This is a genomic window from Leptolyngbya sp. FACHB-8, assembly GCF_014695575.1.
Classification (GTDB): domain Bacteria; phylum Cyanobacteriota; class Cyanobacteriia; order Elainellales; family Elainellaceae; genus Vacuolonema.
The window spans coordinates 1-57,671 of sequence record NZ_JACJOO010000008.1 but is presented as its reverse complement, the minus strand read 5'-3'; the positions used below and the strand labels follow the sequence as shown (position 1 = coordinate 57,671).

The following is a 57,671-nucleotide window of genomic DNA, read 5'->3' as shown; positions in this document are numbered from 1 at the left end:
TGTCGCCTGAGCTTCAGAGATCAGATTGGCCTGGTAAGCGAGGCTGGCCCGTCCCAATTGCCGGTTGAAATCTTGAGGATTACGGGCTACCAGTTGGTCATAAATAGCCAGGGCTTCCCCCACTCGCCCCTGTTGTTGCCGGATGCCGGCCAGTCCTTGCAACGCTCCATCAATTGCAGCAGGGTCAGTAATGCCGCTGGTCAGCAGGCTGGTATAGCGTTGGGCCGCTGCCTCTAGGTTGCCCTCCTTCTGATCGATGGCGGCCATCAGGAGTAAGATGCCGTTCATGTTCCGGCTTCCAGCAGGTGTCGCAGAGTAGGACGCCAACAGGGCTCTTGCTCCTGCCAAGTCATTCGTCTGAATGCGCATTTGGGCCATGCGGAAGGTCAGCAGGGGTTCATTCACCCCTGCCCCCTGGAGTGCCTCAAATAACGGCAGCAATTGGGGATCGGGTGGATCGAGAAGGACGAGAGCCTGGGCGATCGCTCGCAACTGCCCTGCTTCTCCTGGCAAGGTTGGAAATGTCTGCTGCAACTGCTGAGCCAGAGCCGAACGAGACAATCGCCCCGCCTGGGTCGCCAGCACCAATCGACGGATCTGCAAACCATAGTCGTTGGGCTGTTGTAAGACCAGTTGCTCGTAAAGCTGCAAAGCCAACAACCGTTCTGAAGGGATGCCGCTCAGGACATCGGCAGCTTCTCGGGCGATCGCCGTGTCCACCGTCGGTGCTTCCGTCAACACCTGCCGATAGAGCGCCGCCACCTCCGCCTGGTAGCCCGGTTGCAATGCAGCCATACTATTGAGCGCCCGAGCTAAATCCAATCGGGCATCCTGCCGCCCTCGCAGGGGAGCAACGGTGGCTTCCGCCTGAGCTAATTGCCCCAGGTCGGCGTAGGCGATCGCCAATGCCGAGCGTAGTCGAATTGCATTCTCATCTAACCGTTGGGAGCGGCGCAGTTGGGCATCTAGCAGGGCCGCTGCCTGAGCCGGATCGCCTGTTTCTCGCAGGGCCACCGCATAGGCAAGTGTGCTACTGGGGGAAAGCGTAGCTCCCTGGGCTCGCAGGCGATTAAATAACTCCAGGCCACGGGCCGGATCACCGCCATAGGTGTAAACTTCTGCCGCTGTGCTGAGAACGGCTGGATCAGGGTTTTGGGCGATGACTCGATCGTAATCAGCGATCGCCTCGGCTAATCGCCCCTGGTAAAAGTACAGCTTGGCCCGCTGAGCGCGAGCTTCTGTATTATTTGGCTCCCGTTGCAATAGGGTTGTCAGGGCTTCAATGCCTCGGGCCTGCCACTCGGGGCGGTACTCGCCCAATAACCCAATACTGGAGAGGGCCAGCGTATTGCCGGGGTCTAGTTGCAATACGCGCTCGTAAGCTTGCAACGCATCCGCATCACGGCCGGCCCGGCGATAGGCGATCGCCACCCCCAACTGTCCTTCCAAAGATTCGGAGTTTTGCCGCAGATAGCGCTCAAACTCGCTAATTGCCTGATCGACCAATCCCCGTCCTAGCAAACCGTAAGCTCGCTGAAGGGCTGCGGGGATCGGGGTGGTCTGAGCGATAGTCAGGTCTGGGCTTGCCTGAGCCAGCCCGACGATGGGTGAACCGACGATGATGCTGGCTATGGCCACGCCCATCAGGGTTGGAACCCCTTTATAAGCTTGCATCATGCTCTGCCTACCTTGATCTGGGTGTAATGTCAAAATCCGTGCGAACCCGCAACCCTGCAATAGTTTCTGAGAAATCATCAATCTGTTGCAGGGTAAATCCTAGTCGCAAATTGGGTAAGACCGGGAAGTCGTAGAAAAGCTCCAGGGCATCCGGCACGGGATTATTGCGATCGCGGTTCACCTCATCCGAGAGGTTGCGACCATAGGCCACTCCCAGGCGATCGTTCTGCATCAGTAGATCCAGGAAGCTGAAACCAAAGCTATAGGTATCGGCCTCAAAATCATCTCCCAGGCTATTGAGTTGGCCGTAGCGCGCAAACAATCCCAGGTTAAGGTCGGGGATAAACGTCTCTGCGTTCAGGCCGTAAGCTTCCAGGCGATCAGAATCGGCATCACCGGAAATATCAGTGTCACGCGAGGAGACATAGGTGCCTCGCAAAATGGCGTTCCCCACCCGAAAGCCCAGTTCTCCCGCAAAGCCATCCAGTTGAAAATCTCCAATACTTTCACCGGAAGAGAACCCTGCAACTCGTGCTTCCAGGTTGTCATTGAGGCTCCAGTTCACCACAACCCCAGGACGCGAGTCGATGTTGGCCGCAGCTAACGCCGGATTAGTCTGAAAGATGTCGTTAAAAAACTGGCTCGCTCCATCCTTCGCAAAGCTGTTGCGATCGAAGTAGGACGTGAGATCTACCTGACCCACTGTAAAACGAAGGTTAGGCACGCTCTCAGGAGCCACAGTTACATAGAGTTCATTAATATCAACCCCTTCATCCCCCAGGTCGGTAATCTCTTCATCCCCGGTAATCACGTCCAGGGTGCCGCCCACCACTACTCGGGGACTGAGGGGATACACCGCTGCTAACCGGGCTCGGGCTGAGAAGTCGTCGGCTGCATAGATGGCAACCCCCTGAAAACCCAGAGAGGGGGGCGTCAGAGCACTTGTGGGAATTGTGGGTTCAGGAGACTGAACCACTGATGCCGGAGGGGGCGCAACTCCCGGAGCCACCGCCGGGGCTCCATAGGTTGTTGCCGCGGGATACCCCGGAATCCCATAACCTGCTTGAGTGGGTGCAACCGTCGGATTTGGGTATCCCCCTGGGGTTGCATAAACCATGGGAGGGGGATAGCCCGCCGGGACTCCATAAACCACGGGAGTTGGAGCCGCCATTGGTGCTGGGTAAGCTCCAGGCGTCGCATAAACCATAGGAGCTGGGGCCGCCATTGGAACTGGATAAGCCCCAGGAACTGGATAAGCCCCAGGAGCGGGATAAGCCCCAGGAGCGGGATAAGCCCCAGGAGCGGGATAAGCCCCAGGAGCGGGATAAGCCCCAGGCGTTCCATATACAGGTACTGAATTCGCAGGAACCGGATAGGCTACTGCCGGAGTTCCAGAAGCCAGCGGTGCTGAGGGATACAGCGGGATCGCACCGGGTGTTGTAGGCGGCACGACCAGAACATAAACCGGGGCCTGGGCCGAGGCTGGGTCGGGGGGAGCTTCAAAGACCTCCTCTCGAAAAGTGGGTATAGAAGCGGGAATCGGGGGCGGGGGTGGTAAAGTTTGGGCGATCGCCTGCCCCCATTGCACCTGCACCGTTCCTGAAGATGGGGCCCCTACGGGAGTTGCCGTTGTAACAGGCGAGACCGGGGAAGGTGGAACGGATGCACTGGACGGTAGAACCTCAATCTGTGGGAGTGATTGAGCAATGATTACCGGAGTCGGTACGGCTGAAGCTGTAACCTGTGTAGCGGTATTCAAGGCAGAAGCCTCTACCTGCCTATCAGAGACAGATGCTTCTACGGGCGGTGCGGTAACATCTTGCACCAGAGCGACAACAGAATTTGGGTCAGAACCCGGCGAAGCAGGCAATGACTCAGCTGCACCTTGAGGGTTTTCCGTGAAAAACGGCTCCTCTAGCCCATTAGCCAGGACAGGGAGCTGCCAGATGTTCGTGATAACAAGGGTTAAAGCCAGGGGAGTTGAAAGGCTCAGCCAATAAGAAATACGAGTGATAGGAGCCAACCAGACATATTGTTTCATCTGTTTATCCACAGAACGGCACACGGCTGAGAGAAACTCCTAAAATGCAAGTATTTATCTTTACAATTGGGGCTTTAGCGCGCGCCCCATAATCGAGATGCTGCGGCATTTTTGGAAAGGCGCATTTCAGTGGCATACGTATATTAGAAATTGAGTTACCTGATTGTTGTCGCACCCTGAATACACCATGTTTCTACTCAAACCCCTCTCAGTGCTCCTTAAATGTTTGCTTGTAGTGGTGAGCTTGTGGGCGATCGCCGGATGCACCTCTATTCCTCTGTCAAGCCCATTTGTCTCACGAGAACCCGTCGACGTCAATCTCAGTATCGATGCAGTAGAAGCCACAGAAACCGGAGGGGTTTACCGCCTAACGGGCCATACTAATCTACCGGAAAGCACAAAACTGAGCCTGTCGGCCATTCGTCGTCTGGACACGACGGAAGCTGCGTCCTTTAACCAAGAACCCAGCTACACCATCCTCGACCGCCAGATCACCACCGTTCAGCAGGGAACCTGGGAAGCGGCCTTAAATCTGTGGCGCGTTGCCCCCTCTGGCCAGTACCAGGAAGCCTGGCAACTGGAGGCGAAAAACTTGGGTGTTGCGCCCAAGCCTTCGGAAACTGTGCTGTTTCAGGCTACCCTTGAACCAACCCAGCAATCTCAGAACCTGGAGTCAGCCCTGGAGCGATCGCGCGTTCTATTACGGGGCGATCGCGTTCGCTTTACGCCCGATGGCGAGGTCTACGTCTATACCAGTCGAGATCTAACCATTGCTCTCCCGACAGGTCGTACGACGCCCCCTGTAGCGCAGCAGCCAGCTTCACCTCCTGTTAATCAGGCAGCTCAACCCAGCCCTGCGCCACTCACGTTGGACGCCACCAGTGCACCCCTTAACCCTGATGAAATGTTGCGATAAAGCGTAACCATTCCGGGTTGTACCATCGAGCTAGGCAGCCCGGATGTTCTGCTTTTCTGCACTGTGTTCTAATACACTGTGCTTTTCTACTTCAGCCATCAGAACTTTGATCTGGTGCAGAAGTTCACTGACGGTTTGGTTGCTAGCAGCAGTCTGCTGGGGAAGATGGGCTTCCTCAGAGCGGGTCTGGCGCAGGTAACCGGTGTACGCCTGTGCTCCTGGCATAGCCATCCGTGCTTTTTCCAGCACTTGCTTGTGGCTCGTGCTGTTCAGTGTGTTTCCAGATGTGGCGGAAGTAGACAAACTATGTAGCATGGGCTGAGACGAGTGGGTGTCAACGTTAGGTGACACAGCCTTCACCGGGTGATCCGGCCCTGTAGAGCCGTTGTAAACGACCGTGAAGCTAGATGTCTCCAGGCCAGAGCCAGATGACAAGAGAGGTTGTTCTTCAGCTTCTAGAAAATAGCCCAACGAGGACGACTGTAATCGCGCATCTGAGAACCGGAGTTCTTCAATCAACGCTTCTTTTTCACGTAGATGTTGCTGTAAAACCGAAATTTGTTCTTCAGTGCGAACTGATTTTCGGGCAGACATCCGCCATCCCAGTAATGTCGCACTAGTCAAGCCAATGCCGAGGCTACAGGCTGTAGTGAATCCCAAATAAGGTACTGCCAGCTCTTCAATACTTCCTTGGTAGACGGGTTGCCCCTTCAACTCAACAAGTACAGGTTCTTTCGGCACAGAAACGAACGGTAAGGCCAGAGCCGTGAAAACGGCTCCTGACAGAAGTGTCGCGGGAACTAAAACACGATGGAATAAGGAAGGCATAGCGGTAAATGTGGATAGATATGCAGGGATCCGAGAAAGGAAATTGCCCATCCAGGTTTGGACAAGCCAAACTCATACAGTTAGCCAGGACCTTCTCAACGCTGTCCTTGAACAACCTGGTAAAGATACCGAGATTGTTATGTGCAAGTGTATCGGTAAATATATGGAGCTAGATTTAGGCAATGTGAACTTTCAGGCCGATATGTGAACTTCCTGTTAACTTGCCTCTTGGAAATCCAAAAAATGCTTGATAGTGAAGGGTTTTAGAAGAAGTAGATTTTCAATATCTTTCTAACTTAGAAATAATCTTTATTGGAAATAGTAATAAATTTTGTTTCCCTTTTGATAATCTCCGTCTTTAGGCGGATGGGCTGGTCTAAAGCATGTAATAAGGCAATTGCTTCTTAAGCTGAAGTGCTTGCTATACAAATACTTCACCGAATGTGTCTAGTAGCGTAAGTGGGTTTTAATGTAGCGAGTTATATGAGTAATTCTTGTTTTATTCATAAGCACTATTTTAGATATAGCTTATTTAGAAGTAATAGTTTTTGAAGAGTTTTATATCTAAACGGCACCTGTCTAAAGTCAGATTTTGCACGTGAAATTGCCTGTTAAGGCATAGGTGGAGAAGTTTGCTAGCTGCCTCAGCAATAACACGTAGATTTATTGGCTTAGTAAGCGGCAACTTTTTTATTTTTTTACGTCTTTATCAAGAGATGGCTTGTTCAGGGCCTGTCCACTACAGCAGTTGGCGAGGGCATCAGCATGAGCATGTTGACGAGACGGCGATCGCACAACCCGAAATGGCCTCCCCCTTATGGCAACCTTGCCCCATGGCGTCGGCTAGTTGAGCGTTTTCTATTACCCGGTGTACTGGCCTTTGGCCTCGTTGTCTTTAACGCCTGGTGTAGCGTTCCGATGCAAAACAACTCAGTATTGCCTCCCCTATCTACTCAAGGGGAACGCATCGTTGACGCCCAAAATCAACCTGTCCTCTTGCGGGGTGTGAACTGGTTTGGCATAGAAACTGAAACCCAAGCTCCCCACGGCCTTTGGGCACGCGACTATAAAGACATGCTGAGTCAGATTCGTCAGCAGGGGTATAACGTCATCCGGTTACCCTATTCTGTCCAAGGATTGCGGAGCGATCGCACCAACAGCATCAACTTCAGCATCGGCAGTAACCGTGAACTGGAAGGCAAAACTCCCCTGAAGGTGATGGATGCCATTATCCAGGAAGCAGGCCGCCAGGGTTTAATGATTCTGCTGGATAGTCACCGCCTCAACAATCAGCGTATTCCCGAGCTCTGGTATGGTGACGGGTTTACCGAGGAGGATTGGATTAACACCTGGACGATGCTGGCAGAGCGTTATCGCGACCAGCCGAATGTGATCGGGGCAGACTTAAAGAACGAACCCCATGGAGCAGCAAGCTGGGGGACAGGCGATCGCGCGACAGATTGGCGTCTGGCTGCTGAGCGGGCCGGTAACGCCATCCTCCAGGTCAACCCTAACTGGCTGATTGTCGTAGAGGGAGTGGAACGCAATGTACCGGGGCAACGGTTATCGGCGCACTGGTGGGGTGGCAATCTTGAAGGGGTACGAGACAACCCGGTGCGGTTGTCTGTGAACAACAAATTGGTTTACTCGCCCCATGAGTATGGCCCAGGAGTAATCAATCAGGCCTGGTTCTCAGAGTCCACCTTTCCCCAAAACCTGATAGAACGATGGGAAACGGGTTTCAATTACATTGCTCGGCAGGGTATCGCCCCAGTCTTGATTGGTGAGTTTGGTGGACGACAGGTGGATGAGCGATCGCCCGAAGGCGTCTGGCAACGGCAACTCGTGACTTATATTCAGCAAAATAATCTGCACTTTACTTACTGGAGTTGGAATCCCAATAGCAGTGATACTGGCGGGATTCTGCTGGATGACTGGCAAACAATCGATGCTCCTAAGCAGAATCTCCTCAATCAGCTTCTCCCCGTCTCTGGTTACAGTGGTTCCTCTTCACCCTCACCCACTCCCTCCACTTCTCCTACTCCCCCTACTCCGAGTCCATCCCCCAGTCCCACTATTAACCCTGGTTCTTCACCTGATATGAGTTTGCAAGTCATAACGCAAATTCAATCGGATTGGGAAACGGGTTTCTGTGTTGCCTTTCAAGTCCGTAATAGCGGCACAACCCCCGTGAATAATTGGCACCTGCGATTTCAGATGAATCAAGCAACGATTAACAATAGTTGGAATGGTACTTTTAATCGCCAGGGTAGCGATTACACGGTAGAGGCACCGGACTGGGGACGGACACTTGAGCGCGATCGCTCAGTAGATATGGGCTTCTGTGCTAACAAGACTGGCAGTGATTACCAGCCGCGTCAAGTTCGGGTTGAATTGATGTAATTTTCGAGTGCCGTGCGTCGCGCGGCACTCGAAAATACCATTTTGACGTGTATTCTGTTCATGCCATAATAAGCACTTCAGTTTGTTGCTTATTATGGCTATTCAACTCAGTTCGATATAACTGAAATCTATCTTTAGTTTTGGATTATGCTGTTGAAATTCCTCTAACTGATAGGTGAATTCTTCTAAAGAATACCGTCTAATGAGGTGTTTCATTCTATAGCTATTTAGAGCGAAGCAAATGCCTCAATCTCTTGCTCCGCTTTCTCTATATCAAACATCAATTCCTAAAGAGCCAGAACCGAAGCGACTGGCCTGGCTAGAAGGCATTCGGATCATTTCTGCTGTCATGATTTTGCTATATCATGCCCAGCTGTATTTCGGAAATTATGCATTCACACCGCAGCCCACTGGATTGCTTCACAATCTAGAAAATTTATTGGAGATGGGCGATCGCACGGGTATTCCACTACCCATGCGAATGGTTGCGATTCCATTTTGGTTTGGCTTTCAGTTTCTAGATATCTTTATCTTGATGAGTGGCTTCAGCCTGGTGCTTTCTTTAAAGCGACAACCATTAGCCACAGGTCAATTTCTTAAGCGTCGCCTATTGCGTCTACTCTTTCCTTTCTGGACAGTCGCATGGTTGTCCTATCCCGTATTGTGGATAATTGGAACGCTAACAAATAGTTATAAGCCTGATGCATGGCATAGCTTCACAGGCCTAACCTTTCCGCTCACGATGGACTATCGGGGCACCTTGCTCCTTTCCACCAGTGGTCCCTGGTGGTTTATTCCTCTGGTTATTAGTTTTACTCTGGTTTTTCCCCTCCTCTGGCATCTGCTACAGCGTTGGGGTGTCCGTAATCTCCTATTACTGAGCTTGCTGCTAACGATCGTCTATCGAATTCTGGCTATCTATGTATTCGATGGGCATCCTACTTACGTTGTCATCGATACACCCGCTCATGAAGCTCCCTTTCAGCTATTTTTATCGAAACTTTGTACCTTTGTTGCTGGAATGGCGATCGCAGTAGCTTATCAAAAGGGACGTGGGCCTATTTTTTGGAGCCAACGTCGAGCTCTTATAATGGGTAGCCTGCTTTATATAGCAGGGTTTACTTGCCAGTTTTATCGGGTAGGTTGGGTTATTGTGGATCTGCTATTACCTCTAGGTTTAGCATTACTTTCCATGGTGCTGACTCGGCATATCAGCAGTATTGCATGGCTACAGCCCGGTTTAATTCGCTTAGGCGCTTGCAGTTACAGCTACTTCCTCATTCATAATTTTGTGGTTGACCGCACCTTAAACCTAATTGTGCAAGGCGATCTAGTGCGTTACCTGGTGCTACTACCTGTCATGATTGGACTAACCTTGATATTAGCGGTTGGAGTAGACGCCATCTGTCCTGCCTTCCAACAACTTATCCTAACTATTTGGCATTCAATTGACTCAACTTTGTGTCGCCCTTCTCAAAAAATGACAAGGTAGCATTCGGTACTAGACGTGTGATAAGAAGGGGTGAAAGGAGTACGAAGTAACCCTTTCACCCCTTCTTATCACACGTTTGAAACATGACCACAGCATTTTAAGGAGAGTTTAAAAAGGTTGGGTTTCTAGATTCTTCGCATAGAAAACCAACCTTTTTAAACAAGTTCTTCCCCAGGTTTAACTTTGGCGAGTCGGGATCGTGAGCACAAACTCTGTTCCTTGACCGGGAAGCGAATGGCACTGTAATGAGCCTTTGTGCTTCTCCGCTATAATTTGATAGCTGATCGAAAGCCCCATACCTGTACCTTTTCCAATGGGTTTAGTTGTAAAAAAGGGATCAAACAGCCGTTGTTTGACGTGTTCAGGAATACCTATTCCATTATCGATAAAGTGAACACTAACATGGTTTTGATCAACCAACTCCGTACGAATCTGAATTCTGGGAAAGTAGTAAGGTTCTTTTAATTTCGTCGTGTTAGAGTTTTGTGAATTTTGTTCTGCTTCAGCGAGCTCAGAACTTTCTATGAGATCCTGCCTTAGCCCTGAGGTATCTTTTGAGCTTTCTTCTAAAGCATCAATGGCGTTACTGAGAATGTTCATAAAGACTTGATTGAGCTGCCCAGCGTAGCACTCGACTAGCGGCAAATTACTATAGTCTCTAACAACTTCAATTCCCAGTCGATCGCTTTTAGTTTTAATCCGATTTTGCAGGATCATCAGGGTACTATCAATACCTTCATGGATGTTCACCTCCTTCATTTCTGCTTCATCCATGCGTGAGAAGGTTCGTAGAGATGCCACGATTTTTTGAATTCGATCGGCACCTACTTTCATGGAACTCAAAAGCTTTGGCAAATCATCAATTAAAAACTCCAGATCAATAGCATCTGCTTCTGCCTGCACAGTAGGATGAGGGTTTGGGTGATGTTGTTGATAAAGTCTTAATAGGCCTAACAAATCCTGTGTATATTCATTGGCATGTATCAGGTTGCCATAGATAAAGTTCACAGGATTGTTGATTTCGTGGGCAACACCCGCAACAAGCTGTCCTAAACCAGACATTTTTTCGCTCTGAACAAGCTGCATCTGCATTTGCTGAAGTTCCTTGAGAGCATGTTCTAATTGCTCTTTTTGTTGCTGCAATAAAACCTCTGCCCGTTTGCGATCGCTAATATCAAAACTAGTTCCCACGATCCGATAAATTTTCCCCTCACTATTATGTAAAGGGTTTAATGTAGCAATCGACCAAAATTCCTGTTCCTGGAACATCAAGCGCTTTTCATCTGTAACCATGGTTCCTACCTGTAGGCATTGGCTTAAGGCTTGAGTAATTTCTTCTCCGGCCTCTGATCCAAATACTTCCTTAGGTGTTTTACCAGCAACCTCAGCACTCGACAATCCAGATCCCTTAGCTGCATTCGCATTCCAGCCAACATAACGGAATTCACCGTTGTCCAGAACATCTAAAACAAAGATGACATACTCAACATTGTCATAAATGCTACGCAGAAACTGTTCTTGTTCCTGTAACATGGCTTCTGCTTGCTTGCGATCGCTAATGTCTTCGTAAGAACCAAATACACCGATTACCTCTTTGGCGTCATTATGCAGAGGAATTTTGTTGGTTCTAAGCCAGAAAAAGGTTCCATCTTCGCGAACCTGCGATTCCTCATAGTTGACTTTAGGAACATTTGTTTCTATAACAAATTGATCATCGGCTCGATAAAGAGGGGCAGACTCTTTCCAGGCCAACTCAAAATCATCACGACCCACAATTTGCTCTGGTGATTCTAGTCCTGCATCGCGTGCGAAAATTGTGTTACAGCCAAGGTAACGGAAATTTTTGTCTTTCCAAAAAACACGTTGTGGAAATGTATTAATGACCAGTTGCAGCATTTGTTGAGACTGCTGCAATGCTTCCTCGATTTGCTGTCGTTCTCCAATTTCTGATTGGAGGGTTTGATTGATTTGAGCAAGTTCAGCAGTACGTTCTATAATTCTGCTTTCTAGTTCTTCATTCAATTCTTGCAGTTCTGATTCTACTTGTTTCCGTACTGTAATTTCACTACAAACGGCGGCATACTGATAAGGTTTTCCGTTTTGGCCTAAAAACGGCACAACTGTCATATCTATCCAATAGAACGTTCCATCCTTCGCCCGGTTCTGAATCTCACCCTGCCATACTTGGCCCAGGGAGATAGCGGCCCACATTTGTTGAAAGAAAGACTTGGGATGGCACCCAGAATTAACAATGTGGTGGTTTTGTCCAATCAATTCGCTTTTAGAATACTTGGAAATCTCACAGAATTTATCATTAGCGTAAGTAATAGTTCCTTCAGTATCCGTAATAGCTACAATAGAGGACTGATCAAGAGCAAACTTAATATCTGCTAAATCTTTGAGGGATCGCCGTAGTGCATCTTCTGCCTGTTGGTGTTTAGTAATATCTCGTGCAATCTTAGATGCACCAATAATTTGTCCAGTTTCGTCTTTAATAGGAGAAATAGAGAGGGAGATGTGAACTAGCGTTCCATCCTTTCGCCTGCGCACCGTTTCAAAATGTTCGACTCTCTGTCCTTGTTTGATCTGGTCAAGGATTTTAGACCCCTCATCCAATCGATGATCTGGGACAAGTAGATTAACAGAACGCCCAATTATTTCCTCAGCGGAATAGCCAAAAATCCTTTCGGCACTGGCATTCCAGCTTGTAACCGTACCATCCAATGCTTTACCAATAATGGCATCGTCGGAGGATTCAACAATTGCTGCTAAACGCGCTACTGCAATCATTTCTGCGTTCGCAGTTTCTAAGCCTTCAGGTCGCATTTCTATTTCCTTTGAGAAAATAATGAGAGCAATTATTGTGGTACTTTGCTTCAGATTGCCCAAGTCATTAAATAGTCTCCCTTGGTCCGTACTTACTTTAAAATTCTTTACTTTTCCAATACCTTCACCATTTTTTCAAGCTCTTGATTTTGCATATGCGTCGCGTATGCAAAATCAAGGGCTTGAAAAAATGGTGAGTCTGTTATTTTGAATAAGCATTGTTAGAGCACTAATTGGAATAAATCGTGCTAATCAGATACCTACAAAGAGTAATAAGCATTATTTTTTGAAGGATTGATTGATCACCATTAAAAATGGGCAAGCTCTTTCTGTTACCTGTTCTCCAGATTGCAAAATCTAAACCGAATTAGGGCATGTTTTAAAGCTTGCTGAAGGGGTTATTTTTCAGGCGCAAAGCGTACGGAAAAATAACCTTTAAAACGAGCCCTAGTTTCACGCTCGATGCCGCCCCAATTCCGTTGAGCGTGCTGTTTGACGTTTTCGTTTATCTAAAAGTTTGTGTTTGGAGATTTTATGGCAACTTCTTTACCTGCAATCGTTGTCACAACCAATGCCAATGGCGGAGCCGGATCGCTGCGGGCAGCGATCGCCTCAGCTCAAGCAGGGCAAACCATCCGCTTTGCAACCAACCTACGTGGCAGCACCATTACTCTAACGAGTGGGCAACTGGTTGTTAATAAAAATGTGATCATTGATGGTGCAAATGCGCCCGGGTTAACCATTAGCGGAAACCAAACCAGTCGGGTCTTAAAAACGGGCGATAATACCAATGTCACGCTGAGAAATTTGATTATCGCGAATGGCCGTTTAACGGGAAGTGATGACGAAACTGGGGCAGGGGCAGGCATCCGTACAGGGATGGATAGTACGCTGACCCTCAACCGTTGCCAGGTTAATCGCAATACGGCTAGCTACGGTGGTGGTATTTGGACGGGCTATCGAGCACGATTAACCGTGCTAAACAGCAAGTTTGACGGAAATAATGGCAGTGTTGCCGTTGAGGAGCGGGGTGGTGGAGCGATCGCCACCAGCAGCGGTGGTGTCCTAACTGTCCGCGGAAGCAGCTTTGTTAACAATCGCGGTAGCAATGGTGGTGCTATCAATAACCTTCTCACCCAGCTCCTCGTTGAAAACTGCCTGTTTCGCAACAACGACTCGACAGCAGGTGGAGTGAAGGCTGGAACCAGTGGATATGGCGGTGCTATCTATGTCGATGGAGCTGATCCCGATACGGCCCATGATATCCCCAATGCTCCGGGTCGTTCGATCATCATTCGCAATAGTCGAATTGAAGGGAATCGAGGGGCAGGGCAAGGCGGCGGCATTATGCTGTGGATTTACGGGGCCGATAAAGCCCTCGTTGAGAACAGTTCCATTACTGGCAATGCAGTCACATGGGGAGCTGGCGGTGATTCCCTGGGTGGAGGATTGCGGCATGGCAACGGGCAACTAACCATTCGCAACACGACCATTGCCAACAATACGGCCTTATCACAGGGAGGCGGCTTTTGGGTGGGAGGGCGATCGCCCGTCTCCATTATCAGCAGTACCTTTGCCAATAATCGGGCCGACGATGGCCAGGGTAATGGGCTAGGAGGAGCCATGAGCTTTGCGAACAGCCCAGGGTATGCCGTCAACATGACCAATCTGACGATCGCCCGCAACTATGCCGGATTCGGCGGCGGAGCCTTCTGGCCCAATGACACTACTGCAACTCTGGCCAATTCAATCGTTGCCTACAATACCACTGACAACCCCTGGAACCTCAATACCCACACAGGTCGACCATTAACCGATGGCGGGCATAACATCCAGTTTCCTGGTCCTCTGGCTACCAATGATGTGAAAGTGACGGCTGGAGTTCGTATTGTTGACCCCAAACTAGCGCCTCTCGCCCCTAACGGTGGGCTCGGCTCAAGCTATAACCTCTTGTCTGGTAGTGCTGCGGTGAATACGGCTGGTAACGCTCCTAGCCGTGACCAGCGTGGCATTACACGGGATGGCACAGCCGATGTTGGAGCTGTTGAATTTACGGCCCGGCGCACGTTTCAAGGGGGAGCAAGCAATGATTTTCTCGTTGGAACAACGGCTGGAGATGTACTCCTGGGGGCTGAAGGGAGTGACGTATTGATGGGTGGCGCAGCTCGCGATCGCCTTACAGGGGGATTGGGAGCTGACGTCTTCCTCTACGGGGGGAGTAGCGAAGCGGTAGCGCTTCGGCAGTCCCGTGGCACTACAGTGGATTGGATTACGGACTTTAATGCAGTAGCAGGCGATCGCATTCTTCTCGATGTGAATGATGATTGGATCGGCGATCGCCCCCGATCGTTATCTAATGCTGGCAGGGTTAGTGGCGGTACTTTGGCTGAAGCAAGGCAGGCCGCCTATACCGATAAAAATCAAAGCCAGCTGGGTAATCAACAGCTACTCGCTCGTGAAGCCGTCTTTTTTAGTTGGAATAACCATACCTATCTAGCGGTTAATAACGGTAATCCTGCTTTCTCGGCCAATGATGATTTATGTGTCGACATGACGGGTATCCGCATGGCAGGTACCGATTCAGGGGCAGGTGTACTGGCGACCAGTAACTACTTTGGCTAACTAAGGAGATTTCCAGTAATGAAATTACCCCCAGAATGTTGGTGCTTTGCCCGCGAAGCGGGCAAAGCACCAACATTCTGGGTAAATTCTTATGCAGAAACCTCCTAAGTCACTATCGCTGATAATTTGTACCAGAAGGAGATAGGGCAAAGCCCTACCTCCTTCTGATTAGGAAGTAATAGCCTTCCCACGCCAGTTCAAGCTATTTCGATTGAGTTGCTGTAAGTAAGAGTCAGGTTGCTCAATCACACGATTTGCAAGAGCGATCGCCTGCTCTAACTGCTCCTCAGTCAATTGCTTATAAGCAGGATTGCGTTTGCGATCCAGCACTTCATACCAGCAGCGACCAAACAGGTTATCCAGAATAATCCGCTGAAAGCAATGATTATAGCAAACGGGAAAATTGCGGGATTTTGCTAGCTGCGGTAGAGCGTGATTTGTAAGCTCAAGATACTGCTTGCGGAGTTGAGTCAGGCGATCCATGGTGTGTAGAGGTTGAAGAAAGCAAATATTCGGTGTTCTGGTGTTCGTGCCTCCACTGTTCTGCTTGTTGACGGATTTGTTGTAACTCTTCTGATGAAATACGTTCTAAATTACGTAGAATTTGTATCATCCGTGAATTGTTCTTTAATTTCTCGTAGTGCCTCGATAGAAAATCCCAGTACATAAAGTTAAATGGGCAGGCGGTCTCGCCAGTTCGGCTGCGGGGGTTATAAGTACAGCGTTTGCAATAGTCACTCATGGTATTGATGTAGTTTGCGGAAGCTGCATAGGGCTTCGAGGCCATCATGCCACCATCCGCATACTGGCCCATGCCAATTACGTTAGCTTGCATCACCCAGTCATATCCATCAATAAATGCTGCATGAAACCAATCCTGCAACTCTTGGGGAGAAATACCAGCAATTAAGGCGAAGTTGTTCAGCACCATTAACCGTTGAATGTGGTGAGCATATCCTGTTTCTTTCACCTGTTGAAGAACATGGTGTAAACAATTCATCTGGGTATCACCCGTCCAGTAAAAGTCGGGAAGAGGCTGCGTGTGGTTAAACCAGTTACGCTCAGGATAGTCTTCACCCATGTAGATGTAGATGCCGTGCATATACTCACGCCACCCGAGAATCTGCCTGATAAATCCTTCTACACTACTCAACTCCCAGGTATTGCGGTTGATGTAATACGCTTCCTCTGCAGCTTGCACCACTTCTAATGGATGCAGAAGTCCAAGATTCAAGTAGGGCGATAACATGGCGTGCCACATCGTTTGCTCCCCCGTCACCATAGCGTCCTGGTAGGGGCCAAAGTTAGACAAGCGTGTTTCGATGAAGAAGCGAAGGACTTGCAACGCTTGTTGGCGAGTGACACCCCATTGAAACGTTTCAATCTGCCAGTAAGCTTGGCTATCCTTAAATGCTGGAGATTGCTTGACCCAATCAATAACCTCTTGGGTAATCGTATCGGGCTCAAACCAGAGGGCTTCAGGCAACGTCAATTTGCCCTTTGGCGGTTTGCGATTCTCTCGGTCGAAGTTCCAGCGGCCACTGGTCGGATGCTCTCCATCCATCAAAATTTTGAAGCGTTGCCGTCCCTCACGGTAAAAGTCCTCCATCAAAAGGCGTTTGCGCGATCGCGCCCAGTTCACAAACTCCTGATCCTGCCAGATAAAGCGGTTGTTGGGGGTAAAGGTAACAATACAGGGCAAGTTGAGCGACTGAATGAGTTTCGCAAACGGACGATCAGTTGGCGTCATCACCCGCAGTTCGGTAATGCGATATTGCTCAATCCATTTCAATAGGGGCGTTTCGAAGTCTTCTGATTGAACATAGCTTACTGGCCATCCATCCTGTCGCAGTTCCTCAGCAAAGTGACGCATGGCTGACCACACCAGCACCAGTTTTTGCAAATGATAGGGTAACTGTTGAGCGTGACGCATCGATTCAATGAAGAAGACAGGCGTTTGCTGAGGCTGTTGCACACAGCTTTGCAGTGCTGATTGCCCTGTCCAAAGTTGATCGCCCAGTACCCAAACACCCGTTACCATCGATTCAAAATCCCGCTTGCTCAGTGGTTATCTGAGTGCGATCGTTACAATTGCTTTACAAAATAGCCTCTGCCTTTAGGCGCAGGTATACCAATCCTGATGAGCTGCTTCAGTCTATGCAATTTAAGGATGAATGCAGCCTCATCCAACACCAACTGGGGTTTGGGGGAAAAATATCTTTAATCCTAAATCTTTAGATGCTTCTACGATGCATTTCACGCCACCCCCTCCCTTACCTACTGCAGCAGAACCCTACGACGGAACGCGTGTTGAGACTAAGCAAGCGATCGCTGCCTATGTAGAACAATTAGGTGACCTTTACGCCTACTGCTACCAAACGGCTCAGACAAAGCTTGGAAAGAATGCGACTCCTGTCGTTCTCAGTACTGCCACTACAACTCTCTTCCAAGCTGCTCGTGAGAAGTTTAATCCCTAAGCAATCCCTAACTCTACGGTTGGGCTAGTTGTGCTAATTAACTAATCACAACCCAGGCATAGGTTAAGGCCCCGATTAACCCTAAACCAACAACCAATTCCCGTTGCTCACGCCAGACACGGGTCACATTGTCTAGCAAAAATCTCACAGCAGCACGGCGTTCCTGACCTAGTTCTGCCATTAGCGTTGCAACTTTCGCGTCGACCTCTTCCAGCGAAACATCGCCCCGCTGATAGGCTGCTTCTAGCTCATCCAGCTTGCGCCAGTAATCGTTCGTCGCTTCTAGCAAATTAGGAATCATGGCTACAAACACATTAAGGTGTGTACTTTTGTAACACCTTAACGTGGTCATTCCAGTCATTTGTTCTGTAAAAGGTTAGAAGCGCTGTAGCTATTCAGTTAGAACCGCCTCTCCTCCTTTGTTCTCATAATTTCTCCTGTTCCTTGCGCCGAACCACGTCTGCGATCGCTCTAACGAGTAACTCCGGCTCAATCGGTTTGGTGAGGTGTTTCTGATAGCCTGCTGCCATAGCCTGCTGATAATCAATTTCGCCAGCATAAGCGGTTAGGGCGATCGCCGGAATTTGCCCACCCTGCTCTGGCGGTAAAGCCCTGACCTGACGCAGCAGCATATACCCATCTACGTCAGGCATTCCAATATCGCTTAACAGGACATCTATCTGCGTGTGGGACAGTGCAGCGAGCACCTCGCTCGCCGACGCAAAGGTTGTTATCTGTGCTCCCGCCTGTTCCAAAAGAAATGCCACAACCTCTCGCGTATCGGCATCATCATCCACAACTAAAACATGAATGCCAGTTAAACCTGCCTCCGGCTCCAGTAAGCTACCGCCCTGCATTGTGGGTGATGAACCTTGTAGCAGCGGTAGCTTCACTGTAAATGTTGCACCAAGCCCTTCCCCTGGGCTCTCGGCTTGAATGGTGCCGCCATGCAACTCCACTAAGTGATGCACGATCGCCAACCCTAACCCCAGCCCGCCAAACTTGCGGGTGGTCGCGCCATCCTCTTGCCGAAAGTAGGCAAAGACATGGGGTAGGAAATTTGGATGGATGCCCTTTCCGGTATCACGGACGGTAATTTGCGCCATCGAGTCTACCCGTTCTAACCGGATATCTACACGGCCTCCTGTAGGTGTGAACTTGATGGCGTTAGAGAGAAGGTTCCATACGACTTGCTGTAGTCGGTTGGAATCCCCGGCCACAGATCCAACATCTGGTTCTAACCAGGTATGAACTTGAATAGATTTGGATTCAGCGGGTAACCGCATGGTTTCAAGTGCCGCTTGAATAATCGAAGCTAAATCTGTTGGGGCAATATTCAGACTCAGTTTTCCTCGCAGAATGCGGGAAACATCGAGCAAATCTTCAATGAGTTCAGCCTGTAGGGCAGCATTACGGGCGATCGTTTCCAGTGCTTGACTCGTTTTGGCTGGATCTAGCTTTTGTTGTTGGAGCAGCTTGGACCAGCCCAAAATGGGATTGAGGGGCGATCGCAGTTCATGGGAAACAATCGCCAGAAACTCATCCTTGATACGGTTGGCTTGCTCTGCTGCTGCCCGTGCCACTTGCTCACGGATTAGCAGTTGTTCTCGTTCAGCTTCCGCTCGCTTTTTATCCGTTACATCCAGCACAAGCGACAGCACCGAAATCAACTGTCCAGTTTCATCGTGCAGACTGGAGTTATACCACTCGCAGTGAATGATATCGCCCTGCTTTGTGTAATTGCTGTTGGAAGAGAAGACATATGGCTCCTCTCCACTCATCAGCTGCTTACAGGTTTCAACGACTTCTTCAATACCCTCCTCAGTGACTATGGGTAGGTCATTGAGCAATTTACCCAATACGTCATCTGCCTGCCAACCAAAAATTTTCTCTGCCGCCCCAGACCAGCGTGTAACTTGCATGGCTCCGTTCCACTCAACCACAGCCATCGGCGTGTTCTCAACATGAAAATTGAGCTTTTGCAATGCTTGTTGAAGTGCTTCCTCCGATCGCTTCCGTTCCGTTAAGTCTAAATAAAACCCAATAATGTCCTGTTGCTGATCGTAGGGTTCATCCAGCAATGCCGCTCCGATCAAGATGGGAACACGTGCGCCATCTTTGCGAATGTATTCCTTTTCAAAGGGTGTTGCCACGCCTTTTACCTTTAGCTCTTCCTCCGCTGCTACATCAAGCGGTAAAAATTCTGGTGGGGTTAAATCTGTCCATTGCACTTGTCCTGCTTCAACTTCCTCACGGGTGTACCCCACCATGTTGAGAAAATAATCGTTTGCATAATGAATGCCACCTGCAAAGTTGCCAAAGGCAACACCAAATATATTTGACTCGGCAAGACGACGGAACCTCCGCTCACTTTCCTGCAGCACTTCCTTATCTCGTTTGCGATCCGTAATTTCGGCTGCAAATACGGTGATTCCCTGCTCTGATGGGTAAACACGACATTCAAACCAACGGTTCCAGGGTAAGTGCAGGTACTCAAACTGGAGATGCACCTGTTCACGCATGGCCCGGTGAAATTGAGGGTAGACCTCGGTGTTCACAGCCTCTGGGAAAAGATCCCAAATGCTATGGCCTATCATCTCTTCACGAGATCTGCTAGCCATCTTACAGAGGCGATCGCTGACGTAGGTATAGCACCAGTTGTGATCTAGAACAAAGACGCCGTCACTAATACTGGCAAAGATAGTTTCAACCTGTTTCTGTGCCATTTCGGCTTCTTGCCGTAATAGCTGCTCTCGTTTCGCGGATTCCTGCCGTGCTTGTTCTGCTAATTTCTCCTGGGTAATGTCGCGAACTTCGATAATGGTACCAAGGACGCGATCGCCCTCCCGAATAGGACTAGCTGTATAAGCCACAGGATAAAAATGGCCATCCTTGTGGACAAACACCTCCTCCCCTTGCTCCTGATTATTCTGAGGAAATGCCTGGTCAATGGGACACTCACAGAGGGGGTAAGGACGGCCATCTGGGCGGGTGTGGTGAATGACATCATGCAAAGCACGCCCCCTTGTTTCTGAAAGGCTATAACCTGTCAGGGCCTCCGCAGCCGGATTCATATAAACACATTCTTGGCGCTCATCCATGATGAAGAGAGCAAGGGTTGCATTATTGCAGACCACCTCAAGCTGGCGTTTGTAAAAGTCAGCAGGCAGCGCTTCTTGAGGTAATCGATGATACTCGCTCAACAAAAAAGTCTGCTCGGATACCATGCTTGCTTCTCTTCAACCTCCTAATACGTAATTGTTACTTGTGTGTTCTGCCCACAGAGCCAAGACACTGCGCTTTTTCATTCAATTAGCTTGTCACAAAGTAGTCACTCTTTGAGCGTGCTGGGTACAATAAGCCCCCTGCTATGCAACAAGTGCAGCACTAACAAGCTGCATTTTTACTCACCTTAGCGGTTACCTTATCTCTCCCTATGGATTGATATAACTCTAAGGTACGGTAAATTATTCTATGGCTCACCTTAAAGTCTGTTTGGGTAGCCGCAAGAAGTGTTGATTTTTAGCACGTATGATGTGCTAAAAATCAACACTTAAAATAGCTGCTGATTCTCTGAAAGATTCTGTAGTTCTCCTGCAAAACCTTAAAGCCGAACCAAGAGAAGTAATAAATCATTATCTTTACTTGAGAATGTAATAGAAGGAGAAACTACTGAGGTCATCTCTGTGATTCTAAAAAAATATACCTTAGGAAAGCCTAAGCAACCTCTCTTAAGACAGACCTGGCAAGCAAAACTAAATAGAAGTCTTCTACTGAGTAGAAGTAAAACGGTTTTAGCAAAGTTAGCAGTAATCTATTTACTGCGATAATACTATTCTTTGATTTTTTCATCCGTCTTTAGATAGACACATTTGCTCTTAGAGCTTAATACGTGGCTGTATCAACGATGGAGGCTAGGTGACCCGTTGTGATGTTGTGATGAGCTACTTAACACTCCCAGAAGTGTATGCATCCGTGAACAATTATTCTACCATTCTCCTAAAACCAAACTCTAGAAGTTCTATCTTTCGGGTGCGAAACACCCCAAAGGTAGAACTTCTAGAGTTTGGTACAAGATTTAAGGAAAGCTACACGCCATGTGGCTTTTCAAAAATACCTGTCCTACCGGGATTGCGTAAAGCAATATGAGTTACAGCCTCAAGGAGTCACTGCTAATTTTACAGGCAAGCGAATGACGAAATCTGTTCCCTGCCCAGGTTTCGAACGGCAGATTAACTGCCCTCCGTGCTTCTCAACGATTTGATGGCTAATAAACAGTCCTAACCCTGTTCCTTTACCCATCGGCTTCGTAGTGAAGAATGGATCAAACAGCTTCGTCTGAATTTCCTCTGCAATACCTCTCCCGTTATCCTGTATCGATACTTCTATCCAATCAGCATCAATACGGCGGGTGCAAACAATAATGATTTTTGAAGAACCTTTATCTGTCTTAGTCGTTTCTAATTCATCGATCGCATTTCCAATCAAATTCATAAATACTTGGTTGATTTGCCCGGCATGGCACTCTACGTCTGGTAAATCGCCATAGTGCTTTTTAATCTGAATAGGTTCGCCAGAGATTAGTTTTAGGCGGTGCTGGAGAATGAGAAGTGTACCTTCAAGACCCTCATGCAAATCAATCGCTTTTACCCCTGTTTCATCCACCCGTGAGAAGTTTCGCAAAGACTGTACAATCTCGCGAATTCGCTCTGTTCCCAACTTCATGGATGCACATAGCTTGGGAAAGTCTTCTTCAATGTATCCCAAATCACTATATTCGAGAAGTTGACGTAAGGATGGTGCAGGATCCGGAGTATATTCCTGATAGGCTCGGAGCAAGTTTAATAAAGTTTGAGTGTACTCTTGAATGTGCGTCAGATTACCACCAATAAAGTTGATTGGATTGTTGACTTCATGGGCGATACCTGCCACTAACTGGCCCAAACTAGACATTTTTTCACTGTGAAATAACTGAATCTGGGCTTGCTTGAGATCGTTCAACGTCTGGGCTAGTTGTTGTGCCTGTTGTTGGGTCTGCGTCAATAGTCCAGCGTGTTGTAGAGCAACCCCCAGTTGTACGGCAATATGATTTACAAATTCAACTTCAGAAGCTTTCCATTGGCGAGCCGCAGAATGTTGATATACACCCAATAATCCCCAAAGATTAGTTGCCGCAAAAATGGGAATGACCATAAAGGCCTTAATATGAAACTGCTCTAGAAGATCAATGTGGCACTGCGTATACCCTTGCTCGTAAACGTCATTCACAATGGTTTTCTCCCCACTGCAGTAACGTCCGCCCTGGGTTTCTTGCAAGTAAGTATCATTCCAAATGGTACTGACGCCAAGCTTCCCGACGCTGCCCCACTCTGTTGTTACAGCTTCATAGCTACCAACAAATTCTCCACCCCAGTTGGCATTAAAGCGGTAAATGGCAACCCGTTCTGCTTGCAGCACTTTGCTTAATTCACGGGTAGCACTTTGAAAGATGGTGTCTATCTCCAGAGACTCGCGAATTCTGGCCACGATGTGGAATAGCGCCATCTGCCGTTCCACTAACCGTTCTAGTTCAATATTCGATTGTTGAAGTTGTTCCGTTCGCTGTCTTAGTGCTTCGGTACGTTCTTCTACCTGTTGTTCCAGGCCCGAATTGAGGGACTGAACCTGCTGGTACAACCGATACTGCTTCACAGTCGCCGCAAAGCGCTCTCCAAGAGCCTGAGCATAGCGAATCTCCTCGTCTGTCCAGGATTGTGCCTGTCCCTTTTTAATTTGTCGCCAAACTTCAAAGGATTGACGCGGCATCAATTGACGGGTATCAGGATTGTGATAACCCGCCCACTCAATCTCAACATCCAGTTCGCTCCGAAAAAAGGTTAGGCAACCAATAATGTGTGCCCCATGTTTGAGGGGAATAATCAAGGCACTGCGAATTTTTGTGCCATTAAAAAACGGAGCTAGGGTGCGAAGTAAGGGTTCTTGATAGATATCATCTACAGCCCAGGAGGTCGCTAAGGGCTTGAAGCTATAGGATGATTCTGCCAACTCATAAACCGATCGCATCCACTCAACCGACCAGGGGCGATGCCCTGTTTCATCAGAATCATGCTCTAAAATAGAGTGCAAATATTTTTGCCATAATAGATTTTCTTCAATGGGACGGCCCTGGGCAACATCGATTAGAGCAGGTTGTTCGCCCCACGTATAAATTTCTCGCTCAGACTGAGAATCAGCGAACAAGTATAGCCTGCCACCGGCCTGAAGCGTACTCGATGCGAATTCTAAAGTATCTTGCCAATCAACGGTAGGAGAGGTTTGGAGCCGAGCTGTAACACAGTTTATATTGGCTTCCTGCCGGGCTTGCGATCGCACCTGCTCCAGTAGAACCGATTGGGCGATCGCAATGCCAACCTGATCTACCACCGCCTGAATAAATTGCAACTCATCCTCCGTAACCGTGCGAGGCTCTGCATGGTGTGAAACTAACAAACCCCAAAGTACGTGGGAGGACTGGAGCGATGGCGGATGATAGGTTCCCGCCGTTTCCCCTTCCAGGACGATGGGAACGACAACAGAGGATTGAACCCCCATTGCTGTTAAGTACTCTCGGTGGCAAGGATCGACAGGGCGATACCGAATATCAGTGGTGCTGAGTGCTTCTTCTGTATCCGGGCAGTTTAAGTGACTAATCCCAATTTCATGGCTATCTAAATTTACAATCGATCGCTGACGAGCCCGCACGAAGAGTTCACGGGCATAGCGGGGAATATCGTCGGCGGGAAAATGAAGCCCTAGAAGGGAGGGTAGGCGATCGCCTTGCAACGCCTCTGATACCACTATCCCATGCCCATCGGGTTGAAATTGATAAATCTTAACGCGATCGCTTTCCAGATAGGCTCGAACTTCCGCTGCTGTTGTACTCAAGATCGTCTCAAGATCGAGGGATTGGCGAATACGATTGGCAATGCGGTGTAATAACCCTTCTTGGGTCAAAGGTGGAGCCGGATTTTGAGAAAACAGCATAGGGTGGTAACTCAACAGAAATTGAAAGTTGCCAAGATTAGAGTTCCCTTAGACTATGAAAAATAGCTTCAAGCTGTATAAATAGCTATTCCATTTATCACATTCTCTGTATTTTTTCTCAAAGACTAAACTCTATAAGAAGGTGCGTGAATAATACGCCTCCTTCGCCTAGCCTACAGGCTCTCTAAAAATTGCTTGGAAACAAACTTTTATGATTGCAATTCTACTTTAGGTAAACAAAGCTCGCCAGAGTAAGTAGCCTAACTCAATTAAACATAAAATCCTAAAAAGCTATGCCATGCGCTGTGCATATGTCACAGCTTTTTAGGATTTCATGTTCAATCATGTCCACTTACTCAGCCTAAAGAACTGGAAGGCGGCTTGAAAAGGTTCGCCATGGGTTGATTTTTCGTGTGCATCGCACAAAAAATCAACTTTTCAAACAGGCTCTGGTATCAATTTAGTTTTAACTCAATCATTGAGCCTATCTATGTTATTTGCGGGGAACTTTAAACATCTATCTAAAGGCATAGAATCAGACTATCCTATACCATTAGTTCGGACAGTTTTTCTAAAACCCTTGCTTTTGCGTGCGCTTTGCGCACGCAAAAGCAAGGGTTTTAGAAAAACTGTCCAGAGTGTTACTATACGAAACAATTAATATGAAATGCAGTTAAATAACCATCCTGAGAAATGGTGCTGACAGTGTCCATCATTCTCTCTATAGTAACCATAAACCAGGGACTATATTAAAAACGGACAAACAGAAGCTCGTGCAGAATTATGAGTACGGCGCAAAGCCTGTACCAAAACCTAGAGGGAAATTTTTCGCCGCTTAGAGACAAAAAGTTTCCCTCTAGGTTTGCTTTTACAAAGATGCAAGACATGAGTAGTGCTAAACCATATCGTGCTGGGCTTCAAATGCTTGTTGAGTGAGTGGAAGTTGCATGATGAATTGAGTAAGAGATTGGCTGCTTTCTACCCAAATAGCACCACCCAGCCGCTGAACTAACTTTTTGACCAGAGACAAGCCTAAGCCAGTACCCCCGTGTTTCCAGGGATCGTTGTTGGGAATGCGATAAAACTTTTCGAAGATGCGATCGCGCTCTACCTCCGGAATTTCCACACCTGTATTGCTGACTTCGATCAATATAAAGTCGCTACTGTGGTTTGACACTAAACGGGCCGAAACGTTGATATTTTCTCCAGGTGGCGTGTACTTAAAGGCGTTTTGCAGTAACTCTGTCAGTGCCCGTTCTAAATAGGCCAAATCGGTTGTGAGAGGTGGTAGGTCTTTGGGAATGGTAATATCCAGGTGTTGCTCTTGGTGATGAGTACGCTCAACAAACGGCTCTAACACATGAGCAATCCAGAACTGCAGATGGATGGGGGATAACGTGAGGGGATCTGCACCAGAATCAAGCCGAGTCAAATCTAATAAATCATTAATCAGCCCAATTTCCCGCTGGTATTCTGTTTGCAGGATTTGGAAATAGCAATTGATAGGATTTGTTTCTGGCTCAAACACACCCAACGGACGCAAGCACATCTCCAGCATCTCAATAGCCATTTTTATACCAGACAGCGGTGTTCGTAATTCATGAGATACCGTACTCAGAAAATCATCTTTGAGTTGATTGAGCCGTGCTAATTCTTCTACCTGTGCTTGAGCAGCGTAATATAAGCGAGATTGACGAAGGGCGATCGCGCATTGATTCGCGACCTGTTGTACGAGCCGCACCTCCTGATCATTAAATCCCATGCTGGAAGGCTTGAATAACCAGAGATCACCCAATACTCCCTGATCATCCATCAGAGGGCAAGCAAGCACAGCCAATAATGACTGGTCAGATCGTAGAGGATTAGAAGCTACATCACAGAATTGGCAAACCTGTCCTTGTAGCAAGAATTGATAAATTTCCCGATTGGGTGCGTTTGCAATAACGAAGGTTTTTCCCTGAGCTGAGGATAGATGGTTGCTAGATTCATAGGCAATGGTAGACGTGGTCTGATCGGCGTTGTAAATGCCTGTGTCACAGCACACTGTTCCTAGCCCTTGAGCCAGTTCTTGCACAGCAGACCGCAAAATTTCCTGTTCATCCAGACTGTCACGCACCTTATCTGTAATGCGTTTAAGCAGGGCTTCAAAATCCAGAGCTTGCTGAAGTTGCGCTGTACGTTCCTGAACTTGCAATTCCAGATGGGTGTTCCAGTGCTGCACTTGACCGTACAGTTCAGATTGCTGAATGGCGATCGCGACCTGAGTTGCCAGTTGTACGACTAGCTCCCGCTCTAACGACTGCCAATGCCGAGGACCATTGCACTGATGGGCCACTAATAAGCCCCAAAGTGTTTGCCCCTGCCAGATAGGAACAACCAGTTTGGCTTTCACCTGGAGCCTTTCCATCAATTCGATATGGCACTGGTTCAAACCTGCAGTGTAAATGTTATCCCTTACCTGAATTTTGCGATCGGCATAGACTTGTTCGCGATTTTCAACGAAGTACGTATCCCGAATTTCCATATTCAGGATGGAGTTCCAACCGGAGGCCACCGATTCTGTCACTACGATACCACTCCAGTCCGGGTTAAAGCGGTAAATGATAACGCGATCGCATTGCAGAAAGTGACGCACTTCCGTCACCGTCGTATTGAGAATGGCCTCAAGATTAAGTGATTCACGAATATGTTGAGCGATCGCTGTGATCATGCGCTCCCGTTCTGTTTGGTGCCGTAGCGTCGCTTCTGCCTGCTTTTGAACGGTAATATCAGCAAACGAAGTTACCACCGCGTAGGGATGAGATTGATCAGGACGTGACAGCGGTTGAGAGTTGATAGAAACCCAGGTGAGGCTGCCATCCGGCTTGTGAACACCCATCATGACGTTCGACTGAGGTTCTCCTGTTCGCAAGGTTACCGTAGCCGGGTGTTTTTCTCGGGGGAACGGCGAACCATCCTCATAAATCGCTTGCCATTGCGGATTAATGGGGGTGCGGCCCATCATCTGTTCCGGGGTGAGGCCTAAAATCTTCTCGGCACTACGGTTGTAGGCCATAATTTGGCCATCAGCCTGCTGAAGCACGACCCCCTCTGCCATCACAGACACAACCGAGCGATAGCGCTCTTCACTTTCCTGTAAGGCAAAGAGCAGCGCATTTTTAGACTCAAACTCGGTGGCCAGTTGAATTGAAGCCGTGAGAAACCCGGCCATCAGTTGTAGGGTCTGGATGTCTTGCTCAGTGAAGGCAGCAGGCGTTTGGGAGAAAACCTTTAATACGCCCATACAACCGTCTGTGACCTTCAGGGGAACCACAACCATAGATCGCACGCCAGCCTCACGGCATACAGCTAAATTGACGTTTGGCTCAGTCTCGACATCGTCACATTGCAGAATTTTCCCTGCTGTCATACAGCACCCCGATAAGCTGTTTTCAACGTGCAGTCGAAGACCCAGAGAGGATACTCCCATGCCACTTGCAGCCCGGCAAACTAACGCATCTTCTTCCAACAATTCAATCACCGCCCCCGATGCCTGAGTCAAGGCTTGAGCATGCTCAACGATCAGGTCCATGACCGCATCCAGATTAGGATGGTTCAGGGCGATATCCTGTTGCACAGTGATGATGGTGGCAAGCCGCTCAGATTTTTGCTGAAGCGCCGCTTCTGCTTGCTTTAGTTCAGTAATGTCAACTGAGTTACCAATGACGCCTTGAACCTGATCATTCGCATCAATCCAGGGGCGAATGACGGTTTGATACCAGCGCAACTCTCCATTCGCGGTTGTGATCTGTTGAATGTGCTGTTGAGTCTGGCGACTCTGCATAATTGCTTGATTGCTCGCCAAAAACTGCTCAAGTTGCCGCCAACCAAAATTGGGATTAAATTCAGGTTCCCGTTTTCCCAGCATGGTTTCCACGCTGCTGCCGTGAATTTCAGTACTGGCCTGATTTACCACCAGTAGCCGACCCTCTTTGTCTTTTACAAAGATAGAACTGGGAACCGTATCAATAACTTGGTGGAGAAAAGCTTGCTGGGCTTCGAGGTTGGCTTCTGCTTGTATGCGATCGCGCAGTGCAACTTCCTGAGCCGTAATGTCTTTCTCATTCACCAAAATCATCACTTCGCCCGTAATCGGATCATTCACACGTCGTGCATCCATCCCATGCCAGCGAATGCCCTCTAGCGTCAACACTTGCGTTTCAATGCTAAAAACTTCTTCAGCCTCAAGTACAGCCATGGCTTGCACTCCCACCATGGGATCAACAAAATGGTGCAGGAATGCATTTTCCTTACTCACATGAGGGTGAACAGTATCGCCGTAGCAACGTAGTGCGGCTGGGTTTTGTAGCAGGGGCACACCGTCTAGCGTGTAGAGCGAGATCATGACGCTGGTGTGTCGCAGGGCTTCGAGCGATCGCAGTGTGGTCTGGTCGATCTGGTGCGGCATTTCCATCGTCCCCTCCACAAGCATCGCCAATCGGCCCTTCTCGATTGGGATACCCGAGCAACGGCACTGTACCGATACGGGATGCCCTCCTGGATAGAACGTCCATTGCTCTACCAGAGTTTTGCCCTGTTCAAACTGCTGCAAGTAGCTCTGTAAACGAACCTGCGTGGATTCTGACACCTGGCCAAAGTCACGGGTTAGTAGCTCATCTCGGCTGGCTGCATTCCAAAGATGTAAGGATGCTTGATTCGCCCAATGGATCTGCGATCGCTCAATGTCATAGATCCAAACTGGATTTTGCAGAAAATCAAAGGCTTTAAGAGACACAACCTCTCCACCATGACAATCTATTTGATTAAAAGACGAATGACTTGGGAGGTTAGCAGATACGGGTTTCGCGTCACTCATTGGGGCAATCTGCTCTGTCTGAAGCTGTGGCAGACCCTCTTGCAGCACGACGGGTTGCCCAGAGTTTAGACTTTGAATTTTGCATCCCAGTTGCATGGCAAGGTGCTGCAAAATCTGGGTGTCAAGTGGCAGCCATTGACGGGGGCTTTCACACTGATGGGCAATCAGCAACCCCCATAGTTCTGGTAATAGACATTCATCGATGACTGGGAGCAGAATCGGCACGACCAAATTAGCACGTACCTGAAGCTGAGCCAGCAGCGAGCGATAGCAAGGCACGAGGTTTGCCGTTTCCCGATCTTCAACGGCATGCACGCGTCCCTGTTGATAAAGACGATTCCATTTCGCCTCAAAACAGGGGTCATAAATGAGCTGCCCCTGGATAGGTTGCCAGTTGTCTCCCACGGATTCCGCAATCACGACCCCATCTCCCTCCACCAAAAAGCGGTAGATGACCAGGCGATCGCTCCTTAAAATTCCTCTAGCGCCATGAGTTGTGGCCGCTAGAGCTGTATCCAGATGAGCAGCACAATAAATCTGCCGAGAGAGGTTTGTAACCTGCTCCAAAACCTGTCCCAAACAAGCGTTGGCATGATGAAACGGCATAGTAAAGGGCGATAGGGTTCAGAGATACTTGTAGTATTCACTACATTGACCTACTGAAATAAGAAGGTTAAAGAATTTACACGATGTATTAATAAAATATTAATATTTGCTGACCATGTAGATGTTACGCACTGAACTATTTCTTAAGAAGGTCTATGTAGTGTCTGACCTTCCTGGGTGGGGTTTCTTAAGCCTCTGGCTGACAGCAATTCTCATTTTGAAATCCAAGCCGAAAATAGCCCGCCGAAGGCGGGCTATTTTCGGGGTTTCAAAGCTGAGAATTGCTGTCTGATTGACGGGCTTTGTGAAAAACACGCACGATGTGCCACGAGTAGGTCATGTTTCAAACATGTAGATGGGATGGGGTGCATCCCAGTTTTGTTAATGTGGCGGGCGAAGCCCGCCACATTAACAAAACTGGGATTTCAATCTGCAAAAGTGGGATGTACCCGATGGGATGTGCTGAAAGGGGCATGAAGTGGTCCTTTCCCATCCCCATCCACACATCTAGAACATTACCCTACGAGTGGTGCTCATCAGCGGAAAAGTCTTCCCTGGCCCCTTTTTAAGCTCCTCCTTAAGAGTGGCGGTAGCGTTATCCCATGTGTCCTACTGTGGTACAAGCGATCACGATTAGCAATGTCCTTCACAAAGTCCTTACCCATTCCAGATTTGATTCGTCACCTCCGGCAGCATCTCAACCTGTCCCAGGAAAAATTTGCTGCACAATTAGGGGTTTCCTTCAAAACGGTGAATCGGTGGGAGAACGGGCATAGCTTACCCTCCCCGATGGCAATGAAATTACTGGAAGAATTGCTGAAGTCAACCGGGGAAGCAGAGAAAGGTTTGTTGCAGCAGGATTTCTCCAAGGGAGAATGGGATGTCTGAAATGTTGCCCTCTACGGGTTTGAATGATGTTCTGATTACTGCCGCCTTAGCGCAGAGGCCGAGCCGAACCCCAAACTTACAAGCCGAGACTGAGGCGCTTCATACCGTAGCGCGGCAATTGGCAGAGCAGTCCCAAACCATGCTCAAGACGCTGGTAACGGTGGCGAAAGACTTATGCCAGGTAGGGAGCGCTGGGGTGAGCTTGCTAGAAGTTACCCCTGATGGGGAAGAGATGTTTTGTTGGAGTGCGATCGCCGGAGCATTAGCTGAGCACGAGGGGGGAACAATCTCAAGGAGTTTCAGCCCCTGCGGTACCTGCCTGGATCTCCAGAAGCCTCAACTTTACTCCCATCCTGAACGGTACTTTACCTACTTAGAGGAAGCAAAAACGACGATTGTTGAAGGGTTGACCATTCCCTTAATGGGGGCGACTAACCCCTTAGGAACGATCTGGGTCGTGTCCCATGACGAATCACGCCAGTTTGATCTGGAAGATGTGCGGCTCATGACCAGCCTCGCAGATTTTACGGCGGCTGCCCTGCAAAGTATTCATCTGCGCCAAGCGGCTGAGGTGGCCTTGCAGCGAGAGCAAGCGGCCCGTCAAGACGCGGAAGCAAACCGCCGAGCTTTTGATGAATCGGCACGACGAGCCGTTGAAATTCTAGAAAGTATTACGGATGCTTTTGTCTGTGTCGATCAGGATTGGCGGATTACCTATGCCAATCAGGAAGCCGCGCGAGTGAACGGTCTGCAACCGGAGGAAATGGTTGGAAAAACCTACCAGGACATGGAGCCGTGTGCGATCGCCACTGTTCTAAAACAAATCCAGTGCCGCATCACCGCAGAACCAGAAATAACGCAATTTGAGGTATTTGATGAATCTTCGAAGAAGTGGTTAGAAATTCATGCTTATCCTTGTAAGGTCGGTTTCAGTGTTTATTTTCGAGACATTACCGAGCGCAAACAAGACAAAGCCAGACGCCAGGAAGCGGAATCTGCTCTCCGAGAAAGTGAATCCCGCTTTCGTTTAATTGTCGAGAGCGCAAGGGATTATGCCATCTTTACCCTTAATGCCAGTGGTATCATCACCAGTTGGAACCCTGGAGCCGAACGGTTGTTGGGCTATCATGAGGCAGAAATCATCGGTCAGCCCAACTACATAATCTTTACCCCAGAGGATAGGGAAACTAGACAATCCGAGAAGGAACTCCAGACCGCGCTGGCTCAGGGGCATGCAGAGGATGAACGCTGGCACCTCCGCAAAGATGGGAGCCGGTTTTTTGCCAGTGGTTTGATGATGCAACTGCGGGATGAAGCGGGCAACCTTCAAGGTTTAGTCAAGATGCTGCGGGATAGAACCGAAGCGCATCAGGCCGCAGAGCGAGAGCAATTTTTGTCCCGGGCGAGTGCTGTATTAGCGGAGACTCTCGATTACAAAATCACGTTATTTAACATTGCACAGTTGGCTGTACCATTTCTAGCCGACTTTTGCTTCTTTGATATTCTCAGCCCCAGCAACCAGATTGAGCGAGCGGCGTGGTACCACGGTGACCCAACCAAACAGGAGTGGTTTGAGCAGCTACAGCAATACACCCCACCTCACAAGTGTGAGAGCCACCCCATCACAAAGGTTCTGAGCACGGGTAAAGCCAACCTGATGTCTCACGTTACCGATTCATGGATGCAAATAGTTGCTATTAATGCTGAGCACCTTCAATTCATGCGAGATTGCCAAACGCGATCGCTCATCACCGTTCCCCTTACAGCTCATGGTCGCAGGTTAGGAGCATTAACCCTGGGCTTAACCGCAAGTTCTAACCGCCGTTATACTCCAACAGATTTGGCTGTTGCAGAGGAACTCGGGCACCGGGCTGCACTGGCATTTGATAATGCCCAACTGTACCAGCAGGCCCAGGAATCCAACCGGATGAAGGACGAATTTATGGCGGTACTCTCACACGAGTTGCGATCGCCTCTTAACCCAATTCTGGGTTGGATCCAGATGCTGCGGAAAGGCGTTTTGGATGCAAACAGAACGGCAAAAGCCTGGGCAGCCATTGAGCGCAATGCCAGGCTGCAAGCCCAACTGGTTGAGGATTTACTGGATATCTCGCGCATTCTACGTGGCAAGCTCAGCCTGAATGTGGCACCTGTTAATTTGGTGGCGACCGTTCAAGCCGCGATGGAGACTGTTCAGTTGGCAGCCCAGGCCAAGTCCATTGAGATAGAGACAAGGCTAGACTCTCACGTCGGATTGGTTTTAGGCGATGCAACCCGATTACAGCAAGTGGTTTGGAATGTCCTCTCTAATGCGGTGAAGTTCACACCAGAAGGCGGCCAGATTGAGGTGAGCTTAGAGCATCAGGATAATCAGGCTCTGATTACGGTAAGGGATCGGGGCATTGGCATTCATGCTAGCTTCCTGCCCCATGTGTTTGACTACTTTCGGCAAGCAGATGGAGCAACTACACGCCGCTTTGGGGGGCTGGGACTGGGGTTGGCGATCGTGCGTCAGTTAGTGGAGGCCCATGGTGGATCGGTGCAAGTAGAGAGCCCCGGCGAAGGGCAGGGGGCAACCTTTACCATACGGTTGCCACTGATAACTGCACAGGCCGTTCAAGAGGAGAATAGGCAGCCTTCAGAGGAGGACTTTAACTTACAAGACACGCAAATCTTAGTCGTGGACAATGAACCCGATGCGCTAGAGTTCGCCACGTTTGTTTTAGAACAAGCGGGCGCAAAAGTTATCTCGGCAACATCCGCTGATGAAGCCCTGACCTTACTCAGCGAATCCCAACCGGATTTGCTGGTCAGTGATATTGGGATGCCAGACATGGATGGTTATATGTTGATGAAACAGGTGCGATCGCTTCCACCGGAGCAGGGAGGTAAGGTTCCGGCGATCGCCCTGACTGCCTATGCCGGAGACATCAACTACCGGCAGGCTATAGCAGCAGGGTTTCAACGACATATTTCTAAACCGATAGAACCAGAGACGTTCGTTAAAACAGTTGCAGCTCTAGTGCAACCGACTCGGCATGGAGAAATTTAACCCAGGTGCTAAAAAATACCTTCTTGGGAGTATGTAATATTTTTTAAAATGACTTGAAATATATTCACTGATAGCATTGTTCTGCTACGTCAATACGGATAGAGGCAATTGTTAAACTGCCCCGGTCTTGAGCAGGGTCGGGTATGCTTAATTCTCTCTCCCAGTTTTTCTGCGAATCGTGCTCCAGGTCTTATTCAAAAGCACCTGCCACTCAAAAACGATTGCTTCCATGTATCCCCAACAGTCATCGAACCCTCTCATAGCTGTGGACCCTGCCATTGACCGACGTCCACTCACGGTGTCGCCTGATGTTTCTGTCAGGGACACAATTATGATGATGAGCAAAGCGCAGAGCAGTTGTGTTCTGCCGGGGCTGGAACTCTCGCTCAATACCATTTTGATGAGCGAGGCACGAGCGAGTGGCATTTTAATTGTAAACGGGACACAGCCCTTAGGAGTATTTGCCGAGCGAGACGCGTTACAGGCTATTGTTTCGGGGCAAGACCTAACAACGGTAAAAATTTCTGATGTGGTGTCGCGGTCCATCATCGCCTTAACCCAATCGAGGGGTCAAAATACATTGACTGCCCTTGCGCAAATGCGTCAGCATCGGATTCATCATCTTCCAGTCCTTGATGAGCAGGGACAATGGCTTGGTATCGTGACCCTACCGAGTATTCGCAAGGTCCTACAGTTAGATGAATTATTGAAATCAAAGCAATTAGGCGCAATCGTTTCTCCACCAGCCATTTACGCGCCTGCAACAACAACCATTCTTGATCTGGCCCAACAGATGGTCGATCATGCGGTTGATTGTATCGTACTAACGGCAGCTCATGAGACAGAGAATAATTCTTACCCAGTAGGGTTGATTTTAGAGCGGCATATCCTTCAACTTTGGTCATTAGGGCTAGATTTATCGCAAATACAAGCCCAAACGATCATGAGCACACCATTTCTGCACTTTGCATCGTCAGAGTCAGTATTAGTTGCCTACTGGAAAATGCAGCAAGCAAGAGTACAGCGGTTTGGAGTATACGGAGAGCAAGGCGACCTTTTAGGCGTGGTCTCACCAACAAGTTTCCTGCAAACGTTGGACTTGAACGAGATGTATAGCGCGGAGGAGGAGCTACAACAATCGATTGAGCACTTTAAAATCTCACGCACGGAATCTGAAGACCAATACCCAGAGCTTGACCGCCAGTTATTAAAAAACCCGTCAGGCTTATTAGAGCAGTTGAAGTGTAGTCAGATTCTCGCCACAATGGCGCTTCACATTCGAGAATCCCTTACCCTGCATGACATCCTCCAAAGGAGTGTAGAAGAAGTTCGACAATTTCTTAAAACTGACCGGGTCATCATTTACCAGTTCAACCCTGACTGGAGTGGCACGACTGTGGTTGAGTCGATCGAGAACGGTTGGAGACCTGCCCTGAATAGTAGTATTCGAGATACTTGCTTTGGGCAAAACTATGCCCAGGCCTACAAAGAGGGACGGACTCAGGTTTGTGAGGATATTTACACGGCTGGTTTAACTCAATGTCATATTGACATTCTGGCTCTCTATGATGTTCGAGCTAGCCTAGTCGTACCAATCCTTCAGGGAGAACATCTGTGGGGATTGTTGTGTGCCTACCAGTGCTCTGGACCGAGACGATGGCGAGCATTTGAAGTTGAGTTGCTAAAGCAACTGGCAACGCATATGGCGATCGCCATTCAACAATCAGAGCTATATCAGCAGGCTCAGAATGAACTTAAGGAGCGTAAACGAACTGAGGAGCAACTAAAGCTATCGCTGAAAGAGAAAGAAGTTTTACTAAAAGAAATTCACCACCGGGTCAAAAACAATCTCCAGGTAATCTCCAGTGTCCTGCGCCTCCAATCAGACTACATCAAAGATGATAGGGTACTCGCGCTATTTAAGGACAGCCAAAATCGAATCCGTTCAATGGCGCTGATTCATGAGAAGCTGCATCAATCGAGTAACTTGCTCAAAATCAACTTTGCTGAATATATTCGTGACCTGGCCGATAACTTGCTTCGCTCCTATGCAGCTAATTCGAGAGCTGCAACTTTACGAACTGAGGCAGAGAATGTTTGGCTCAATATTGATACAGCGATTCCCTGTGGATTGATTATTAATGAATTGGTTTCTAATGCCCTAAAACATGCCTTCCCAGCCTCCAATCCAGAAAATGAAATTGTTGTGAGAATCTTTCCCACAGCTAACAAGCAATTTACATTAGGTGTTCAAGATAATGGAATTGGCTTTCCACCAGAGCTGGACTTTCGTAATACCGAATCACTCGGTTTAGAATTAGTCTGCATTTTCACAGAACAGTTAGAAGGTACGATTAAACTGGATCAAACTAACGGACGAGGAACAACTTTTACAATTACATTTTCAGAATTAGAGAATACTGGGAAGGTACAATAAGTGGCTTCTGAAAAGATTTTGATTGTTGAAGATGAAAGAGTCGTTGCTCGAGATATCGAGAAGCGGTTAAAGAAGTTAGGATATGTTGTATCCGAATCGGTTGCTTCTGGAGAGGAAGCCATTGCCAAGGTCGCAGAATTACGACCTGATTTAGTTTTAATGGACATTCGGCTAAAAGGCCATATGGATGGTATCGAAGCGGCAGAACAAATTCGAACTGATTTTGATACCCCTGTCATTTATTTAACAGCTTACGCCGATGATGCAACCTTACAACGGGCAAAAGTAACTGAACCATTTGGGTATATTGTTAAACCGTTTGATGAGCGAGACTTACAGGTTGCGATCGAAGTTGCCCTCCGCCGTCGTTTATCAGAGACGGCCATCCGCGTCGCTCTGGAGAAAGAAAAGGAGTTAAGCGAACTAAAATCTCGATTTTGGTCAATGGCGGCTCATGAGATCCGGAGCCCGATGACATCTATTCTAGGTTGCGCCCAATTGCTTGAGCATGAGTATCACAATTTGACTGAGGAGCGGCGACGCGAGTTCCTATACATGATTCAGGAGTCGCTCCGAACTATGGATCAATTGTTGAACGATTTGCTGGCTATTGGTCGTGCTGAAGGCGGAAACTTGAAGTTTGAACCAGCACCTTTAGATTTAGAGCAGTTTTGTCTAAGCTTGGTGGAGGAAATACAATTTAGTGTAAATCCTCACCATCGCATTAGGTTTAATTGCCATGGTGATTGTGAAAATACGTATTTGGATCAGAAGCTTCTCAGACACATTCTCACTAACTTAATCTTAAACGCAGTTAAATATTCGCCTCAAGGTGGCACCGTCTATTTTGATCTTTCCTGTGCTCCGGAAGAAGTCACACTACAGGTTCGAGACACAGGCATTGGAATTCCCCTTGATGCCCAACAGCGTTTATTTGAACCTTTTCAACGAGCAAACAATGTCGGCGATATTCCAGGCACAGGACTAGGGTTGACTATCGTAAAACGGTGTTTAGATCTGCACAGTGGGCAAATTGCTGTTGAGAGTGAAGTGGGTATAGGAACAACCATAATTATTAAATTACCACACCACCAATATGCAGATAGTCAACAGGAAAGTACCGTGTCGAGTTGAAAAGAGTTCCGGGATGCTTACCCATAGTTGTACTCAATAGTTCAACCTGCTTAAACATAAGATCTAAAAGGCTGTGCCGCTCTTCGTAAGCAGCACAGCCTTTTGAATCTTATGTTTATAACAAGTAAAGTTAAATGCTTATGATAAAAAGTAGCGCGGCGCTTTGCGCCGCGCTACTTTTTATCATAAGCATTTAACCTGGCATAATATTAATCACAACCGCCCACTTCAGGAAATTGAAAGTATGACAGAACAAAGCTTCTAAGCTCACCACTTCTAATAGCTTGAGACTTGAGGAAATCGCCCTCTGTAAGGGGCTTTCAGCGATACATACAATATCTGTTCACCTAATCCTTCTCTGTGCTATTTTCTTCAATAACTTCTAGATAGCTAAGCACTCCATCTAGCGTCCGATAACCGACTATCCTTCCGGTTTCCACGTTGATAAGAACGTACTGTTTATCCAGCAGCTGAAGCTGATAGCCACGTCTTGAAGCTACTGCTGCTGCATACTTTTCTAAAGCATTCATGACAGCCTACCCTAAAAAAGCGTCCTCTAAAATCTTCTGTCGCAAACATTACTTCAAATTATTAGGGTGGTTCATATCCTTTTTATTGTTTACAAGTGACTATTTTAGAGAAAAGGGTGTGAGGATCTTGTGTGGGTAATAACAAGCATTTCCATAAAAATCATAAATAGCAACCGTGCTGAAGCCGAATCACAGCCATGTCTTTAGATCTGATTCCATAAGGAATTTATATTCTTTGAATGAATAGAAGAGGCAAGCGATCGCTACTATTTAAGCAAAGCTACCTACATGAGGTAGGGCGATCGCGCCAAGAACCACCCCGGCTCCAGATTTATATCATGTCGGGTTAAATGCCTATGATAAAAAGCGGCGCGCCGCTTTTTATCATAGGCATTTAACTTTACTTGTTATTAGGTGTCTTGAGAACAGTTTTTCAAGGATTTACCTACCTCTCAGGAGCGAAATAAGCAGGTAATTATGGGTCCACAGGAGCGAAATATGAAGGGAGAGGTGGCTATTCCTATGACTCCTCCCAAAAGGCTGTTTAAAAACAGTAACGTAAGCGCTTTGATTTTATTTATCAAGCTCAATTTAATGCTGTTTATAACAGGATTGGAGCAAGTTCTAGTCATACCCAGAACTCGCCAAGTAATGCCGAAAGATTCTGCTATGTGATGCTATTGATTCAGCCAGTATTCATAGTTTCTGTTCGAGTGCCTGGTATGGGACACCTAACAAAAAACAGACCGTTTCTATACGAGGTGGAGTTCGTATGAACTGCTAAGTGACTCACTCTGCTGTAGAAAAAATATGAAATTCAAAGATATTGAAAATCCTCAAATAACTGAAGGGTTTTACCAAACTGTTACTAGGGCAGGAGTGCCTACCTATATGCCCTGCAGTATCATTACCGGGACATATCGAGGGAATCGGATTACTGCCAAATTTCGCACACCCTATGGCGTTTCTATCCCTGACAGCGAGGAAGCATTTTCAGTACAGTCTGACACCTTATCTAGCGAAGACTGAATTCCTGGTACTTCACCATATGGGTGCATCCCACTTTTGCAGATTTGGAAACCCACTTTTGTGCGTGAGGCGCACCCTCACCATACCAATTTTGACAGGTGAGATGCGGCACAGCAATTCTCATTATGAGCTTCAAATCCGAGAGTTTGCGCCCGACGGGCGAGAACTCCTTGATTTGAAGGCTGAAAATAGCCCGCCGAAGGCGGACTATTTTCAGCCTTCAAACCAAAATGAGAATTATTGGATGTGGCAGGCGAAGCTTGACACATCTCACCTGTCAAAATTGGTGGCCTGTCACAATCTTTATGGTGGTAAACAGCAGAAATCAATCCATGTTTGGCAGGGGAGGATGATCTGCACTTTCCACTCTCAAACATGGGCAAATTTAAGCTGTTGATTACTAGAGCAGGTACCCAGTCTGCTTGTAGACTAATCCAGTCTTAACCTGAAAGCGATCGCTAGCTCTAGGAACGTTAAATACATAACAAAACAAAAAAACTATAGACAAAATAAAATTAATTTCATAGATATTTCATTTGTTTCCGATACGCTCTCTGATATGGGTCAATGACTAACGTATAGAGGCTGCGATCGTCCATGACCGAATCTGCATACATTCCCGAACGAGTTGTCGAGTTGATGTCATTACCATTAGGCCAGTTTACAGAAGTAACGAAGGATATCAGTCCCAGGCCATGCGACCCGGGGAGTGAACCAGGATTGTTTCTGCGGATTGAACCAACTTTAGCTAACATTCCAACAAAACAGCTACTTCCCCGACTACTCCGGGAGTACCGCAGTGGACGTCAAATCTTTAATAGCTGGCTACAACTGGCCTTAGAGAAATGGGCAGCGGAAAGCCCTGATGAAGCCAATGCTTGGACAAAACTTATGTATGACGGTCAACACCCCTAATAAGTGGTACTCCTATTTCTTAAAGGATAGAGAAAAAAGGCTGGTTTTAGAAGTTGTGCAAAGCGTAACTTCTAAAACCAGCCTTTTTTCTCTATCCTTTACAGAAGTGTACTACCTTATTTGGATTTGGGTGAACAGTTAGACGAAAGATACGGTGGTAAAACTACAGCTCCACGGAAGTGGATAGCAATGCATTGGATTTTTGAAGGAAAAGAGAAGGATTATAACTATGCTGGTTACACCATTCGATAACCTTCTCTTCAATTAAAGCCACTTCTTCAGGTAAGAGATCCTCTCTCCAACGACCGCGCTTTGCTGAATCGATATGGTTCATGTGAAGTAGTGTTTCTTCATCGTGATAATCAACAATTTCGCGGTGATCGTTAGGGTTTAAAGGCGTTTGTAGAAGTTGTTTGCGAAAACATTCAATTCGTTGTTGTTGAGATTCTAGGCTATAGTCATCTGCAATCTGTTGGCATTCCTCCAGGTTAATATCCAGATTTAGATGGTGGGCAATTCTGAGGACTTCTTCAGGTGGGTTATCCATTACCCTCTGGTATGTAGAAACAAGTGTATTGGGTAATGTTGTCCAAATTTTATAGTTATTCAAGCATGTTTCTAGAAAACCCTCATTCCATATAAATTGAAATGACTTTTGACGCTGTTTGAGATAAGACGAAAAAACATCTCGGACATCCCTAAAGATGTAAATTCCTAATGCATTATCTTGTAAAAACTCTGCCTGGATGGATTCTGTGCAAACATGAACTTTGACGACCTTGAAACCCGGTTTATGGGTATGGGTACGTTGTATTTCTGCAAAGCGATACGCATCAATCCAACCAATCTGCTCGCCAACTCCTGCATCTTTTACCAGCCGCGTTGTGATTTGAAACTGTAGAGTTGATGCTGACCGGAACATGCCACCACAAAAGACCCACATAGGCTTCTCTCATGCAGAAATCACACCTAACCTACAGTTTCCGGCTACTGTTCTGCCTCTCTACCAGGATAGGTATTTGTAAACTGGATCACAATTGTAGTTTGGATTACAATTATGTTCCCTGTTTTCTACAAAACTCTTTTGTGTGTCTGACAATAAGCAAGGTTAAATACACACAATAAAAAGTGTTGTGACGTGGTGTGCCATACCACTTTTTATTGTGTGTATTTAATACGACATAACATGAAGCGATGCAACAAAATGCGTAATTATTCTTTGGGCTGGGGAACACGTAGGCGAGGAACTTGGGGCTGTGTCAGCAACGATCGCCATAGTTCTTGATATTGGGCTGTCATCGACTGGATGGTGAAGTGCTGAAGGGCTACTGCACGGGCATTCTGACCTAATTGGTGACGGAGGTCGGGACGATCGCGCAAGTACATCAAGGCTGCCACAAGGCCATCGACATCGTCCTTATCGATCAAGAGCCCGGTCTTTTCAGGGATGATCGCTTCAGCAACGCTACCTACTCGGGTGGCAATGATGGGGCGGGCTGCTAGCATTGCTTCCACTACGGTAAGAGGAAACCCTTCGGAGCGGGAAGGTTGAACAAAGACATCAAACGTGGGCAGGTATTGTCGAGGTTGATCGACCCAACCGGGTAGGAGCACGCGATCGCTAATCCCTAATGCTTCTGCCAGTCGCTCCAGTTCACCTCGGTAAGCTCCGTCACCCACGATAACCAATTTGGTCCCTTCAACCTGGGCAACCGCTCGTAACAGGACATCATGGCCTTTCATCGGATCAAGCCGTCCGATGCTACCGATGTGGAACCAATTGTGCTCGGTTGAGGTTGCCTTGTCTGAAATACAGGATGTTGGATCAAGCTCGGGAACGCCATTGGGAACCGATAGGACTGTCCGGCGTCCGAGCGCATAAAAGTCCTCCATTTTGCGTCCACACTCCTGGCCTACGGCGACATGAGCATCGACGCGGAGGCTTAGCGATCGTGTCCTGAGCCAGGTCCATAGATCCGTTGTTCGCAGAGGAAGTTGATCGACCCGCACGACCCGTGCTTGGGGTAGAGAGAGGGCAGCCAGTAGCCCTGTTGCGCAAGCCCAGGGAGTGCAGAGGTTGAGATGAACAATATCAGGTAGGAGGCGATGGAACGTGGTCAGGTGCGATCGCAGTGCTGCTAAACCTGTGGCTGGTAGCACATAGCGTTGGGTTTGAGGGCGATGTCGAGCGATCGCATTGACAACGGTTGAATTAACGCCAACGACTGTTATTGTAATGTCGGAAGAGGCGTTGGTGACCAAATGGCCAAGGCTAATTTCGGCTCCACCAATACCAGCGGAGTCCGTATAGGCCAGAACGTGCATGATTAGCGTTTCAACTCGGCTTAAGATCTTGCAGCAACAGGGCCAAGCGGATTTGCACAGCTTCATCAAAGCAGCGTGGATCGAGACCTGTCAGCAAGGCAATTTTTTCCAGGCGATAGCTCAGGGTGTTGCGGTGAATGGAGAGCTGCTTAGCAACAGCGGAGGGAGTACAGCCCAGGTTAAAAAAGGTCAATAGTGTATCCAGTAAATCGGGTTCATTGTCGAGGGGGCTTAATAGATGGGTTGCCAGTTCAATTTTGGTTTGCTCATCGGCGACACAAGCAAAGGCAGCAATTCCCAAACTATCCAGACAATAAACCCGGTTATGACCGTTGAACTGGCGGCCTAACCGTAAGGCAACCTGAGCATCTTGATAGGAGCGGGATAAACCATATAATCCGGGATGGTAACGGCCTATCCCAATGCTAATGGAGGCTCCCGTGTCACCCCGAAGGCGGCTCATTAGAGCGTTTCCAGCTCGTTTAACGGCCTCTAAATTGGTCCACGATGAGGCCGCGAACTCATTGGGGTTCATGTCATTATGCATGGCCCAACTGCCCATGTTGCGCGTGTCGCTAGCCTTCAGGACGGCAAATTCTCCATTGCCTAAGTCGGCACAAATGGTGTCGTCAGGGAGGTGAAAGAAGCTGACAATGCTGTCGATGATGAATTGCGATCGCGTCTGTTTTGTGGTCGTTTGGTCTGAGTCTGTCGCTTGAGCACAAACAAATTCACTGGCATCAATGAGAATGACCGCTCGGGGAGGCGTGAGATCCAGCTCAAGCCGTCGTGCCTGTTCTAAAATTACATCATCTTTCCCAAACTGCCCATGTAATAAACCATAAATGACTTGATTTTTATAGCGTTGAGCACTCGTGGCAGATTGGTTCAGAATCATGTCAACAAATGCTTGTGAGATCTGAGACGAAAGCATTTCTGGCTTTATTACTTGCTCTATCATCATTTCGTTCATGGGGCGATATCCGTGGAGCAAAGACGGTGGAACTTACTCATGGAGTGAACAGAGTTCATCGATCTTTAAATGAACCAGAGCCGTTGATTTTCTGTTGGCTTGGCTTCTCTCAATGACCTCAAGGAAAGATATTGATAGCCCAGAAAAATAATGACAGAAGTCTTAACTTATCCAGAGATAATTATCACTGCACTACTACGTCGGAACAAAAACTATCTAAGGTGGGGTTTACTTCTATTTTTCTAACAGAGTGGCTTATGAGACATGTACTGAGGCTATACAACAATCCAAAATCGCATCATGCAGGTTGTTATTGAGCTTAAATTAGATACTGACATCAGCTTGTTGTAAAAAGCTCGATTACATCATCTTCCCAAAGGTGTAATAAAGTCTGAAGAAAATCTATCGATCGATCTCCAACCTGGCTTCATTGGGCATTTGCACAACAAATTAAAAATTTTCGGTATGGTTTTTTTGGCAAATGCCCAATGAAACCCAAAATTGAGTTTTCTAGGATGAGCATCACAGCCTGCTCTGCGTGTCTATGCTCCATCTAGATTCCCAACCAAAGCGCATTCTTGTGGTGCGATCGCTACCCGGATTAGGCGATTTACTGTGCAGTGTCCCAGCATTGCGGGCACTGCGGACAGTGTTTCCGGCATCTCAGATTTCTTTTTTAGGGTTGCCGGAACTGCGATGGTTTGGCGATCGCTTTTCTCACCTGATGGATGACTGGGTGGAGTTTGCTGGATATCCTGGCATTCCTGAGGGTTGGCAGGGGGTGGAAGCAATTCCGCCGTTCCTGGCAGCGCAGCAAGCCCGAAACTATGATTTAGCCATTCAACTGCACGGAAATGGTAGCTATATCAATCCATTTCTGATGTTATTAGGAGCCAAGCTCAATGCGGGCTTCTTTGTACCGGGACAGTTCTGCCCCGACCCTCGTCATTTTCTGCCCTATCCTGCCGGAGAGCCAGAAATTTGGCGAATGTTGCGGTTACTGGAATTTTTGCAAATTCCACTTCAGGGGGATCAACTCGAATTTCCACTGCAATCCTCAGATCATGCTGCTTATCATCGACAGGTTCAACATCATGGATTGCAGCCTCAATCCTATGTCTGTATTCATCCGGGTGCAAGTGGAGACGATCGCCGTTGGTCGACGGAGGGCTTTGCAGCTGTTGCTGATGCCCTGGCCCAACAGGGTTATACCATCGTGCTAACGGGAAACGCGGCTGAGCGATCCCTGACGGAACAGGTGGCCCAACGTATGGTGTCGCACCCGATCAATGTAGCTGGACAAACCCAACTGGGGGCGATGGCTATCCTCCTGCAACAGGCGGCTTTGCTGGTGTGCAATGACACGGGGATCTCCCACCTGGCTGCTGCTATGAAAACACCGAGCGTGGTGGTTTTCAGTAACTCCGAAACCCAACGCTGGGCACCGTTAAACCGCGATCGCCATCGGGTGGTTGATGTGCGTCAAGCACAAACGGCCACCTCAAAAATGGTTTTAGCAGAGGCTGAGCATCTACTGGCAAAACAACCGCAATGGGAGGTGGCCTGTGCAGGATGAATGGCTCTCCACAATTCAACGGTTGTTAGTCATTCAACTGGATACTGCGGATGCCATTCGGGGAGCGATCGCAACACTCCAACAACATCGGCCGGATATCTCCCTGATTTTATTAGAGGCCCAGAATGATGACGGTTCGAGCGTTAGCTACATCTTGCCCGGTGAGATGCCTCTAACCGTCCACGATAATTTCCAACACGCCACTATTGAGTGGATTCGGGAGCAGTCGGTGGATGCTGCCGTTGTGTTGAGTGCTAGAGAGCGATCGCCCTATACCTGGGCCTATCGCTGTTATCTGGCTGGAGTTCCTATCCGCATCGGTCAATCCCTGGAGTTTGGTGGGCAAGTGCTATCTCATTGCATTGCTCCACCGGACACAACCGTCTCCGATCCCCATTTGCATCTCCTTCAGACCTGTGGGCTTGTTGCCACTGAAGCGTTGCCTCAAATCTGAATGGCTGCCGCTTGCTAAAACGTGATCCCCAAATTTTCCTGTTTGCCATAACGGCCATAATTAGCGTTTCAAAAAATCGTATCCCATCCTGCATTTATCCTTTATCGATACCCACCACCCAGCCATGCGACGTCTACGAATTCTGACCTGGCACGTTCACGGTAGCTATCTTTACTACCTGACCCAGGCTCCCCACGATTTCTATTTGCCTGTCAAGCCCGATCGCCCAGAGGGTTATGGGGGGCGGCTGCCAGGTTTCCCCTGGGGGGATAACGTGCATGACGTAGCAGCCGATGAAGTGCGTCACCTGCCGTTTGATTGCGTGCTGTTTCAATCACGACGCAACTATTTGCAGGACCAGTACGAAATTCTATCTCCTGAGCAACGTCAGCTCCCCCACCTGTTTTTAGAACACGATCCACCTCGGGAACATCCTACCGATACAACCCATGTGGTGAACGATCCCAACATGTTCCTGGTGCATGTGACCCACTTTAACGATTTGATGTGGGACAGTGGTGAGACGCCGACCTATGTTATTGATCACGGCGTTATCGTACCCAACAACGTTACCTACACCGGAGAGATTCCCCGGGGAATTGTGGTGGTCAATGGATTGCGATCGCGCGGGCGTCGTTTAGGGTCTGATATTTTTGAAAAAGTGCGTCGCCAAGTGCCCATTGATTTGGTGGGTATGGGCTCTGAAGCGCTAGGTGGGCTCGGCGAAATTTCCCATGAGGAACTTCCCGGTTTCCTCAGCCGTTATCGCTTCTTCTTCCATCCCATTCGCTACACCAGCCTGGGTCTATCTGTCTGTGAAGCCATGATGCTGGGGCTTCCCATCGTCGGCCTTGCCACGACTGAACTCCCCACCGTTGTAGAAAACGGCGTTTCTGGCTATGTCAGTACCGATCTGCAATGGCTTATCCAGCAAATGCAGATACTCATTGATGATCCCGCTCAGGCGCTCTTCCTGAGCCACAATGCCCAACAGTATGCCCAACAACGCTTTTCCATTCAGCGCTTTGTTCGTGACTGGAATGATGTGTTGGAGTTGGCGATCGCGCGTCACAGCCCGGTTTATGAAACGGTTTAGTTGGGAAGGCAGAAGGCAGCGGGCAGAAACGTTGATGTCGCCCCACCGCTCCCCGTACCTCTGCCCCCCTGCCGCTCATTCCCTACCACCCTCACACCCTTTCCTAAAACCATGACTAAACGTATAGCTCTCATTAGTGAACACGCCTCACCTCTGGGCATCTTCGGTGGTACTGATAGTGGTGGCCAAAATGTATATGTCGGCCAAGTTGCTAAGCATTTAGCTGGTCTGGGTTATCGGGTGGATGTCTTCACTCGGCGCGATCGCTCGGATCTTCCAGAGCAGGTGATTTGGCACAATGGAGTTCGTATTATTCATGTGCCTGCTGGCCCTGCGACATCCATTCCTAAGGAAGATCTACTCCCATTCATGGGGGCATTCACGCAGTTCGTTCAGTCATTTATGGAGCGGGAACGGAAGCAGGCGAATGGCTCTCTGAAAGGACAACAATTTTATCAGCTCATCCATGCCAATTTTTGGATGTCAGCATTGGTGGCGTTACAACTGAAGCGACACACCGATATTCCATTTATTGTCACGTTTCACGCCCTGGGGCGTATTCGGCGGCAGTATCAAGGGAGTGCTGATCGCTTTCCCGATCAGCGCTTTTCTGTGGAAGAAGAGGTGGTGCGGGCAGCGGACTTCATTGTGGCGGAATGCCCCCAGGATCGCGATGATCTCATTCAGTTCTATCAGGCTGAACCCAGTAAGATTCGTGTGATTCCCTGTGGGGTGGATGCGGCTGAATTTTGGCCCATTCCGAAGGCGCAGGCCCGTGCTACGTTGGGGTTGCCATTGCGCGATCGCATCGTGCTGCAACTGGGCCGTATGGTGCCTCGTAAAGGGGTAGACACGGCGATTCAGGGGGTTGCTGCCCTGAATCATGAAGCCTGCTTGCCGACCCAATTGTTGGTAGTTGGAGGCGAAGCTCCCACCCCTGACCCGGTAGCAACTCCAGAGATCGGTCGCCTGCAAACACTGGCCCGGAAGTTAAACCTGGCGGATAAAGTCACCTTCGTGGGACAACAGGGGCGCGAAATCCTGAAGTACTATTACAGTGCGGCGGATGTTTTTGTGACAACACCCTGGTACGAGCCCTTCGGTATCACCCCGCTGGAAGCGATGGCCTGTGGAACTCCTGTGATTGGTTCCAATGTAGGCGGCATTAAATTCACCGTTAAGGATGGTGAAACGGGCTACCTGGTACCACCGCAGCGCCCCGATCGGATATGCGATCGCCTCGCCTTCCTCTATCGCCATCCTGAATTACTCAACCTGATGGGGCGTCAGGCCATTCGCCATGTAGCCGCGCAATTTACCTGGCCTAAAGTGACCAGTGCGATCGCCGCCCTCTATGAAGAGGTGCTAGCCACTCCTGCCCTTTCTCTGTCCACCGTGAGTGATGAGGTACAGGCCCGCCTGCGGCTGGAGGATGCCTTTGATGCTGCTATGCACACTCTCCAACAGTCTAAACAGGCTTTAGGTGCTGATATTTTGGCGGCAGCTGCTCAACTTGGCATGTGTTTCGAGCGGGGCGGTAAGGTGCTGATCTGTGGCAATGGTGGCAGTGCGGCAGATTCGCAGCATTTCGCCGCTGAGCTAGTCGGGAAGTTCCGATCGCCCCATCGGGCTGGTCTGCCTGCGATCGCTCTCACCGCTGATACCGCGTTACTGACGGCCTGGTCAAACGATGAGGGCTACGAGGATATTTTTGCGCGTCAGGTTCGAACCTTCGGCCAACCGGGGGATGTGCTGATGGTGATGAGTACCAGTGGGCGATCGCCCAACGTCATCCAGGCGGTACAGGCGGCTAAAGCGCGCAATGTCTTCACGCTGGCATTGCTGGGCGGTGACGGTGGGAGCGTGCGCGAGCTGGTCGATCAGGCCATTTGCGTTCCGGCCACCGACCCCCAACGCATCCAGGAAATTCACCTCTTGGTGTTGCACCTGATTTGCGAATGGATTGAGGAGGATATGTTGCGTTCGAAGAGTGCAACCCTTCCCGAAAACACCTGGGATGTTTGTGCAACCCAGTCTGTGTCTTCCCCTAATCTGACGTTGACTCACGTTCCTGCTCAACGGGAAACACCTGTGGTCGCGTTAGAAACCCAAGACACCGGGTGCTTTTAAAAAACCGGTATCTGGAAACCCTAACTTTGCAAACCCGTTTTACTCAAGGAGTCATTATGCAAACGCTACCTAAAACCACTCGTGCCAACCAGAAACTAGCCGATAAAGTCGTCATCGTAACGGGCGGCGCACGGGGCCTGGGAGAAGCGACCTGCCACTGCTTGGCGGAAGCTGGCATGAAAGTGGTGGTCGCTGATATGCGGCAAGAATTAGCCACCCAAGTTGCAGAACAGATTCAGGCGCAGGACGGAACGGCGATCGCCCTCCCTCTCGACGTTAGCAGCCCCGATAACATTGCTAAATCGGTAGACACTATTCTCGAAACCTACGGAAAAATCGATGTATTGGTGAACAATGCGGGGATCGATATTACGCTTTCTGTGGAAGAAATGGCGATTGACGAATGGCAGCAGGTGATTAACGTTAACTTGAACGGGCCGTTCTACATGTCCAAAGCTGTTTTTCCCCATATGCGTGAACAGGGCGGTGGACACATTATTAACATTGTATCTACGGCAGCGAAACGCGCTTGGGCCAATGCATCAGCTTATCACGCAAGCAAATGGGGCTTGTTGGGACTCAGCCAGGCATTGCATGTAGAAGGGCGATTGCATCAAATTAAAGTCACCTCGGTGATCGCTGGAGGAATGCAAACTCCCTTCCTGCTGGATCGCTTCCCTGATATTGATGTGACGACGCTGCAAGATCCCCGCAACGTGGCTGAAACGATTGAATATTTGCTAATGCAACCCAAGGAGACGGTGATTTCTGAAATCATGGTGCTGCCCATGAAGGAGACTTCATGGCCCTAGGGCGACTAACCAATATGGAGGTTGGGTGGGCTAAGCCCGCCCAACCTCACGTCTTAAAGCCAGCCGTATTTCTCGACAAGGACGGCACATTAATTGTGGACGTCCCTTACAACGTGGACCCGGAGCAGATACAGTTACAACCCGGTGCAGCGTCAGCGGTACAACGACTCCATCAAGCCGGATATGCCTTGGTGGTTGTTTCCAATCAATCCGGGGTAGCCCGAGGTTACTTTGCGGAAGCCGCTTTGAAAACCGTTGAGCAACGTTTGCAGGAACTGTTGGGAGTACCGCTGGCAGGGTTTTACTATTGCCCCCACTATCCAACCGGTGTCGTGCCAGAGTATGCGATCGCCTGCTCCTGCCGTAAGCCCGAACCGGGAATGTTGCTGCAAGCCGCCGCCGATCTTCACCTGGATATGAGCCGTTCCTGGATGATTGGCGATATCCTCAACGACGTTGAAGCCGCGCATCGGGCTGGATGCTGTGCCATTTTGATCGACAACGGCAACGAAACGGAATGGGAGATGACCGAAGGGCGATCGCCCGATTTCACCGCACCCGATATGGCGATTGCCGCCAATTTTATCCTTCACCAGGCTAAAGACGATGACACCAACGGATTCGATGCTGACGTTTCTCGATCGCTTCGCCCATCTGCGCGTGTTGGTGATCGGTGACGCCATTCTGGATTGCTTTCTACAGGGAGGCGCCAGTCGTATTTGCCGTGAGGCTCCTGTGCCTATTGTGGATATTGAGCGGATACAGGATGTACCGGGGGGAGCGGCGAATACGGCTGCCAATGTTGCCAGTCTGGGTGGCGATACCTACTTTCTGACGGTCGTTGGCATGGATGATGCGGGCGATCGCCTGCAAATTGCTTTAGAGCAACAGGGTGTACAACTGGATGACATTCTATGTCACCCCAGTCGTCGTACCTTGATCAAACAACGAGTAATGGCAGCCGATCATCTGGTCGTACGGTTTGATCAGGGAAGTACGGGGGCGATCAGCGAAGACCTGGAGGATCAGCTTATTGAGCGGCTACAAATCCGCTTCCTCACCTGTGATGCGGTGATTATTTCTGATTATGGTTATGGCATTCTGACTCCTCGTGTGATCGATGCCCTGGCCCAACTTCAGGCTGAAAATCCCCGTGTTATTGTGGCCGACTCCAAGCATCTTCAAGCCTATGCGGCGGTCGGGGTCACGGCGGTGAAGCCAAATTATGGCGAGGCAACAGCGCTCCTGAATTTGCCTTCGTTGTTAGGAACAGCGCGCGTGAACCAAATCACACGGGAAGGCCAGAGGGTTCTAACCCAGACGAAGGCACAATTGGCTGCTATCACATTGGATGTTGATGGAGCGCTCATTTTTATGGGCGACCATTCCCCCACGCGCACTCTGGCTCAACCGGCTCCCAGTTGCAATGCCACAGGGGCGGGAGACACCTACGTGGCCTCTCTGGCGTTAGCTCTGGCCGCTGGAGCCGATGCGAATGCAGCCGCCACCCTTGCCGGGGCTGCAACTGCGATTACAACCCTGGAAGTGGGGACAACGTGCTGTGAGCTGGCTACGTTACGGCGATCGCTCTCAGATACCCACAAACGCCTCAGCGACCAGGCCGAGCTTCTCTCTGCTGTAGAGCAGATCCGCAATCGGGGCAAACGCATCGTCTTCACGAATGGTTGCTTCGACTTGTTGCACTCGGGCCACGTCACGGTCTTAGAACAAGCTAAAGCCTTGGGCGATGTGCTGATGGTGGGCGTGAATACTGATGAAAGCATTCGCCAGCTTAAGGGGGATGCTCGTCCGGTGAATGGGTTGGGCGATCGCCTTGCGGTGTTGGCTGCTCTGGGATGTGTCGATTACGTGATACCGTTTGGCGACCTATCGCCCCGGGAACTGATTCGTCTGATTCGCCCTGATGTGTATACCAAAGGTGGAGATTACACCCGGCACAGCTTACCGGAAACTCCCCTGGTAGAGGAACTGGGCGGTGAAGTCATTATTTTGCCTTATGTGGAACAGCGCTCTACCACCGGCATGATTCAATCCATTCGATCAGGGAGGGGCTAATGACCGACGTGACCTGGGAGCAGGACTGGGCCGCCGCTAAGCGAATTCTGTGCATTCGCCTCGATAGTTTAGGGGATATGGTGATGACCACCCCTGCCCTCAATGCTTTAAAAGCGGCCAATCCAGAGCGCCATTTGACCTTAATGACCTCTACGGCAGGAGCGGCGATCTCCGCTCACCTACCCATGATTGACGAGGTTATGGTCTACGAAGCCCCCTGGCTGAAGGCAACTGCCCCCCGCCAAAACAGCCAGCCAGAATTTGAAATGGTGGAGGTGTTGCGCGATCGCGCCTTCGATGCCGCCATTATCTTCACGGTCTACAGCCAGAACCCGCTGCCTTCGGCTTTCATGTGCTACATGGCCGACATACCATTGCGTCTGGCGCACTGCCGCGAAAATCCCTACCAGCTCCTCACTCACGTCATCCGCGACCCCGAGCCTGAGCAGTTCACCCGCCACGAAGTCCAACGGCAACTGGATCTCGTCGCCAGCATCGGAGCCCATCCTGTTAATGGTGACACCCGCCTCACCATCGCTACTTCTCCCCTGGCGGAGTGTCGCATAGCCCTGCGCCTCCGGGAATTAGGGCTCACCCCCGATCGCCCCTGGATCGTCATTCACCCTGGAGCCACCGCCCCCTCCCGCCGTTATGCACCCGAGCGTTTCGCTGAAGTAGGGCGATCGCTCCATCAACAAGGGATAACCGCCGTCTTCACTGGTAGCGCTGAGGAACAGGAACTCGTCGAATCCATCCGTCAGCAGATGGAAGTCCCCTCTATTTCCCTGGTGGGCCAACTCGACATCCCCGACCTGATCGCCCTCCTGCAAGCCGCCCCCCTGCTGCTTTGCAACAATACCGGCCCCGTTCACCTTGCCGCCGCCCTCGGCACCCCCGTTGTCGACCTCTACGCCCTGACAAATCTACAACACACCCCCTGGCAAGTGCCCCACCGGGTTCTCTACCACGACGTCCCCTGCCGCATCTGCTACCGCAGCATCTGCCCCGAAGGCCACCACCATTGCCTGGAACTCGTCACCCCCGACCAGGTCGTGACAGCCATTTTGGAACTACTCGCAGAAACCAGCGCTTCCGAAACATCTGTATCCCTCAGCCCTCACCTTGTTTGAGAGTTGCGAAGGCGAACCCACACCCCCTAGCCCCCTCTCCCAAAAGAGGGGGAACCGGAACAGGTTTATATACGCTCTCCAACAACACAATTTCTAAACCCATGTCAACCATCGACGTCCTAATCCCCACCTACAACCGCCCCACCGCCCTAGCCGTCACCCTCACCAGCCTCAGCGCCCAAACCCACCCCGATTTCAGCATCATTGTCTCTGATCAAAGCGACACCTGCGACGTCGCAGACATCAGCGAAATCCAAACCATCCAACGGGTGTTGCGATCGCACAACCACCCCACCCAAATTCACAAACACCTTCCCCGCCGAGGCATCGCCGAACAACGCCAATTTCTTCTCACCCAGGCTACCGCCCCCTACGTCCTCTACCTCGACGATGACGTCATCCTCGAACCCTGGGTTATCCAAACCCTCCTCGAAGCCCTCCAAAACCAAGGTTGCGGCTTCGTCGGCAATCCTCTTATCGGCCTCAGCTTCCTGGACGACATTCGTCCCCACGAACATACCGCCCTCCAATTCTGGGAAACCGCTGTGCAGCCTGAAATCGTGCGATCGCACACCCCCGAATGGGAACGCTGGCGACTCCACAACGCCGCTAACCCCTACCACATCCAACAAAAACTAGGCATCACCCCCGACAACCCCCGTCTCTACCGCATCAACTGGATTGGTGGTTGCGTATTATTCGATCGCGCCAAACTGCTGGATGTTGGTGGCTTCAGCTTTTGGCAAGACGTCCCCGCGACAGCTTGTGGTGAAGACGTGTTAGTGCAGCGGCGCTTAATGGCCCAGTATGGCGGTTGTGGCCTACTACCATCCGGTGCCTACCACCAGGAATTGCCTACAACCCTGCCCGATCGCACCGAAAGTGCGTCCAATTTATTGTCCATATAAACGCTGATGTTTCCCATCAGCCCCCATCGGTAGAACCCCTGTGTCCTCCCTCACCCGTATCCTCTTCATCGAACTGCTTGGCGGCTTAGGCGACGTATTGATCGCCCTGCCCGCCATGCAAGCGATCGCCCAATCTCACCCTCACGCTACCCTCACGGTTCTCACCTTTGCTCCGGGTGGCGATCTGTTGCACTATCATCCCCTCATCCATCGCGTCATCCAGATCCCCAAAGGCACCGCTCGCCACGCCGTACAAGTTCTCACTCACAATTCCTCTTTCGACCTGATCATTACCGATACGACTTACGATGGCATTGCCGATTTGGTTCAACAAAGTGGTGTGCCCCACGTCGTCACTAACCTGTGGCGGAATCCACCCGATCATCAGAAAGTGAGCGATCGCTTCCTCCAACTCCTCCACGAAGACGGTTGGATTACACCAGAAGCGCTGAATATGAATCAGCACCCGCGTATCTACCTGACCCCGGCCGAACATGCGGCTGCCCAGGCACGTTTGGGCGATCTGCCCCACCCCCGTATTGGCCTCTATTCCGACGCCGGAATGGCCATCAAACGGTGGCCCACTGAAAACTTCATTACCCTTGCTCACGTTCTCCAACAAGAACATCAAGCCAGCATCATTGTCCCTGAAGGGTCTGATACGGCTTCTATTCAGGCCATCACCGCAAAAATTCCCACGGCTAAACCCTGGCCTAAAGGAACGCTGCGAGAACTCGCGGCCCTCTTTGCACAACTCGATGCTGTTGTAGCCGCTGACACAGGCCCGGCTCGTATTGCGGCTGCCCTGGGCATTCCTACCGTCACATTGTTTGGGCCATCCTGGGGCGATCGCTATGGCCAGCCTCTGCCTCATCAAAATCTTCAGGGTTATCCTTCCTGCCCCGAACGCTACATTCCCAACTTCACCACTCAATCCTGTTGGTACAGCGGCCAATGTCCATTTGAGTGGAGGACGTGTGTTGATGACATTTCGCCTGAAGCCGTTCTCACCGCTCTGATTCCTATGATTTCTGCTGGTTTAGAAGGCAGAGAATTACCGGAGCAGGAGGGTAAAGGGATAAACCAACGGTTAGAAGGCATAAGGCTAGGATCAAAAACGGGCAGCTTCCCTTCCCTCCTTCCCTCTTTCGCTTCTGCACAGAATATCCTCGCCATTCGTCTCGATAATATTGGCGATGTGATCATGACTGGCCCCGCTCTAAAAGCTCTGAAAGCAAACGCCTCGACTCAGCTGACATTGCTGGCAAGCCCTGCCGGAGCGCAAGCGGCTGCCGTATTGCCGTGGGTTGATGATGTCATTGCATGGCGATCGCTCTGGCAAGACCTGGGGCGGCTCCCCTTTGACCCGGACCGGGAATGGCAGTTGATCGAGCAATTGAGAGCACGGCAATTTGATGCGGCTGCCATCTTCACGAGTTTCAAGCAGAGCCCTCATCCAGCAGCCTTGATTTGTCAAATGGCTGGAATTCCTGTGCGCTTAGGGTTCTCGCGAGAAGAAGATGTTGTGCTTACCCATACGGCTTCTGCACCTCCCGACGAGGAACATCAGGCCGAACGTAACATGCACTTGGTGGAATTCGTGGGTTATTCAGTCCACGATCGCAGCTTACAACTCCAAATACCGGCATGCTCCCTCATTCCTGATGAACCCTATTTACTTCTGAACCCATGGGCCAGTTGCCCATCTCGCACGTATGATCTGGAACGATTCGGAAAAGCGGCTGCCCTGTTGAGTGAACAGACTGGGTATCGGGTGGTTGTTACAGGGTTGGAAAAGGACCGCGATCGCGCCCGTCCATTATTGGAGATCGTGGGCGATCGCGCTATCGACTACATGGGACAAACGAATTTTACAGATTTAGTCGCGCTGGTCGCTCATGCTCGTCTGATGCTGTCTAACAACACTTCCACCATGCACATTGCCGATGCCACGCGCACTCCCAGCGTCATCCTCTTTGCCGGGACTGAGTTGGAACGACAATGGCGGCCCCGCAGCACACGAGCGGTTTTGCTACGCTGTCCGACCTCTTGTAGCCCCTGCTATCAGTTCACCTGCCCCTATGAGCTGGAGTGTTTAGATATTACTCCAGAGGCGATCGCGGTGGCTGGCCTATCCCTATTACAGGAGGCCCGTCTATGCGTGTAACCTTTGTGGCCGGAGGTTATCAGCCTCAGCGGTGCGGTGTAGCTGACTACCTTGCGCACCTACGCACACACCTGGCCAAGCAGGGTGTTGAATCTCAAGTTGTGACGTCACAGGTTTCTGCCCAGGCTATCAATAAACCGGATGTGATAGGAGCCGTAGATGATTGGGCAATGCCCAACCTGTTTCCCCTGGTGCGGACATTGATGGCTCATCCTACAGATGTGTTGCATATTCAGCATGCAGCAGGGAGCTATGGGTTTCAGCGTCCCATTTTTTTGCTGCCGCTTCTGTTGCGATCGCTCGGCTATCGCCCACCTATTGTTACCACAGCTCACGAATATGGCTGGTGGGAATGGACGCCCAGTTGGATTCCGGCTGGATTGTTGGAATTTGCCAAAAATTGGGGCCAGCAACGCGGTTGGTGGGATCGAGAAGACGGCTGGTTATTGACGGGTAGCGAAGCCATCATTACGACCAATGAAAATATTGCGGCAATTATGCGCGATCGCCTTCCCCAATTGGGCGATCGCCTCCATTCCATTCCCATTGCAGCGAACGTAAGTGTTGCCCCCATCGATCGGGATATAGCCCGGCGTCAACTACGGCAAACCTGTAATTGGCCGGAAGACACAGAAGTGATTGCCTTTTTTGGGTTTCTTCATCCTGTTAAAGGGATTGAAACATTGCTGCAGGCTGTGCAAAAGGTGGTCTACTCACGTCCCAATGTCCGGTTACTTCTGCTAGGTGGAGTGGAAACCCTCTCGCTACAAGGAGAAGATGCAGAACGCTACTGGCAGAAAATCCAAGCTTGTATTGCCGAATTGCAATTATCTCAGTCTGTTCATTGTACGGGTTATATAGATGCGGAACAGGCGTCTCATTACTTATCAGGGGCGGATATCGGTGTGCTTCCATTTAACCCCGGCGTAACCCTTAAAAGTGGCTCATTGTTGACTTTGCTAGCCCATCGACTACCGACTGTCATCGCGGAGTCAGTAGAAACGGATCCCGTGTTAATGTCAGACTTGGTGAAGCGTGTTTCTCCCCGCTGTGTGCCCTCTCTGGCTAACGCTCTTCTGGAATTATTGGATGATTGTTTCCAGTGCGATCGCTTATCGGAAAATGGATACCGATTTGTACAGTCGCGTACCTGGGAGGCGATCGCCCTCCAGCATCATGCTATATATCAAAAAGTTATAAATCAATTCTCCAATTAGAGTCTGTTTTTTCGTGCGCAAGGCGCACGAAAAAACAGACTCTAGCGGAATTCCGTTTGGCTTTTTAGCCAGCAATTCTCATTTTGAAATCCAACCCGAACATAGCCCGCCTTCGGCGGGCTATGTTCGGGTTTCAAAGCTGAGAGTTCGTGCCCGAAGGGCACGAACTCTCAGCTTTGAAACCCATACTGAGAATTGCTGCTTTTTAGCCGAGGGTCAAGATTATCAGGTTGTGGGGTGTATTGCGATTAGCATGGTGCCCACGCTTTACACAGACCAAAGCCAGCTCAGAAGAAATAAACCACCCAGGAACGCTTCTGCCACAACACCCCCGATATTTTTAACTGTAATACTGCGATCGAACAGACTCGACAACAGACGTACCAGGGCCGCTCCTAATGATGCAATTCCTAAAACTGTAAACGCATCTGTTGACTGCAACCATAAACAGGTAGCTCCCAACCCCAGGAAAAAACTTCCTAACGTTGATCGAATTTCAGAAATCCCCACCGGAGCAATGGGTTGAATACCCACAAAAGCAGCCATGGTTTTGGGAAAGAACAAGGCGGCTCCCCCTAACACCATGAGAAGGGCTGCTGCAACGTTAGGTGCAAGTTGAATCAAAGTTTCCACACGCAAAATCTTGAAGCAATATCTCCATTTGTAACTACCGATGTTAAAGTCGGTACTGTCTGCCGATAGAATTTCCTAATTTCCTCCTCGGGCAACTGTCGCAAGAGGAGTTAGCGCTGATAGACAACCACGTTAGCGGCTTGAGCCCGTTGCGATCGCTCATCCTCAGCGGCCATCAGGTTACTAATACGAGGTCCTTGGCAACTCTAGCCCATTTAACGGTTCTGGGTTTAGCAGAAAACCCATAGGCGATCGCACTTGTCCACTTCGCGACCTCAGTGCGCGTTATTTCGAATAAGATATTTCCATACTAAGTACCGGACAAAAGCTTGCAAAGATTGAGTAGGAGAGGGTTTCATGAGAATTACCACATTCATCCACGAAACCCTCATGAACCAGATTACTCTAATCCGAAAAACATTG

36 protein-coding genes (1 of these 36 running past the window's edge) are annotated in these 57,671 nt (G+C 49.4%); 21 read left to right on the top strand and 15 right to left on the bottom strand.

The genetic code is table 11. The features are described from left to right. Together H6F91_RS01400 and H6F91_RS01395 are read right to left on the bottom strand one after the other, a co-directional pair. Window positions 1-1,677, bottom strand: the 5' portion of a protein-coding gene (locus H6F91_RS01400) for a tetratricopeptide repeat protein (RefSeq protein WP_190775676.1). The gene continues 636 nt to the left of window position 1, outside the view; 1,677 of the gene's 2,313 nt are visible here — the first part of the coding sequence; the start codon lies at window positions 1,675-1,677; its stop codon lies off the left edge, out of view. A gap of 7 nt (window positions 1,678-1,684) precedes the next feature. Continuing rightward, window positions 1,685-3,718 carry a hypothetical protein gene (locus H6F91_RS01395; RefSeq protein WP_190775675.1) on the bottom strand — a complete coding sequence of 678 codons (2,034 nt, stop codon included), beginning with the start codon at window positions 3,716-3,718 and terminating at the stop codon, window positions 1,685-1,687. Between the two features lie 187 nt (window positions 3,719-3,905). Between H6F91_RS01395 and H6F91_RS01390 the strand changes: the two genes are divergently transcribed. After that, window positions 3,906-4,634: a hypothetical protein gene (locus H6F91_RS01390; protein ID WP_190775674.1), complete on the top strand. Its 729-nt coding sequence runs from the start codon at window positions 3,906-3,908 to the stop codon at window positions 4,632-4,634. Window positions 4,635-4,664: 30 nt separating this feature from the next. On the opposite strand, the gene H6F91_RS01385 is transcribed toward H6F91_RS01390, so the two are convergent. Beyond that, window positions 4,665-5,462 (bottom strand): hypothetical protein, encoded by a 798-nt coding sequence (locus tag H6F91_RS01385; RefSeq protein ID WP_190775673.1) that lies wholly within the window; start codon window positions 5,460-5,462, stop codon window positions 4,665-4,667. Between the two features lie 918 nt (window positions 5,463-6,380). Between H6F91_RS01385 and H6F91_RS01380 the strand changes: the two genes are divergently transcribed. Together H6F91_RS01380 and H6F91_RS01375 are read left to right on the top strand one after the other, a co-directional pair. Continuing rightward, window positions 6,381-7,865, top strand: coding sequence for a cellulase family glycosylhydrolase (locus tag H6F91_RS01380; RefSeq protein WP_347279997.1), 1,485 nt, complete (start codon window positions 6,381-6,383; stop codon window positions 7,863-7,865). A gap of 241 nt (window positions 7,866-8,106) precedes the next feature. After that, entirely contained in the window at window positions 8,107-9,357 is a 1,251-nt protein-coding gene (locus H6F91_RS01375) for an acyltransferase family protein (protein WP_190789192.1), read from the top strand. A 177-nt stretch (window positions 9,358-9,534) separates the two neighbouring features. Here H6F91_RS01375 and H6F91_RS01370 read toward each other — a convergent pair whose 3' ends face one another. Next, a complete protein-coding gene (locus tag H6F91_RS01370; RefSeq protein ID WP_190775671.1) occupies window positions 9,535-12,183 on the bottom strand; it encodes a PAS domain S-box protein in 2,649 nt (882 codons plus the stop codon). A gap of 534 nt (window positions 12,184-12,717) precedes the next feature. On the opposite strand from H6F91_RS01370, the gene H6F91_RS01365 reads away from it, so the two are divergent. Continuing rightward, complete coding sequence (locus H6F91_RS01365) at window positions 12,718-14,805, top strand: bluetail domain-containing putative surface protein (protein ID WP_190775670.1); 2,088 nt, start codon at window positions 12,718-12,720, stop codon at window positions 14,803-14,805. Between the two features lie 168 nt (window positions 14,806-14,973). On the opposite strand, the gene H6F91_RS01360 is transcribed toward H6F91_RS01365, so the two are convergent. Next, entirely contained in the window at window positions 14,974-15,288 is a 315-nt protein-coding gene (locus H6F91_RS01360; RefSeq protein WP_190770432.1) for a hypothetical protein, read from the bottom strand. Continuing rightward, window positions 15,251-16,846 (bottom strand): cryptochrome/photolyase family protein, encoded by a 1,596-nt coding sequence (locus H6F91_RS01355; protein WP_190770433.1) that lies wholly within the window; start codon window positions 16,844-16,846, stop codon window positions 15,251-15,253. Before H6F91_RS01355 ends, H6F91_RS01360 begins: the two co-directional genes overlap by 38 nt. 133 nt (window positions 16,847-16,979) lie before the next feature. On the opposite strand from H6F91_RS01355, the gene H6F91_RS01350 reads away from it, so the two are divergent. After that, window positions 16,980-17,282, top strand: coding sequence for a hypothetical protein (locus H6F91_RS01350; RefSeq protein ID WP_190770434.1), 303 nt, complete (start codon window positions 16,980-16,982; stop codon window positions 17,280-17,282). Window positions 17,283-17,319: 37 nt separating this feature from the next. On the opposite strand, the gene H6F91_RS01345 is transcribed toward H6F91_RS01350, so the two are convergent. From H6F91_RS01345 to H6F91_RS01330, 4 genes are all read right to left on the bottom strand, one after another. Beyond that, on the bottom strand, window positions 17,320-17,583 hold the full coding sequence (locus H6F91_RS01345; RefSeq protein ID WP_190770435.1) for a hypothetical protein: 264 nt from the start codon (window positions 17,581-17,583) through the stop codon (window positions 17,320-17,322). A 124-nt stretch (window positions 17,584-17,707) separates the two neighbouring features. Further along, complete coding sequence (locus tag H6F91_RS01340) at window positions 17,708-20,509, bottom strand: PAS domain S-box protein (protein WP_190789191.1); 2,802 nt, start codon at window positions 20,507-20,509, stop codon at window positions 17,708-17,710. Window positions 20,510-21,440: 931 nt separating this feature from the next. Continuing rightward, window positions 21,441-24,305, bottom strand: a complete 2,865-nt coding sequence (locus tag H6F91_RS01335; RefSeq protein ID WP_190770437.1) for a GAF domain-containing protein — start codon at window positions 24,303-24,305, stop codon at window positions 21,441-21,443. An 895-nt stretch (window positions 24,306-25,200) separates the two neighbouring features. Beyond that, on the bottom strand, window positions 25,201-29,766 hold the full coding sequence (locus H6F91_RS01330; RefSeq protein ID WP_190770438.1) for a GAF domain-containing protein: 4,566 nt from the start codon (window positions 29,764-29,766) through the stop codon (window positions 25,201-25,203). A gap of 639 nt (window positions 29,767-30,405) precedes the next feature. On the opposite strand from H6F91_RS01330, the gene H6F91_RS01325 reads away from it, so the two are divergent. The 4 genes from H6F91_RS01325 (at window position 30,406) to H6F91_RS01310 (ending at window position 37,277) form a co-directional block, all read left to right on the top strand. Then, window positions 30,406-30,654, top strand: coding sequence for a helix-turn-helix transcriptional regulator (locus H6F91_RS01325; protein ID WP_190770439.1), 249 nt, complete (start codon window positions 30,406-30,408; stop codon window positions 30,652-30,654). Next, on the top strand, window positions 30,647-33,706 hold the full coding sequence (locus H6F91_RS01320) for a PAS domain S-box protein (RefSeq protein WP_190770440.1): 3,060 nt from the start codon (window positions 30,647-30,649) through the stop codon (window positions 33,704-33,706). Before H6F91_RS01325 ends, H6F91_RS01320 begins: the two co-directional genes overlap by 8 nt. A gap of 331 nt (window positions 33,707-34,037) precedes the next feature. Beyond that, window positions 34,038-36,143, top strand: a complete 2,106-nt coding sequence (locus H6F91_RS01315) for a histidine kinase dimerization/phosphoacceptor domain -containing protein (protein WP_199307579.1) — start codon at window positions 34,038-34,040, stop codon at window positions 36,141-36,143. After that, window positions 36,144-37,277, top strand: a complete 1,134-nt coding sequence (locus tag H6F91_RS01310) for an ATP-binding protein (RefSeq protein ID WP_190770442.1) — start codon at window positions 36,144-36,146, stop codon at window positions 37,275-37,277. It abuts the gene before it with no gap. A gap of 347 nt (window positions 37,278-37,624) precedes the next feature. Here the strand turns inward: H6F91_RS01310 and H6F91_RS01305 are convergent, their stop codons facing one another. Then, window positions 37,625-37,807 carry a hypothetical protein gene (locus H6F91_RS01305; protein ID WP_190770855.1) on the bottom strand — a complete coding sequence of 61 codons (183 nt, stop codon included), beginning with the start codon at window positions 37,805-37,807 and terminating at the stop codon, window positions 37,625-37,627. Window positions 37,808-39,433: 1,626 nt separating this feature from the next. Here H6F91_RS01305 and H6F91_RS01300 point away from each other — a divergent pair. Next, window positions 39,434-39,751, top strand: coding sequence for a hypothetical protein (locus H6F91_RS01300; protein WP_190770856.1), 318 nt, complete (start codon window positions 39,434-39,436; stop codon window positions 39,749-39,751). Between the two features lie 163 nt (window positions 39,752-39,914). Here H6F91_RS01300 and H6F91_RS01295 read toward each other — a convergent pair whose 3' ends face one another. The 3 genes from H6F91_RS01295 to H6F91_RS01285 all read right to left on the bottom strand — a co-directional run bounded on the left by H6F91_RS01295 (window position 39,915) and on the right by H6F91_RS01285 (window position 42,974). Further along, window positions 39,915-40,694, bottom strand: a complete 780-nt coding sequence (locus tag H6F91_RS01295) for a sulfotransferase domain-containing protein (protein WP_190770857.1) — start codon at window positions 40,692-40,694, stop codon at window positions 39,915-39,917. A 269-nt stretch (window positions 40,695-40,963) separates the two neighbouring features. Next, window positions 40,964-42,076: a glycosyltransferase gene (locus tag H6F91_RS01290; protein WP_190770858.1), complete on the bottom strand. Its 1,113-nt coding sequence runs from the start codon at window positions 42,074-42,076 to the stop codon at window positions 40,964-40,966. 10 nt (window positions 42,077-42,086) lie between these two features. Then, window positions 42,087-42,974, bottom strand: coding sequence for a helix-turn-helix domain-containing protein (locus H6F91_RS01285; protein WP_242035582.1), 888 nt, complete (start codon window positions 42,972-42,974; stop codon window positions 42,087-42,089). Window positions 42,975-43,593: 619 nt separating this feature from the next. Here H6F91_RS01285 and H6F91_RS01280 point away from each other — a divergent pair. The 11 genes from H6F91_RS01280 (at window position 43,594) to H6F91_RS01230 (ending at window position 56,615) form a co-directional block, all read left to right on the top strand. Next, window positions 43,594-44,625, top strand: a complete 1,032-nt coding sequence (locus H6F91_RS01280; RefSeq protein WP_190770860.1) for a glycosyltransferase family 9 protein — start codon at window positions 43,594-43,596, stop codon at window positions 44,623-44,625. Beyond that, the gene (locus H6F91_RS01275; protein WP_190770861.1) at window positions 44,615-45,079 is read left to right on the top strand and encodes a hypothetical protein; all 465 of its coding nucleotides are present in this window, start codon (window positions 44,615-44,617) and stop codon (window positions 45,077-45,079) included. Before H6F91_RS01280 ends, H6F91_RS01275 begins: the two co-directional genes overlap by 11 nt. A 124-nt stretch (window positions 45,080-45,203) precedes the next feature. Beyond that, window positions 45,204-46,175: a glycosyltransferase family 4 protein gene (locus H6F91_RS01270; protein WP_190770862.1), complete on the top strand. Its 972-nt coding sequence runs from the start codon at window positions 45,204-45,206 to the stop codon at window positions 46,173-46,175. A 111-nt stretch (window positions 46,176-46,286) separates the two neighbouring features. Continuing rightward, window positions 46,287-48,305 carry a glycosyltransferase gene (locus H6F91_RS01265; RefSeq protein ID WP_190770863.1) on the top strand — a complete coding sequence of 673 codons (2,019 nt, stop codon included), beginning with the start codon at window positions 46,287-46,289 and terminating at the stop codon, window positions 48,303-48,305. A 56-nt stretch (window positions 48,306-48,361) separates the two neighbouring features. Then, the gene (locus H6F91_RS01260) at window positions 48,362-49,117 is read left to right on the top strand and encodes an SDR family oxidoreductase (protein WP_190770864.1); all 756 of its coding nucleotides are present in this window, start codon (window positions 48,362-48,364) and stop codon (window positions 49,115-49,117) included. 14 nt (window positions 49,118-49,131) lie between these two features. Next, window positions 49,132-49,794, top strand: a complete 663-nt coding sequence (locus H6F91_RS01255; RefSeq protein WP_190770868.1) for an HAD-IIIA family hydrolase — start codon at window positions 49,132-49,134, stop codon at window positions 49,792-49,794. Beyond that, complete coding sequence (gene rfaE2, locus H6F91_RS01250; protein WP_199307577.1) at window positions 49,724-51,193, top strand: D-glycero-beta-D-manno-heptose 1-phosphate adenylyltransferase; 1,470 nt, start codon at window positions 49,724-49,726, stop codon at window positions 51,191-51,193. The genes H6F91_RS01255 and rfaE2 overlap by 71 nt, the downstream gene beginning before the upstream one ends. Beyond that, window positions 51,193-52,323, top strand: a complete 1,131-nt coding sequence (gene waaF / locus H6F91_RS01245; protein ID WP_190770865.1) for a lipopolysaccharide heptosyltransferase II — start codon at window positions 51,193-51,195, stop codon at window positions 52,321-52,323. Before rfaE2 ends, waaF begins: the two co-directional genes overlap by 1 nt. 101 nt (window positions 52,324-52,424) lie before the next feature. Next, window positions 52,425-53,231 (top strand): glycosyltransferase family A protein, encoded by an 807-nt coding sequence (locus H6F91_RS01240; protein WP_190770866.1) that lies wholly within the window; start codon window positions 52,425-52,427, stop codon window positions 53,229-53,231. Between the two features lie 40 nt (window positions 53,232-53,271). After that, window positions 53,272-55,398 (top strand): glycosyltransferase family 9 protein, encoded by a 2,127-nt coding sequence (locus H6F91_RS01235; RefSeq protein WP_199307576.1) that lies wholly within the window; start codon window positions 53,272-53,274, stop codon window positions 55,396-55,398. Further along, complete coding sequence (locus H6F91_RS01230; protein WP_190770867.1) at window positions 55,389-56,615, top strand: glycosyltransferase; 1,227 nt, start codon at window positions 55,389-55,391, stop codon at window positions 56,613-56,615. Before H6F91_RS01235 ends, H6F91_RS01230 begins: the two co-directional genes overlap by 10 nt. A gap of 267 nt (window positions 56,616-56,882) precedes the next feature. On the opposite strand, the gene H6F91_RS01225 is transcribed toward H6F91_RS01230, so the two are convergent. Next, window positions 56,883-57,248, bottom strand: coding sequence for a DUF4345 family protein (locus H6F91_RS01225; protein ID WP_190789190.1), 366 nt, complete (start codon window positions 57,246-57,248; stop codon window positions 56,883-56,885). Window positions 57,249-57,671: the final 423 nt, after the last annotated feature.

Bases quoted from the DNA above. Each gene is read 5' to 3' on its own strand.
- H6F91_RS01395 (WP_190775675.1), bottom strand. From the start codon at position 3,718: ATGAAACAATATGTCTGGTTGGCTCCTATCACTCGTATTTCTTATTGG.
- H6F91_RS01355 (WP_190770433.1), bottom strand. From the start codon at position 16,846: ATGGTAACGGGTGTTTGGGTACTGGGCGATCAACTTTGGACAGGGCAA.
- H6F91_RS01335 (WP_190770437.1), bottom strand. From the start codon at position 24,305: ATGCTGTTTTCTCAAAATCCGGCTCCACCTTTGACCCAAGAAGGGTTA.
- H6F91_RS01280 (WP_190770860.1), top strand. From the start codon at position 43,594: ATGCTCCATCTAGATTCCCAACCAAAGCGCATTCTTGTGGTGCGATCG.
- H6F91_RS01265 (WP_190770863.1), top strand. From the start codon at position 46,287: ATGACTAAACGTATAGCTCTCATTAGTGAACACGCCTCACCTCTGGGC.
- H6F91_RS01240 (WP_190770866.1), top strand. From the start codon at position 52,425: ATGTCAACCATCGACGTCCTAATCCCCACCTACAACCGCCCCACCGCC.
- H6F91_RS01380 (WP_347279997.1), top strand. From the start codon at position 6,381: ATGCAAAACAACTCAGTATTGCCTCCCCTATCTACTCAAGGGGAACGC.
- H6F91_RS01360 (WP_190770432.1), bottom strand. From the start codon at position 15,288: ATGGATCGCCTGACTCAACTCCGCAAGCAGTATCTTGAGCTTACAAAT.
- H6F91_RS01255 (WP_190770868.1), top strand. From the start codon at position 49,132: ATGGAGGTTGGGTGGGCTAAGCCCGCCCAACCTCACGTCTTAAAGCCA.
- rfaE2 (WP_199307577.1), top strand. From the start codon at position 49,724: ATGACACCAACGGATTCGATGCTGACGTTTCTCGATCGCTTCGCCCAT.
- H6F91_RS01315 (WP_199307579.1), top strand. From the start codon at position 34,038: ATGATGATGAGCAAAGCGCAGAGCAGTTGTGTTCTGCCGGGGCTGGAA.
- H6F91_RS01340 (WP_190789191.1), bottom strand. From the start codon at position 20,509: ATGGTATCCGAGCAGACTTTTTTGTTGAGCGAGTATCATCGATTACCT.
- H6F91_RS01305 (WP_190770855.1), bottom strand. From the start codon at position 37,807: ATGAATGCTTTAGAAAAGTATGCAGCAGCAGTAGCTTCAAGACGTGGC.
- H6F91_RS01350 (WP_190770434.1), top strand. From the start codon at position 16,980: ATGCAGCCTCATCCAACACCAACTGGGGTTTGGGGGAAAAATATCTTT.
- H6F91_RS01285 (WP_242035582.1), bottom strand. From the start codon at position 42,974: ATGATTCTGAACCAATCTGCCACGAGTGCTCAACGCTATAAAAATCAA.
- H6F91_RS01295 (WP_190770857.1), bottom strand. From the start codon at position 40,694: ATGTGGGTCTTTTGTGGTGGCATGTTCCGGTCAGCATCAACTCTACAG.
- H6F91_RS01300 (WP_190770856.1), top strand. From the start codon at position 39,434: ATGACCGAATCTGCATACATTCCCGAACGAGTTGTCGAGTTGATGTCA.
- H6F91_RS01260 (WP_190770864.1), top strand. From the start codon at position 48,362: ATGCAAACGCTACCTAAAACCACTCGTGCCAACCAGAAACTAGCCGAT.
- H6F91_RS01270 (WP_190770862.1), top strand. From the start codon at position 45,204: ATGCGACGTCTACGAATTCTGACCTGGCACGTTCACGGTAGCTATCTT.
- H6F91_RS01230 (WP_190770867.1), top strand. From the start codon at position 55,389: ATGCGTGTAACCTTTGTGGCCGGAGGTTATCAGCCTCAGCGGTGCGGT.
- H6F91_RS01325 (WP_190770439.1), top strand. From the start codon at position 30,406: ATGTCCTTCACAAAGTCCTTACCCATTCCAGATTTGATTCGTCACCTC.
- H6F91_RS01330 (WP_190770438.1), bottom strand. From the start codon at position 29,766: ATGCCGTTTCATCATGCCAACGCTTGTTTGGGACAGGTTTTGGAGCAG.
- H6F91_RS01345 (WP_190770435.1), bottom strand. From the start codon at position 17,583: ATGATTCCTAATTTGCTAGAAGCGACGAACGATTACTGGCGCAAGCTG.
- H6F91_RS01290 (WP_190770858.1), bottom strand. From the start codon at position 42,076: ATGCACGTTCTGGCCTATACGGACTCCGCTGGTATTGGTGGAGCCGAA.
- H6F91_RS01385 (WP_190775673.1), bottom strand. From the start codon at position 5,462: ATGCCTTCCTTATTCCATCGTGTTTTAGTTCCCGCGACACTTCTGTCA.
- H6F91_RS01320 (WP_190770440.1), top strand. From the start codon at position 30,647: ATGTCTGAAATGTTGCCCTCTACGGGTTTGAATGATGTTCTGATTACT.
- H6F91_RS01375 (WP_190789192.1), top strand. From the start codon at position 8,107: ATGCCTCAATCTCTTGCTCCGCTTTCTCTATATCAAACATCAATTCCT.
- H6F91_RS01365 (WP_190775670.1), top strand. From the start codon at position 12,718: ATGGCAACTTCTTTACCTGCAATCGTTGTCACAACCAATGCCAATGGC.
- H6F91_RS01390 (WP_190775674.1), top strand. From the start codon at position 3,906: ATGTTTCTACTCAAACCCCTCTCAGTGCTCCTTAAATGTTTGCTTGTA.
- H6F91_RS01370 (WP_190775671.1), bottom strand. From the start codon at position 12,183: ATGCGACCTGAAGGCTTAGAAACTGCGAACGCAGAAATGATTGCAGTA.
- waaF (WP_190770865.1), top strand. From the start codon at position 51,193: ATGACCGACGTGACCTGGGAGCAGGACTGGGCCGCCGCTAAGCGAATT.